41 protein-coding genes and 1 pseudogene are annotated in these 46,835 nt (G+C 42.6%); 25 read left to right on the top strand and 17 right to left on the bottom strand.

What is annotated here, in order from left to right:
• Positions 1–258 precede the first annotated feature (258 nt).
• Positions 259–975: pseudogene (locus tag FHS10_RS29340) on the top strand (ABC transporter permease); the annotation flags it as partial.
• A gap of 162 nt (positions 976–1,137) precedes the next feature.
• Complete coding sequence (locus FHS10_RS29335; RefSeq protein WP_374759841.1) at positions 1,138–2,661, top strand: FtsX-like permease family protein; 1,524 nt, start codon at positions 1,138–1,140, stop codon at positions 2,659–2,661.
• Between the two features lie 146 nt (positions 2,662–2,807).
• Here the strand turns inward: FHS10_RS29335 and FHS10_RS26975 are convergent, their stop codons facing one another.
• Positions 2,808–3,188 (bottom strand): hypothetical protein, encoded by a 381-nt coding sequence (locus FHS10_RS26975; RefSeq protein ID WP_259097117.1) that lies wholly within the window; start codon positions 3,186–3,188, stop codon positions 2,808–2,810.
• 313 nt (positions 3,189–3,501) lie between these two features.
• On the opposite strand from FHS10_RS26975, the gene FHS10_RS26970 reads away from it, so the two are divergent.
• From FHS10_RS26970 to FHS10_RS26960, 3 genes are read left to right on the top strand one after another with little or no spacing between them, the layout of a single operon-like run.
• Entirely contained in the window at positions 3,502–5,172 is a 1,671-nt protein-coding gene (locus tag FHS10_RS26970) for a sensor histidine kinase (protein ID WP_259097116.1), read from the top strand.
• Complete coding sequence (locus FHS10_RS26965) at positions 5,169–5,927, top strand: LytR/AlgR family response regulator transcription factor (protein WP_259097115.1); 759 nt, start codon at positions 5,169–5,171, stop codon at positions 5,925–5,927. The genes FHS10_RS26970 and FHS10_RS26965 overlap by 4 nt, the downstream gene beginning before the upstream one ends.
• A gap of 11 nt (positions 5,928–5,938) precedes the next feature.
• A complete protein-coding gene (locus tag FHS10_RS26960) occupies positions 5,939–7,465 on the top strand; it encodes a TlpA family protein disulfide reductase (RefSeq protein WP_259097114.1) in 1,527 nt (508 codons plus the stop codon).
• Between the two features lie 320 nt (positions 7,466–7,785).
• Here the strand turns inward: FHS10_RS26960 and FHS10_RS26955 are convergent, their stop codons facing one another.
• Entirely contained in the window at positions 7,786–8,472 is a 687-nt protein-coding gene (locus FHS10_RS26955) for a DUF4397 domain-containing protein (protein WP_259097113.1), read from the bottom strand.
• 54 nt (positions 8,473–8,526) lie between these two features.
• Positions 8,527–8,970, bottom strand: a complete 444-nt coding sequence (locus FHS10_RS26950) for a DUF2141 domain-containing protein (RefSeq protein ID WP_259097112.1) — start codon at positions 8,968–8,970, stop codon at positions 8,527–8,529.
• Positions 8,971–9,126: 156 nt separating this feature from the next.
• Here FHS10_RS26950 and FHS10_RS26945 point away from each other — a divergent pair, with 156 nt between their 5' ends.
• From FHS10_RS26945 to FHS10_RS26920, 6 genes are all read left to right on the top strand, one after another.
• The gene (locus FHS10_RS26945) at positions 9,127–10,290 is read left to right on the top strand and encodes a sensor histidine kinase (RefSeq protein WP_259097110.1); all 1,164 of its coding nucleotides are present in this window, start codon (positions 9,127–9,129) and stop codon (positions 10,288–10,290) included.
• Positions 10,271–11,035 (top strand): LytR/AlgR family response regulator transcription factor, encoded by a 765-nt coding sequence (locus tag FHS10_RS26940; protein ID WP_259097109.1) that lies wholly within the window; start codon positions 10,271–10,273, stop codon positions 11,033–11,035. The genes FHS10_RS26945 and FHS10_RS26940 overlap by 20 nt, the downstream gene beginning before the upstream one ends.
• Positions 11,036–11,505: 470 nt before the next feature.
• Positions 11,506–12,120, top strand: coding sequence for a porin family protein (locus tag FHS10_RS26935; RefSeq protein WP_259097108.1), 615 nt, complete (start codon positions 11,506–11,508; stop codon positions 12,118–12,120).
• Between the two features lie 333 nt (positions 12,121–12,453).
• Positions 12,454–13,647 carry a DUF2911 domain-containing protein gene (locus FHS10_RS26930; RefSeq protein ID WP_259097107.1) on the top strand — a complete coding sequence of 398 codons (1,194 nt, stop codon included), beginning with the start codon at positions 12,454–12,456 and terminating at the stop codon, positions 13,645–13,647.
• Positions 13,648–13,839: 192 nt separating this feature from the next.
• A complete protein-coding gene (locus FHS10_RS26925; protein ID WP_259097106.1) occupies positions 13,840–14,706 on the top strand; it encodes a helix-turn-helix domain-containing protein in 867 nt (288 codons plus the stop codon).
• An 83-nt stretch (positions 14,707–14,789) separates the two neighbouring features.
• Positions 14,790–15,527, top strand: coding sequence for an SDR family oxidoreductase (locus FHS10_RS26920; protein WP_259097105.1), 738 nt, complete (start codon positions 14,790–14,792; stop codon positions 15,525–15,527).
• Positions 15,528–15,748: 221 nt separating this feature from the next.
• Here FHS10_RS26920 and FHS10_RS26915 read toward each other — a convergent pair whose 3' ends face one another.
• The 7 genes from FHS10_RS26915 to FHS10_RS26885 all read right to left on the bottom strand — a co-directional run bounded on the left by FHS10_RS26915 (position 15,749) and on the right by FHS10_RS26885 (position 22,680).
• Entirely contained in the window at positions 15,749–16,969 is a 1,221-nt protein-coding gene (locus FHS10_RS26915) for an MFS transporter (RefSeq protein WP_259097104.1), read from the bottom strand.
• Positions 16,970–17,012: 43 nt separating this feature from the next.
• On the bottom strand, positions 17,013–17,669 hold the full coding sequence (locus FHS10_RS26910) for a FadR/GntR family transcriptional regulator (protein WP_259097103.1): 657 nt from the start codon (positions 17,667–17,669) through the stop codon (positions 17,013–17,015).
• A gap of 394 nt (positions 17,670–18,063) precedes the next feature.
• Positions 18,064–18,570, bottom strand: coding sequence for a hypothetical protein (locus tag FHS10_RS26905; protein ID WP_259097102.1), 507 nt, complete (start codon positions 18,568–18,570; stop codon positions 18,064–18,066).
• Between the two features lie 463 nt (positions 18,571–19,033).
• Positions 19,034–21,190 (bottom strand): xanthine dehydrogenase family protein molybdopterin-binding subunit, encoded by a 2,157-nt coding sequence (locus FHS10_RS26900; RefSeq protein WP_259097101.1) that lies wholly within the window; start codon positions 21,188–21,190, stop codon positions 19,034–19,036.
• Between the two features lie 27 nt (positions 21,191–21,217).
• Positions 21,218–21,826, bottom strand: a complete 609-nt coding sequence (locus FHS10_RS26895) for a hypothetical protein (protein WP_259097100.1) — start codon at positions 21,824–21,826, stop codon at positions 21,218–21,220.
• On the bottom strand, positions 21,823–22,293 hold the full coding sequence (locus FHS10_RS26890; RefSeq protein ID WP_259097098.1) for a (2Fe-2S)-binding protein: 471 nt from the start codon (positions 22,291–22,293) through the stop codon (positions 21,823–21,825). Before FHS10_RS26890 ends, FHS10_RS26895 begins: the two co-directional genes overlap by 4 nt.
• 261 nt (positions 22,294–22,554) lie before the next feature.
• Positions 22,555–22,680, bottom strand: coding sequence for a hypothetical protein (locus FHS10_RS26885; protein ID WP_259097097.1), 126 nt, complete (start codon positions 22,678–22,680; stop codon positions 22,555–22,557).
• Between the two features lie 363 nt (positions 22,681–23,043).
• On the opposite strand from FHS10_RS26885, the gene FHS10_RS26880 reads away from it, so the two are divergent.
• Together FHS10_RS26880 and FHS10_RS26875 are read left to right on the top strand one after the other, a co-directional pair.
• The gene (locus FHS10_RS26880; RefSeq protein WP_259097096.1) at positions 23,044–24,504 is read left to right on the top strand and encodes a patatin-like phospholipase family protein; all 1,461 of its coding nucleotides are present in this window, start codon (positions 23,044–23,046) and stop codon (positions 24,502–24,504) included.
• Between the two features lie 24 nt (positions 24,505–24,528).
• Positions 24,529–25,176 carry a hypothetical protein gene (locus FHS10_RS26875; protein WP_259097095.1) on the top strand — a complete coding sequence of 216 codons (648 nt, stop codon included), beginning with the start codon at positions 24,529–24,531 and terminating at the stop codon, positions 25,174–25,176.
• Between the two features lie 124 nt (positions 25,177–25,300).
• On the opposite strand, the gene FHS10_RS26870 is transcribed toward FHS10_RS26875, so the two are convergent.
• Together FHS10_RS26870 and FHS10_RS26865 are read right to left on the bottom strand one after the other, a co-directional pair.
• A complete protein-coding gene (locus FHS10_RS26870; protein ID WP_259097094.1) occupies positions 25,301–26,224 on the bottom strand; it encodes a helix-turn-helix domain-containing protein in 924 nt (307 codons plus the stop codon).
• A gap of 77 nt (positions 26,225–26,301) precedes the next feature.
• Complete coding sequence (locus tag FHS10_RS26865; protein ID WP_259097093.1) at positions 26,302–27,150, bottom strand: SDR family NAD(P)-dependent oxidoreductase; 849 nt, start codon at positions 27,148–27,150, stop codon at positions 26,302–26,304.
• Positions 27,151–27,366: 216 nt separating this feature from the next.
• On the opposite strand from FHS10_RS26865, the gene FHS10_RS26860 reads away from it, so the two are divergent.
• The 3 genes from FHS10_RS26860 to FHS10_RS26850 are packed head-to-tail and all read left to right on the top strand — an operon-like array spanning position 27,367 to position 29,197.
• On the top strand, positions 27,367–27,780 hold the full coding sequence (locus tag FHS10_RS26860; RefSeq protein ID WP_259097092.1) for a nuclear transport factor 2 family protein: 414 nt from the start codon (positions 27,367–27,369) through the stop codon (positions 27,778–27,780).
• 43 nt (positions 27,781–27,823) lie between these two features.
• A complete protein-coding gene (gene cynS / locus FHS10_RS26855) occupies positions 27,824–28,267 on the top strand; it encodes a cyanase (RefSeq protein ID WP_259097091.1) in 444 nt (147 codons plus the stop codon).
• 60 nt (positions 28,268–28,327) lie between these two features.
• Positions 28,328–29,197 (top strand): AraC family transcriptional regulator, encoded by an 870-nt coding sequence (locus tag FHS10_RS26850; RefSeq protein ID WP_259097090.1) that lies wholly within the window; start codon positions 28,328–28,330, stop codon positions 29,195–29,197.
• A 133-nt stretch (positions 29,198–29,330) separates the two neighbouring features.
• On the opposite strand, the gene FHS10_RS26845 is transcribed toward FHS10_RS26850, so the two are convergent.
• The 3 genes from FHS10_RS26845 to FHS10_RS26835 form a co-directional block, all read right to left on the bottom strand.
• Positions 29,331–31,148, bottom strand: coding sequence for a glycoside hydrolase family 2 protein (locus FHS10_RS26845; protein ID WP_259097089.1), 1,818 nt, complete (start codon positions 31,146–31,148; stop codon positions 29,331–29,333).
• A 535-nt stretch (positions 31,149–31,683) separates the two neighbouring features.
• The gene (locus FHS10_RS26840) at positions 31,684–33,057 is read right to left on the bottom strand and encodes a dipeptidase (protein ID WP_259097087.1); all 1,374 of its coding nucleotides are present in this window, start codon (positions 33,055–33,057) and stop codon (positions 31,684–31,686) included.
• Between the two features lie 423 nt (positions 33,058–33,480).
• A complete protein-coding gene (locus FHS10_RS26835) occupies positions 33,481–35,970 on the bottom strand; it encodes a putative glycosyltransferase family protein (RefSeq protein WP_259097086.1) in 2,490 nt (829 codons plus the stop codon).
• A gap of 778 nt (positions 35,971–36,748) precedes the next feature.
• On the opposite strand from FHS10_RS26835, the gene FHS10_RS26830 reads away from it, so the two are divergent.
• The 3 genes from FHS10_RS26830 to FHS10_RS26820 all read left to right on the top strand — a co-directional run bounded on the left by FHS10_RS26830 (position 36,749) and on the right by FHS10_RS26820 (position 40,066).
• Positions 36,749–39,049: an ATP-dependent helicase gene (locus FHS10_RS26830; RefSeq protein ID WP_259097085.1), complete on the top strand. Its 2,301-nt coding sequence runs from the start codon at positions 36,749–36,751 to the stop codon at positions 39,047–39,049.
• 138 nt (positions 39,050–39,187) lie between these two features.
• Positions 39,188–39,556, top strand: a complete 369-nt coding sequence (locus FHS10_RS26825; protein ID WP_259097084.1) for a helix-turn-helix domain-containing protein — start codon at positions 39,188–39,190, stop codon at positions 39,554–39,556.
• Positions 39,557–39,775: 219 nt separating this feature from the next.
• On the top strand, positions 39,776–40,066 hold the full coding sequence (locus FHS10_RS26820; RefSeq protein ID WP_259097083.1) for a hypothetical protein: 291 nt from the start codon (positions 39,776–39,778) through the stop codon (positions 40,064–40,066).
• A gap of 92 nt (positions 40,067–40,158) precedes the next feature.
• Here FHS10_RS26820 and FHS10_RS26815 read toward each other — a convergent pair whose 3' ends face one another.
• Positions 40,159–41,601, bottom strand: coding sequence for a hypothetical protein (locus FHS10_RS26815; RefSeq protein WP_259097082.1), 1,443 nt, complete (start codon positions 41,599–41,601; stop codon positions 40,159–40,161).
• Positions 41,602–42,167: 566 nt separating this feature from the next.
• Between FHS10_RS26815 and FHS10_RS26810 the strand changes: the two genes are divergently transcribed.
• From FHS10_RS26810 to FHS10_RS26790, 5 genes are all read left to right on the top strand, one after another.
• On the top strand, positions 42,168–42,323 hold the full coding sequence (locus FHS10_RS26810; RefSeq protein ID WP_259097081.1) for a hypothetical protein: 156 nt from the start codon (positions 42,168–42,170) through the stop codon (positions 42,321–42,323).
• Between the two features lie 57 nt (positions 42,324–42,380).
• Positions 42,381–42,524 carry a hypothetical protein gene (locus tag FHS10_RS26805; protein WP_259097080.1) on the top strand — a complete coding sequence of 48 codons (144 nt, stop codon included), beginning with the start codon at positions 42,381–42,383 and terminating at the stop codon, positions 42,522–42,524.
• 44 nt (positions 42,525–42,568) lie between these two features.
• Positions 42,569–42,724 carry a hypothetical protein gene (locus FHS10_RS26800; RefSeq protein WP_259097078.1) on the top strand — a complete coding sequence of 52 codons (156 nt, stop codon included), beginning with the start codon at positions 42,569–42,571 and terminating at the stop codon, positions 42,722–42,724.
• Positions 42,725–42,793: 69 nt separating this feature from the next.
• Positions 42,794–43,855 carry a hypothetical protein gene (locus tag FHS10_RS26795; RefSeq protein WP_259097077.1) on the top strand — a complete coding sequence of 354 codons (1,062 nt, stop codon included), beginning with the start codon at positions 42,794–42,796 and terminating at the stop codon, positions 43,853–43,855.
• 50 nt (positions 43,856–43,905) lie between these two features.
• Positions 43,906–44,076, top strand: a complete 171-nt coding sequence (locus FHS10_RS26790; protein WP_259097076.1) for a hypothetical protein — start codon at positions 43,906–43,908, stop codon at positions 44,074–44,076.
• Positions 44,077–45,290: 1,214 nt separating this feature from the next.
• On the opposite strand, the gene FHS10_RS26785 is transcribed toward FHS10_RS26790, so the two are convergent.
• Positions 45,291–45,899 carry a DUF1684 domain-containing protein gene (locus tag FHS10_RS26785; protein ID WP_259097075.1) on the bottom strand — a complete coding sequence of 203 codons (609 nt, stop codon included), beginning with the start codon at positions 45,897–45,899 and terminating at the stop codon, positions 45,291–45,293.
• A 342-nt stretch (positions 45,900–46,241) separates the two neighbouring features.
• On the opposite strand from FHS10_RS26785, the gene FHS10_RS26780 reads away from it, so the two are divergent.
• The gene (locus FHS10_RS26780; RefSeq protein WP_259097074.1) at positions 46,242–46,715 is read left to right on the top strand and encodes a hypothetical protein; all 474 of its coding nucleotides are present in this window, start codon (positions 46,242–46,244) and stop codon (positions 46,713–46,715) included.
• Positions 46,716–46,835: the final 120 nt, after the last annotated feature.

Raw genomic sequence — 46,835 nt, 5'->3', positions numbered from 1 at the left:
GACCTGTATAGTTCATCTTAGGACTAACAGAATACCTTGTATAGTATTTACAGGATTTACTCACAAATCTGTATAGCTATTTCCGGACGGGTCAGCCAAAGGAAAATATGGTGCGTTACTGAACATAGCGTGTGCGGTTTTGATACAGTGATGATTTGTTGTTTTATTATTAAAATTCTGATAGTTAGTATATTAAGTAAATGGAATAGATTTTATACGAATTGATTCGTACAGATATTAATCTTGATCATTACAGCCATGATAAAAAACAATTTTAAAATCGCCTGGAGAAACCTCATTAAAAACAAATTTTCATCGGCCATTAATATTGGCGGGCTTGCTATTGGTATGGCTGTTACCATGCTAATTGGTTTGTGGATTTTTGACGAGCTTTCCTTTAATAAATCCTTTAAAAATTACGACAGCATTGGCCAGGTAATGATCAGGCATAAGGATATTGACGGACTGGACGTCAACAAATCCATGGCTATTCCTTTGGGGACTGATCTGCGCATCAACTTTAAGGATGATATCAAAACCACTGTGCTATCAACACGTACAGAGGACCATATTATTTCTTCGGGCGAAGAAAAATTTACTCAACCAGGCAGGTACATGCAACCCGAAGCTCCGGATATGTTTAGCTTAACGATGCTGCAAGGTAGCAGCCGCTCCGCGTTAACCGACCCACATTCCGTTATATTGTCGCGATCACTGGCTAAAACTTTGTTTGGGGACAGCAACCCCATGGATAAACTGTTAAAGATAAATGATAAACTGACTGTAAAAGTAGCCGGGGTTTACCAGGATTTTCCGGGGAATACCGAGTTCAGCGATGTTAAGTTTATTGCGCCCTGGGATTTGATGAAGTCTTCGGGCAGCTGGTACCCCAGCCGCGAGACGGACTGGAACGATAACGGAATTGTTATTTATACCCAAATAACCGCACATCAATCATTCGAACGCGTATCGGCCAAAATTAAAAACGAAAAATTTAACCATATCAATAAGGCGCGGCAAAAAACAGATAACCCGGCGGTATTTTTACAGCCCATGAGCAAATGGCACCTTTACAACAAATTTGATCATGGGGTAAGCGTTACCAGTCCGCAGCTACAATTTGTTTGGCTTTATGGCATTATTGGTATTTTTGTGCTGATGCTGGCCTGCATCAACTTTATGAATTTAAGCACCGCCCGGTCTGAAAAAAGGGCGAAGGAAGTTGGCATCCGCAAGGCGATAGGTTCTTTACGTTCGCAGCTGATCAGCCAGTTTTTTAGCGAATCGCTGTTGATTTCTCTGTCTGCCTTTGCAGTCGCGCTGGTATTGGTTGAACTCGCCCTGCCCTGGTTTAACCAGGTGGCCGATAAGCAAATCACTGTTTTGTGGACTAACCCGGTGTTTTGGCTGGCCTGCATAGGCTTTACTTTATTTACAGGATTGGTTGCTGGTAGTTACCCGGCCCTGTATTTGTCATCATTTAAACCGGTTAAAGTACTGGCAGGTACGTTTAAAGCCGGGCGTTTGGCGGCCATTCCGCGCAAGGTTTTGGTAGTTGTTCAGTTTACAGTGTCCATAACGCTTATTATCGGCACCATTATCGTGTACCGGCAGGTATTGTTTTCAAAAAGCCGCCCGGTTGGCTACAGCCGGGAAGGGCTGGTTTATATCAATATGCAAACCGACGATATCCACAAACACTTCGACGCATTTAAGGAAGACCTGCTGAAAACGGGCGCGGTTGCCAATGCAGCTGAATCCAATGGTACTATAAACGAGCTATGGTCAAACAACGGCGGTTTTAGCTGGAAGGGCAAAGATCCGACCGCCGGCGATAAAATATATTTCGGCACCATTGGCGTAACGCCGGAATTTGGCAACACCGCAGGCTGGCAATTTACCGATGGGCGGGATTTTTCGCGCGCTGCGGTGGCTGCCGATTCAAATGCTTACGTGATCAATGAGGCCGCGGTAAAATACATGGGTTTGAAAAATCCGACCGGTGAAACCATTCAGCGCGATGGCAAAAATTTCAGGATAGTGGGCGTAATAAAAGATGTGCTGATGGAATCGCCGTATAAACCGGTTACTCCAACCGTTTTCTTTTTGGGTACCTGGAATCATGCAACTGTTAATATCAGGATAAACCCGCGCAGCAATACCAGTGATGCCCTGGGCAAAATTGAAGCGGTGTTCAAACAATACGCTCCTACCATGCCGTTTGATTACAAATTTGCAGATATTGACTATGCTAAAAAATTTGCTGCCGAAGACCGTATCGGCAAACTTGCCGGCTGCTTTGCGGGGCTGGCCATTCTGATCAGCTGCATTGGTTTATTCGGGCTGGCCTCATTTGTGGCCGAACAACGTACCAAAGAAGTGGGCATCCGTAAAGTACTTGGCGCATCCGTGGCAAATTTATGGAGCATGCTGTCAAAAGATTTTGTGGCATTGGTGGTGCTGTCGAGCGTGGTAGCCATGCCGATAGCTTATTATTTCCTGCATCAATGGTTGCAGCAGTATGAATACCGCACCACTATTTCGTGGTGGATATTTGCAGCAGCAGCGGGCGGGGCAATAATAATTACCTTATTGACGGTAAGTTTTCAGGCAATAAAAGCGGCTATTGCTAACCCCGTAAGGAGCTTAAGAAGCGAATAATAAACAGGCGGCAAAATAAATTTTATTAAAGCAACAACTTAGGTGATCACTCCCTTCATTGGTGCACGCCTGTGGTGTGTATCCAACCTGGTAGGTAAACAGTTTGCAGGTATTATAAAGTAATTCGAAATCGGATATTTGCCACCTTATTGCCGGGTAAGCTGCACTGCCTTGGGGGTTGTTTTACCTATTCTTTTGTCCCTTCGCGTAATCAGTTCGCAGATGCTGATGGCGGCTTCCTCAAAATCGTCGTGGTCATCCTTGAGCTGTAACCAGGCCGACTCAAATGTTTCGCCCTCATCAAAAACAAAATCGGTAATAGCCGGGATCTCCGCTTTAAGCCTCGCATGATCTTCCCGCTTTGTGGCTATCCACAAGCCATTGTGCTGGCTGTTTTTGCTAACCTTCCGAAAGATCAATACAATTTTGCCCTCAAAGTAAACATAGTACATGCCAACAGCTGGTTGGATGATCACGTTTGCCGGCAAATAGTCAAGCAGGAAATCAAAAGGCATCGGTTTTTTCATAAAGCAATTTGCTTTGGCTAAAATACAGTGTTGATACAACAATTCGTAAAAATATCCTGGCGCTTTAGCAGGTTCATTTAAATAGCGGTAGTCACATACATTTAATAAAGTTACCCCTGATAAGTGCCGCAAAAAGAATCCATGCTGCCCGATTCAAAATAACACGTGCCAGATTCAAATCAGCGTATCCTAACAAGAGTTTAAAACCTTTACTTTGATGTATACAATTAAATAAAAGGAGCGAATGCGCGGTATTGTCATATTCTTGTGTTTCTGTTTTTTTCGGCTCTGTTGCCAGGCACAAAAGCCGGCAATGTACCTGGATAGCATCAATCCGATCATTCAGCACGATAGCCATGGCGATTCTATCCGCAAGTATTTTTCCAGTACATTTTTTAACTACGAGAACTCCCCCTCCAAAAATAAAAACGTATTAATTGCCGCTTTTTATTCTAATAAACTGGCCGTAAACTATCGGCAGGCTTTACAAAAAATACCCCGGTTAAAGGAATATGGCGCCCGTGGATCGCGATCTTATATGCAACTTTTTGACGGTTATAGCGGGCAATATGCAATTCCGGTTTTTGATTCGTCGGGAATAATTATAACCGTTAACGGCATCAATCCCGAAAATGTTGATGACTATCAATTTCGGGTTATCGAGGATAAGCAAAAAGTAGTTTTGCCGTGGACGAAGCCAAAGCTATTTTGCAAAGCCTATTTGATGACTAAAATTGCCGATCCTGATAAAATAGATGAGTTATCGGCTTATTTAGGTCAGTTTAAAGCCGCATACGGTAAAGCCCTTACCTTCCAGGTACGCAGGATCAGTATGCCCGATAGTATTATAACTTCGGTATCAGCTTGTTGGGTAAAATGGCAGCCCCGGGTAGTTGGTGTGTTCACTTTTTCGCAGCTCCCCGATTTTTTAAGCATTTTTAAAAAACAGTGGACAAGCCCGTTGGAAAACCCGGATCAAACCGATTGGAGTAAGGACAAAGCCTTGAAATTAAAAAAAGACTTTGGCTACAACGAAAACAACCTGATCTTTTATTTAGATGATATTATTAAATCAAAAAATATCATTGAATATAACCTGGTAAACGGAAAGGACAGTACGGGCTGGAAGGTTAATGATTTTGATTTTAATTTGGTTTGGTTCAAAAACCTCTTGCCCGGCCAGTACCGGCTAAAAATACGTTACAGCGTACAGCGTAATAATATTTGCACCTATGTATTTACCGTAAAGGCGGCCTGGTATCAAACGGTATGGGCTAAGGCTGCCTTAAGTTTGCTTGGTATATTGGCCGGCGGGTTTCTGTTATTACTATGGCGATCAAGAAAGCAGGCCGAAAAACTAAAAGAACAAAGTATTTTAAAGCAATTGGTGCAAACCGAGCTCAGATCTATCCGGTCGCAGTTTAACCCGCATTTTGTGTTTAATGCCCTCAGCTCCATACAAGGGCTTATCACCAAAAACGACTCGCAGAACGCGTCGAAATATTTAATTGAGTTTAGCAATTTAATGCGCGATTCCCTAAAAGCCAGTGATAAGGAGTTTGTAAGCATTTTTACCGAGATCAAGATACTGGAGAATTATTTAGCGCTTGAAAAGCTGCGGTTTGGGTTTGATTATCAAATTAAAGTAGACGGGCAGATAGATGCCAGCGCCCTTGAAATACCGGCTTTGTTTTTACAACCCCTGGTAGAGAACGCGGTAAAGCATGGCATATCGGCGCTGCAGGAAAATGGGCAACTGATTGTACTGTTTGAGAAATTGAATAACGACATGGTGGTGAGCGTAAACGATAATGGCAAAGGGTTTACCGAAAGTGATAACGTTAATGGATTTGGCCTTCAGTTAACCAAAGAGCGGATAAAATTATTGAACCAGACACTTAACGGGCAGCAAATAGAATTTTCGGTAAAAAGGACGGATAATAGAACACAGGTTGTTATCCATTTTAAAAATTGGCTAATATGATACGAGCGGTAATTATTGATGACGAAAAAAACAATATTGAAAATATTGTACGCCTGCTAAAAAAGCATGAACTGCCGGTAGTTGTAGTGGGGGCGGCCACTAATGCCGATGATGGCGTAGATTTAATTGCAGCAAGCAACCCCGACTTGTTGTTTTTAGATATTCAAATGCCGGATAAAAACGGCTTTGAAGTGCTTAAAGCCTTACCGCATCCCCAGTTTGAAGTGGTTTTTGTAACCGCGTTTGATCAATATGGGATACAAGCCGTTAAGTTTTCGGCTATAGATTATTTGTTGAAACCAATAGATCCCGAAGAGTTGAAAGCATCTGTTAGCAAGGTTGAAGCAAAGCTTAACCAAAGGAAGACAAACCTGCAGCTCGAAAATTTAATGGAGTTTATTAAAGATAAGGACGCAAAAAAGGAACACAAATTAGCCCTGGCCTCCACTAAAGAGATCAGGTTTGTACATACCGGGGATATCATCCGTTGCGAATCATCAAACGCTTACACCCAGTTCTTTTTATCCGATGGGAAAAACATCATGGTATCAAAACCCATTTTTGAATATGAGGAATTATTAAGCAGCTACGACTTTATCCGGTGCCATCAATCGCATTTAGTTAATATAAAGTTTATCAAAAGTTTACTCAAGGAAGATTCGGGCTACCTGTTACTGGACGATAATACCCGCATCCCTATCTCCAGGAACAAAAAGGAGAACGTAATAAAAGCCTTACACACCATAAAAAAATAAAAAATCTTATCATGAAAAATTTATTATTAGTGTTACTAATGTGCAGCAGCACCTATTTAAGCGCGCAAAATTTATCGCCCATTGCCATCGAGGATAAAAAAATGGACGGATATCTCATGAGCCGGAAACCTGCAATATTGACCGTCCAAATAAAAAACCTTCCGGATAGTGTTAAAAAAGTAAATATTCAATATACTCTCGTACAACTCGCCGGAGGTTTCCAGGCTACCAAATATGCAGAAACAGATGCTGCCGGCCTGGCAAAAATAGTACTTGATCAGAATTTACCTTACCAGCAAATATGGTTAAGCGCCGGCGATTATTTATATGCAGGCGTATATGTTAATACCGGGCTTACAGTTACCATAGATGCACACCAGGTGGCCAAAGACGGAGCCTACATGATAGGCACGGGAGTAACTTATTCCGGTTACGACGGAGAGCTAAACACCGTGATGAATAAAAAAATATTATTTAAAAAGGCGGAAAGAGAGGGTTTGATTAATAACCTGCGTAGCCTATGCAGCGCGAGAAAAAAATATGTCCCAGATGCCTTCACCTTCAAAACCGATTCTGTTTTACAGCTATTGAAAAATATGGATAGCGAATTTATAGCTGGTAACCGTGATTATGAATGGGCTGTTAACAATGAAACCTTATCAGAGTTTTACCAGCAAATTTGTGTTGCTTACTGGAATGACACCATGCCCGACCAGGTTTTTAAACAATTAAACGCTCATCGGCCTTTATTTACAAGCAACGACGGCGTAATGTATTACAAGTACCTGGAGATTTACAGTTTGGGTAAAGGACACTTTAAAACACAAGATGTGCTTGCCGGTTTCATAAAACTATTTGACAGTTTATATACACAGCAGCGGTCTGATCTGTTAAAACTATCCCTTTTAGAATCAGAGAAAGATACTTATGCCCGGAGTTACCCAATTATCATCAATAGTATCAAAACAAAGTGGTGCAAAAAAATCGCGACAGATGAATTGGCTAAAGTTGATGCTAACCAAAAAAGAATAGACGGCCTTTTTGCCTCATCAAAAAAATTAGAAAATACAGATATTGGCGCACCGTTAATGCGGTTACCTTTTGATGCCAGCTTATACCAATTAGATACCGTAGCAAACATTGATAACTTTATACTAAGCCTAAAATCAGCATTCCCAAACAAGGCGCTCATTATCGATTTTTGGGCTACCTGGTGCGCCCCCTGCTTAGGCGATTTGCCCTTCAGTAAAAGTTTGCACGAGAAAAATAAAGACCTGCCTATTGAATACATCTATCTGTGTACCACCAGCGGTTCAAACATCAATACATGGAAAAACAGGATTGGGGATCTGCAAATCCCGGGTACCCATATTTTTGTGAACGATAAAATTATATCCAGGCTAAAAACCGCGTTCAACGCAGAAGGCGGATTCCCAACTTATGTGGTTATAGATATCAATGGCAAAATAAATCAAACAAAAATCACTTTCATGGGAGCATTGGATAAGGGTAGTTTAAAAAAGACTGTGGGTCTTTAGCAGACCGAACTCGTTGAAACTTTCGCCTCCGCTGTACGAAGTCATGCGCTGCCGCAAGGTTAATGTTATTGAATTGTGGTTTAAATGACTGTAAATCAGTATTTTGCCTGCCAAATGAGGATCACTTGTGACTTTTGTAAACCAATTATATCGCAGGCACAGGTCAGCTTCCGCTCCTGTCCCGGCACAAGACCTGCGCTAAAATGGTAAAGCATCCTTTAGTCAGAGACATCGAAGGGCGCCGGCGGACAACCAGGCTACAAATAACAAAACCGCGCAGCCCATAAGCTACGCGGTTTTCAGCCAGGCTAAAATTAATATTAGTTATGAAGTACCTGGTTCATTACCACATTACCATTTGCATCATCGGTTAAGTACAGCGAGTAAATTTTACCAGCCTGCAGGTTGGCAAAGGTAAAAGTGCCAACGCTGTTTTTGGATGTAAGTCCGGCCACCTGAATGGTGAGATCACCCGGCGCTACATATTTGTAACCGGTTGCCAGGTTCCTGACCAGGGAACCCGAAAATTCGTCGCCATTTGAGTTTTTAATGGTAATGATGTTTGGGGCCTTGTCGCTCAGGTGGATAAACTTGATTTTCACCTGCCCGTTGTTAGGGGTGGCAAGGTCATCTTCAAAATTTTTCACCCTCGCGTTTGATCCTGATCCTGCCAGGTAAACCGTAAAATTTACACCATTTGCGGTATAAAGAGATCCGGAGGCATACACCGAATTGGTACCGGCGTTTTTGAATTCGGTAACCATATTCTTGCCCGAAGGCGCGTTAATATAGGCCGAGGCATCCGTATAATTTAATCCGCCGCTTACCAGTACATTACCAGCCAGTGTAAAACTCTGCGGACCGGCTGTAGCCGATGCATTGACCACTTTAATATTAAACTGCCCCGAAGGATCGATGGTGTTTTTCTTACATGAAGAAATAGCTAACACTGCTATAAATAAGGCCAGGCCTGTAAATAGCTTTTTATAACTCACTGTTGTTTTCATAAGGATTTTCATTTTGTTGATGGATATATTTAATTTTTAAGTTGAGCGCAGGGATTACATGTATTTTACTTTGATTTCAACCTTGGGCTGCGTTTTAAGATCGACCTTGAATTCATCAAATGCAGGTTTTTTCATTTTAGTCATGAAAAAGTTGGAGAAGCCAAAACCTTCTTTGGGTATGCCGATGAAATTCTTGTCGATTTTTCCGTTCGCGTTTTCATCATCAAGCAGGGTGATGCCATAGATGCCGGCTTCAAGGGTAAGCTCTACCGTCATGATGCCCTTATCGAGGTTACGTTTGTCAAATGAAAACTTTTTGAAGGGTTCTTCCTTATCGTAACTGGCCTGGTCTTTAAATACACTAACAACGATGGTCCCTTTTGCCGACCTGATCCCCGTAATTTTAACCGGGAGTTCCTGGGCCCTGATAGAAGAGCCAAAGAAAATAAGGAGTAAACCGATCAATAGGTTAATGCCGAATACAGTTGTCTTTTTCATAATTATAAATTCAATTTTTGAGATTAATTTGAAGCGAAGGTATTAGCCCTATGTGCAGGCTGCTTGTGAAAAGTAAGTGAAGCGGGCATATTCATAGCCGGAGGAGCATATGACGGGTTTAAAAAGTTGCGCCGTATTTCATAATTTTACTGTTGTATGAGCAGCAATAATAAAAGAGCCGGCGTTTGGGGGCGGCTAATTAAACGTTCGGTGCCTATTTTGCCCGCTTCGGTGTCTCGGTCCGGCTATAGTTCATTGCCAATCGGTAACTTTACAGCTATGCAGGAAAAATTGCCCTTAAAGCGTTTGGTGCGCCTTACCTGGTTACAGACCATCATCATTGGCTTTATTTTTTACCTGGTGATCTCTAATTCGCATGAGACACCTCCCCATATTATCGCTTTTACCACGTTGACAATGTCGGGGATCTTGCTTGTTGGCTATGCGGATATTTCCCTGATGATACTCTTAGCCAGAAAAAATTCTATCAGATCTAAAAGATTTTCCATAGCGCGTTCCTTGTTCGGCTACCCGGTAAGCATATTGATCTATCTGTTGCTACGGCCTGCATTTTCCTATTTCGGGGGGATGAAATGGAATTTTTTTGATATTGGTTCATTCCTGGCGTTTTTCGGCTCGGGCATAGTGGTCAATACGCTGATCACGCTGCTACATAATTCCGTGTTATTATATGAGCATAAAATGAATAGCGAACTTGAGCTCTCCAGGTTAAGGGCCGTTAATGCCGAAGCTATGAACCTGGCTTTAAAGCAGCAAATCCACCCGCATTTTTTATTCAACGCCTTAAATACGCTAAAGGCCCTATACCATAAGGATACCCAGGTTGCCGATGATTATATTGTGCATATGGCTAATTTTTTAAGGGCATCCATTTATCATCACAGCACCCATGTTTCCAAATTGAAAGCGGAGATTGATTTGCTTTACGATTACCTGGAAATGCAGCGGATAAGGTTTGGAGCCGCGTTAGATTGCAGCGTAGACCTGCCTGCCGAAACGTTAGAAAGCTGTTATCTGCCCTCATTTTCTTTGCAGCCTTTACTTGAAAACGCTATCAAACACAATAATTTTACTATGGAAGCCCCTTTGAAAGTAACAATCAGGCAGCAGGATGGGTGGCTCAAAATCAGCAATAACATCCAAAAGAAGAATATAAAAGTGGCGTCTACCAGCTATGGCCTGGCTAATTTGGCCGAACGCTATAAACTTTGGTCGGGCGATGACATCATCATTAAAGAGGATGCGGATATATTTTCAGTAAGTATCAAATTATTAAATAATGAATATCGTAATCATTGAAGATGAAGGTTTGGTTGCAGATGAGCTGGAAACCAATATCAGGAAACTATTTGAGGAAGCTGTACAGATTGATAAACTCAGATCTGTAAAAGAAGGAATCGCTCATTTTAAAAATAATGATGTCCCTGACCTGATTTTTAGTGATATTCAACTGGGCGACGGGCTTAGTTTCGAGATCTTCATCGCAGCCCCGGTTTTGGCGCCGGTAATTTTTATTACCGCCTATGATGAATATGCGCTGGATGCTTTTAAAGCAAACGGTATCGATTATATTTTAAAGCCTTTTACCTTTGGGATATTAGAAAAAGCTATTGAAAAATACAGGCAGTTAAAAAAAGTATTGTCGACCGAGCAAACCCCGCAATATGAGGCGTTGATGCAGCTGCTGGCCGCCAGGGACACACAGCGGTCTGCATCGGTATTGGTATATCACCAGGATAAGATCATCCCGGTAAAAATTGAGGAGATAGCGGTTTTTTATCTTGAAAATGAAGTGACACACCTGGTTACTTTTTCGGGGAAAAGATATTATCCGAATAAAAACCTGGATGAACTGGAAAGAATGTCAGGCACAAATTTTTTCAGGGCGAACCGGCAGGTTTTAGTTTGCCGGAACGCCATCATTGATGTATCCAGTTTTTTTTCGAGAAAGCTGTCCTTAAACCTCAAAATAGCCCTGGATGAGAAAGTGATTGTTAGTAAGGGTAAAGCCGCCCAATTCCTTGCCTGGCTGGCGAGTGCCTGATTTGCAGGTGCTTCGTAATAAAAAACGGCCGCTTTTTGAATAGGGCATGGCAGTTGCCTTTAATTCAGCCGTCATGCCGAACTTGTTTCGGCACCCCACTTGCCAAGTATACTTCATGGTGGAAACCTGTCCTGTGGGATCCTTAAACAAGTTCAGGAAGACTTCTTTTTATAACTTGCCATTGTTTCGTTTCTCCCATTACAAGTTGCAAATTCAGACTTAGTTTTCAAAACTTCGTAAGTCTTTCGTCGCCTCGTCATCTCCACCTTCACATTCTGCGGATTTTAAAAGTCCAATTCAACCTCTTACCTCCAATCCATTCAAACCGGCATTTGCCGCTTCCACCCTCACATTGCCCGCTTAGGCCAGTTTTACCTTTCGGGGGCCGTACCAGCGCCCCATCTTTGTCATAAATAATTCAAACGGCCTTTGGGCTGCAAACAAAAAAGCACAACAAAAAAAAGAAATTTATGAAAAAGTTAATTTTAGCGGTTCTTATATTGGCATCTGCAAAAACCTTTGCGCAAACAAGCACCGGCGATCAAAGCTTCGCAAAGAAAATCATGAGCCGACTGGAATTTGGTATCAAAGCGGGTGTCAATGTCAGCAATTTTCAAAACTTTAATTTACCTACAGATCCGCTGATTGGTTTCCATGCAGGTGCAAGCGTAGCTTATAAATTTACAGATCACTTTATGGTACAGGAAGATTTTCTTTACTCATTGCAGGGAGCAAAGCTTAAAGGCGGCATATTGGGCACTCAGGATATCAAGCTTTCTTATGTACAAGTGCCTATCCTTTTAAAATACCGCACCACCTCTGGCTTTTACGTAGAAGCCGGTGCCCAAACAGGCATTCTGCTTAAAGAAGAGATCGCCGGATTTAACACTACAAACGAGAAAGTATTTAAAAAGATAGACGCGTCGGCAGTTGGCGGCCTCGGTTTCCAGTCAAAAATGGGATTGGGCATCGGCGCAAGGTATGCCTATGGTTTTACTAAAGCGGGTAACTTCCCAACTTCTGCGGCTATCAATAACGACTTTAAAAACAGCACCATCCAGGCCAGCCTGTCTTATACATTTTAATCCTGCTACAAAAACATAGTCCTCTGAGTAAGTAATTGTCCCGGCCTTTTTTGGGCCGGGCTTTTTTATCAAATAACAAATTTTATAATGATCGAGGTTTTTAAAACAACTGTAGAAAGCTCAACTGATGCGGAAATATTGCTTATACTATTGCGCAGCCAGGATTCTTAACTTGAAGTTAACTTCGACCTGGAAGACTGCGATCATATACTAAGAGTTAAAGGGCGGCAGTTTTGTATACCGGGCATTATAGCGCTATTAACCAGGCATGGCTTTGAATGTATGGTATTAACGTAACAAGATTTTTGGGAACAGCTTCATCAAGTATTTTTAATGCTAAATTCGCTCAAACAATTTATGCGGATAAAAATATTTTTCCTGGGGCTATTGCTTCATTTTGGTAATTCGGCAAGTGCCCAAAAGCTACATGGGTTTAAAGGAAGCCTGATTTATACCCTGGGACCGGATACTTCGGCAATAGGCAACTATGAATTAAACGGAAACGAATTTATGCTTACGGTAGTTTCCATGAGCCCAAATGTTAACGTTAGTAAATTGAAAGGTATCTTTTTTCCCGATGGCCAACTGATGCATGTGGAGGGGATTAATTATAATCCGACCGGGGGCAAAGACTCATTGGTTTACACTTATAATTTAAATTACGCCAGGGATACTACATCTATTGAAACAAGAAGCGGAACCAGGAGCAGCCGGCGTAAGTACCCCGTAAAAATTATGGTGGCCAATAATCTTGGTGGCGATGCCATTGTTTTTATGCCAGCCCTGCTGGCCAACTTTGCACCGAAACGAGTAGGTGATAGCGTAATGAGCAGCCACATTGTGTTTAACAGTGCCAGGAAGTTTATGATCAAAAAAACAGGCAGCCAAAAACTATTGCTGGGCAGTTCTGTAATGGGGATGTTTACTATATTTTTAGATAAAGACGATAAAGTACAATCGGTAGATGGTATGGGTACATCGTTTAATATTAAAGGTAAGGCAGGGGCGTATTTAAATATTGATTCGGTAATAGCTGTAAACGTTAAGCAACTGCACCTGCATCCGCGGTTGGCTATTATTAATAAATTGGATTCTGTAAAAACAACCATCAACGCGGCCAATGTTAAAATCATATACTCCCGTCCGTCTGTAAGAGGTAGGGTAATATTTGGCGAAGTTGTGCCATGGAACCGCATTTGGCGGACCGGGGCCGACGCGGCCACAAAAATTTATTTAAGCAAGCCGCTTTACTTTAACGGTAGTGAACTACCGGCCGGCACGTACTCCATATTTACGATGCCAAGCCCTACTGGCTTTACGTTAATATTCAATAAGCAAGCCAATATATGGGGAACCGAGCACAACGCAGATTATGATCTCTTAAAGATCCCGATGCAAACCCAATCTTTAGATGAGCCTGTAGAGTTATTGACATTTGCGATAGCTCCCGCTGATAATAACGGCGGCGTTATAAGCTTTAGCTGGGACAAGGTAAAAGCATCTGTTGGTTTTACTACCGCACCCTGATGTTTTTTGATAAAAGTTTAACCAGGTATTTATCGATAGCCGTAGAAACTGGCACGATGGGACGATCCCTTTTTTAAAAGATATTTTTTGTAATTATGACTGCATAGTCACCTGTTTGTCAAATCGATACCAACGGCTGGATAACCATTTGTGACTGCTCTTATATTCGCATATTTAGTTGAACAACCACAAATGCAGGAAACTAAAGGATTATTAGACAAGATCAAACACCACGATAGGTTAGATATTACGGTGAATGAAAACTGTAAGATTAAGATACCAGATGATATTTTAGAAAAACTGCTTAGACCGCACAAACTGGCTCATTACTGTTTTATTTTTTTAGATGAGGGTACAGAAACTTATAAGGTAGACTTACAGGATATCACCATAACCGATAGTCAGTTGATTTTTGGTTTGCCGAACCAGGTGTTTTTAAATCCGCCCAAAAGCAGTCACAGCCTAAATTATAAAGCTGCCTTTGATGAGAATGTACTGGCCTTGCTGCCCAATTCATTCCCATTTTTATTAGATCCCTTAAATACCAATACCATCACGTTTGGGCCGGATGCTAAAGAGCGTGTTAAATCGGTTTTCTCCAATTTGTTCCAGTTACTTCATGCCGCGGGAAAGCAAAAAAACACGGAGATCATTTTGGCTCATTTGAATACACTTTTAACTGAATTTAACAGCGCTTATTTTGGGCAAAGCAACCAGGATAACCTGCCAAATCCAAAATTAGCTAAATACATTGCGTTTAAACTTGCGGTAGAAACGCAGCTGACCGAGCAAAATGACGTGCATAGTATTGCCGGGCAACTGGCCATGACCACAAGTAGCCTTTATGGTATTGTAAAGGAGTTTTCGGGTGTTTCGCCCAAGGAGTGGATGACCAACCGGCTCATGCTTGAAGCAAAGCGCAAGCTGCAATTTTCTACACTTTCGGTAAAAGAACTGGCGTATGAGCTTGGTTTTAACGACCCCGATTACTTTTCACGGCTATTTAAAAAGAGTACCGGTAAAAGCGTAAGTGCATTTTTAGCAGATCATCACGATTAGTCCAGTACTTCAAATGATTTGTACACCCCGTTTGGTTTGCTGCGGGATACTTTTGTCCTGTTAGTTTCAAAACCATTATTTAAATGAAAATAGCATTAGTAACAGGGGCCAACAAAGGTATTGGCTTTGAAGTAGCAAGGCAGCTTGCCCAAAACGGGTTCTTTGTTTATTTAGGCAGCCGCAGCATCGAAAGCGGATGGGCAGCAGTAGAAAAGTTGAAAGCCGAAGGGCTCCAAAACGTGGAAGCTGTACAACTGGAAGTAACCAACCAGCAATCTATCGATGCCACCCGGGCTGTAATAGGCAAAAAAACAGAAGTATTGGATGTGCTGGTTAACAATGCGGGTATTTCCGGCGGATTTCCCCAGTCGGCACTTAGCGCAACAATCGATCAATTCAGAGCGGTATATGAAACCAATGTGTTTGGTGTGGTTGCTGTTACGCAGGCATTTATCGACTTGTTAAAAAAATCAGTTGAGCCACGTATTGTAAACGTAAGCTCGGCTATGGCCTCGCTTAGCCTGGCGGCAGATCCTTCCATGCCTGGCTATGATAATAAAATGGCGGTATACCAATCCAGTAAATCGGCTCTTAACATGTACACTGTTAACCTGGCCTACGCGCTGCGCGATCTGCCTTTTAAAGTAAACGCAGTTTGCCCCGGATATACTAAAACCGATTTTACCGGTCACCAGGGTACAAGTACCGTACAAGAGGCAGGGCAACGGATAGCAAAATATGCCCTGATTGATCAGTACGGCCCTACAGGAGGATTTTTTAGCGCGGAGTATTTTCCTGAACCGGCAAGTTGCCCATGGTAAACGGGATGCCCAAAGGGTTGAATTGGAAAATAGTTTAGATTCGGTATTTAAATTTGCATGCGGGATACGCATGTGATGCGTCTTTACAAAAAAATAATAAGGGTCTGCCGGATTTATCTGGCAGGCCCTTCCTATAACAAGCCCGACGCCTTTTATATGTGAAATACCAATATCTCAAACAACACCCGATTTATTTCGGGTAGTGGGTGTAAAATGGTCTGCTATATTTTTTTAGTGTTGAGGTTTGGGAGCAGGCCGGTAAAAATGCCTATTAAAGGAAGAAATGCGCATACTTTAAAAACATATTCAATACTGGTCATGTCGGCCAGACGCCCTAATACGGCAGAGCCAAGGCCGCCTATGCCAAAGGCTAAACCAAAGAACAGCCCGGCGATAAGGCCAACCTTACCGGGTACTAAATCTGTAGCGTATACCAGTATGGCCGAAAAAGCCGACGAAATAATTAAGCCAATAATTACAGATAAAACTCCCGTCCAAAACAGTGAGGCGTAAGGGAGCATCAGGGTAAAGGGTGCCACCCCGAGTATAGAGATCCAAATAATGTACTTGCGCCCAAAACGATCTCCTAACGGACCGCCCAGCAACGTACCGGCGGCTACCGCACCCAAAAACGCGAAAAGATAAATTTGCGATTGCTGCAGCGAAAGATGGAATTTACCGATCAGGTAAAAGGTATAATAACTGGTCATACTTGTCAGGTAGAAGTATTTAGAAAAAATAAGCACCATCAATATGCCCAGGGAAAATAGGACCCTTTTTTTTGAAAGGGAGCTACGTACATCTGCAATCGCTTTATTTTTATTTAATGCTTTCAGGTCCAGCTGTTGCTGATACCAGCGGGCTATTGTAGATAGGATGATCATGCCAGCGAAAGCTGCCAAACAAAACCAGATGAGGTTAAACTGCCCGTAAGGTGCTACAATTATAGCTGCCAGCAGGGGGCCTATAGCACTACCTGCATTGCCACCTAATTGAAAGATAGATTGAGCAAGGCCTTTTCGGCCACCCGATGCCAGGTGGGCCACCTTTGATGAATCGGGATGGAATATGGATGAGCCAATGCCAATAAGGCTAACTGCCAGTAAAACTGTAATGAAGCTCGCGGCAAATGATACAGCAAGCAAGCCAAATAACGTAAAGCCCATTCCAATAACCAACGAATAAGGCCGTGGTTTTTTATCGGTATAAAACCCAACAAAAGGCTGCAAAATTGATGCTGTTAACTGGTAGGTGAGTGTTATTAATCCTATTTGTGAAAATGTAAGATGAAACCTGCTTTTAATAAGGGGGTAAACAGAAGGCACCACAGATTGCAGCATGTCATTCAACAGGTGCGCAAAGCTGATGGTAAATAAAATGGAGAAAACGGTACGCTGGGCAATCTGCTTAGCGTCGATGGTGTTGTTGTTAGAGTTTATCATGGTTATTAATCAGATCATCTGATGTATTTAGTGAAAAACGATATTAATGGTAGCCGATAATCTTTGCAGCTGTTGCCCAGGCCATTTTAGCATTACCGGCAGTAATGTTTTTCAATAGTTGCTCATGCAGGTCATAAGTTTCAATAAACAGGGCTGTATCCGGGTATATATTTATAAACCATTCTTTGAGGTGAACGCTCGCGCCCTTGTATAGGTCGGCAAGTATCTCGTTTTTTGAGGCTTCGGCTATAGCAATATGAAATTGTATGTCGGCTTCTATACATTCCTCTATCAAGTTGTTGTCTGCCGCTATCCGCCTGTTGTTTAAATGTTTTTTTATGGCCTCAATATCCTTGTCAGTTCTGTTTAACGCCGCTTTTTCGGCAATTTTTATTTCCAGCAATTGCCTTACCTCGTCCAGGTCCTTAACATTGGCGCGTTTCAACCGTAAATCCATTGGTTCGCGACTACCGGTTTGATCAACAAAAGTGCCCACACCTTGCTGCACCCTTAGTAAACCGGCGTTAGTGAGTAATTTAATGGCCTCGCGGATGGATGACCGTCCAACACCAAAAGTTTTCATCAACTCAGGTTCTATAGGTAATTTTTCGTTCACCTTGTAGTGGCCTAATGATATTTGCTCCTGTAATTTAGCAGCAACTTCTTCGGCAAGCGTTTTCCTGTTAATATAAACCTTCATCTTTTATTCATCCTATCATCTGATGAATACAAAAGTAAAATAAATATATTATTTCCCAAATTGATTCGCCGTTGTTTTGGTGTTTACCGCAGAGAAATCGCTTTTAAAGATTTGCATAGCAATAGGTAGCTCCTATGGAGCAAAAAAGCATAAATTATTTGTTCTACAAATAGGTAGCCGCTATGCGGCATACTTTCGTCTTATTAAATATTCGATGCCGCATAGCGGCTACCTGTTTGCAGAAACAAAAGAACCAGATAAAATGCCGCATAGCGGTTACCTATTGTGCTATTGAAAGATGTTACCTTATGCGGAAATGTTAAACGCGATTTTCCAGGTGTTTACCCGGAAAAGAATCAATAAATTAGGGCCAGGAATTAAGATGATTGCTGGTTTAATATCGATATGGCTGTCTCCACGATGTATAAACTTTTCCGCTGGCTGTAGTAAGCTGAACCCTGAATGAAAGGAGGTGGAGGTTTTTGTTCCCAAATTCCATATCCCATTGTATGGTGCTTTTAGCCTTCAGCGTTTTGCCTTCGTATTCCCATTTGAATTGGTCATAAAGGTCATCGCCATTAAGGCCTTGAATAACATCAACATTTTTTATAATGATATCCTTATTGCCGGTATTGGTTATCGTGATATGAAAAGCGTCGATAGGGGCTGCATGTGGTTTGGTTACCAATTTATGCGCAAACCCGAAGCTTACGTTTGTTTGCTGGCTCCAGTAGTACCCCACAAGCAATGCTATCGGGATAAGCACAAGGCCGATAATAGCCAATCTTTTGCCAGCCGCTCGTTTACGTTGGGGCTGTTTCACAGAAGTAGCAGAAAGGTGTTGTTTCCCCGGGTTTAATGCCGGCCGCGATGCAGTTTTCTGTTTAAAGGGGTAAGGCATAGTACTATTTAAATGTTGCTATAAGGTTCAAAACATTTGCCCAAAGCCGGTAACGCATGACTTTATTGTTTACCACGGTTATTGCCGGTTATAAAAGCTGGACTTAGTTATAGTACTTATATAAAGTACAATGATACATAAATGAATCATTGTTATGAATTAGCCAGGTAAGGTTTTTGTTGAGATGCATAATTGGAAGCCGGGTATCGGGAAGGAGTATTTAGGTGGACTGTTTTAGGCGGGAACGCAAATTTAGGATTTGCATGGGGGAGAGGCAAAAAAGTCGCGTCGCTACAAAAAATATTTCTTTGCGTTAAGGATTGTCGTGGAAAGCCCACAGCACGCGCGGCCGGTGCGGGTAATGGCCTGTGAGGACTTGAAACAGAAAGCCTGACCGCCGCTTCTACCGGCGGGGGTAACGCCCCCGGGTAGCATTAAATAACCTATGCTTTATTTAACGCGGTTAAATAGCATTCATGTTAAAAGGCAGTTTTCTGATGCGGTTTCCGGTTAAATCATAAATAGCATCTGTTAATGCAGGCGCAAACGGGGGCAGACCGGGTTCGCCTACGCCGCCTGCATCGGCCGGGTTTTCCATTATGTGTACTTCCACCAGCGGCATATCACTCATACGGGGCATTAAATAATCGTAAAAATTATGTTGTTCTACCAATCCGTCTTTAAAGGTGATTTCATGTATAGTTGCGGCACCAAGTGCCATTACAACAGATCCCTCTATTTGTGCCGTGATAATATCCGGGTTAACATACCAGCCGCAATCCATCACTGCCCAAACTTTGTCAATCTTTACTTTTCCGGCGGCATTACGGGATACTTTAACTACCTGGCCAACGGTGGTTTCAAAGCATTCGGTAATGGCCACGCCAAAGCCTTCATTTTTTTTGCGTGATTTCCAGCCGGATACTTCTTCCATTTTACTGATCAAGGCCTGGCAACGCTCATCTTTCAAATACTGCCTGCGAAAATCAAGCTGATCTTTTCCTGCCAATACAGCCATCTCGTTCATGAAGCTTTCGTAGGCAAAGCCATTGGTTGAGGCATATACCGAGCGCCACCACATGTTAGGTAAAGGCATTTCATACGGAACATCCGCAAAACTTAAATTTTTGATGCTGTCATAATAAGGTTTCAAAAAACCTTCGGCAGTGCTGTTATTTGCTTTATCACGCGAAGGACCGTTCCAATGATCGATATTTTGGCCTGCCATTTTGAATTTTAAGGCACTGATCTCGCCATTTTCAACCGAGCCTTGCCCCCTATAGGAAATACCAGCGCGATAGGGGCCCTGTTTAATATCGTCTTCGCGTGTCCAAACCACCTGCACCGGCGCACCAATTTCTTTTGAAATGGCTACGGCCTCGTGCGTATAATCTAAAAAGGCTTTCCTGCCGAAACCACCACCCAAAAAAGTCATGTTAACGATGACCTTTCCTTTAGGCATTTTAAATTTACTGGTAATATCGCCCTGTACCCAGTCCGGGGCTTGTATTGGTCCCCATATTTCTATTTTATCGGGCTGGTAATGTGCTATGCAGTTTAATGGCTCCATAGCAGCATGCGCCTGGTAAGGTGTTTGATAAATTACGTCTATCTTTTTGTCGGCCTTATTTAAAATACCATCCGGATCGCCCTGTTTTTTAAAGGAAAGACCTTCTTTGGTTTTAAGTAGATCTTCATGAGCTTTATAAATATCAGCAGTATTTACGTGCTCAAAACCGCTTTCATCCCATTCAACATGTAAGGCTTTGCGACCTTGCATGGCTGCCCAGGTGCTGTTGGCAATAACCACAACACCATCGCGGGTAGTGTTAAAAACCATCATCTGTATTTTAAATACCTGTTTTACGCCAGGCACTTTCAGCGCTGCCGAACCATCAAAACTTTTTACTTTTCCGCGCAGCCTGGGGCTACGTTCAACCACGGCGTATACCATTCCGGGCAGCTTTTTATCCAAACCAAAAATAGCTTCACCATTGGTTTTCATTGGCGTATCCATCCGTTGCAGCGGCTTGCGGATAAGCTTGTACGCTGAGGCATCTTTAAGCTTAACCTCTTTTGGGGGCGTAAGCTTTGATGCATCTGCAACCAACTCACCGTAATGGAGCTTTTTGCCCGATGGCTTATGAATAACGTAGCCCGAACCGGCATAACATTCACTTGCCGGAACGTTCCATTTGTTTGCTGCCGCGGTGATCAACATTTCGCGGGCGGTTGCACTTAGTTTTAACAGTTTTTTATAAGATCCCCTGATGGTTGAGCTGCCGCCGGTAATCTGGCTGCCGTATTTAACCGGATCGCCCTGGGCAAAAACTACATTGATATCTTTAAGATCTACTTCCAGCTCTTCGGCAATAATTTGTGGTACCGATTGAAAAGAACCCTGGCCCATTTCGGCGCGGTGATCTGTTAGCGTTACCTTGCCATTGGCATCGATACGGATCCAGGCGTTAAATTCAAATCCCGACAGGTCGGCCGTATTCACAGTGATTAACTCTCCTTTTTTTGCATTGGCAGGGAAATAAAAGCCTAAACAAAGGGCGCTGCCGGCAATGCCGGATACCCTCAGAAAATTTCTTCTTGAAAGTGCGTTGGTTTCCATAATGGCTACTCTAAACTTTTAAATCCTTTATTTGATTTTAGCAGATGGTGCATAAGCGCCTTTGGCTATCCATAAACGTACCTGTGCGGCAAAAGCCGGCCGGCTCATTGGCGGCAGGGTACGTCCCTCGCCCGGATGCCAGGCCCAGCCAACCAGGGCGTCATTAGCCATATGATCTATTAATTGTGCTTTTGTACGGCCACCATTTTGTTTAGGGTCAAGCAACTGTAGCGCCAGCTCACGTGGCGTGCGGCCCTGAAACACCATGCGCATGTTTGCCGGTGGTAGGCCCCATTTGGGATTTCCGGGCGGCATATGTAAACCGGCTGTGTTTTCGGCCTGGTGGCAGTTGCTGCAACGCATGGAGTATACGCCATGCCCATCAAGCCCCCGCGTTACATTCATGGTATGTAAATGGCTGTCGTCGCCTTGTAATGGCGTATTGCCGGATGGATGGCAATTCATGCAGCGCGCGCTCATCAAAACTTTATACACAGACATAAATGCCTTTGTTGAGCCAACGCTATCCTTAGGTAAAGTTGGGTAGTTTTTATTGATTACCTTTTCAGATCTGAAGGATAATGAAACAAACCCAACTATAGATAGAAAGCAGCTGATAATTATCAGTTTTTTCATGACTTAACCCCTTCCGTTTGCATTGCTGCGGCTTTATGTATAGCGGCCCTAACACGTTGATAAGTACCACACCGGCAAATATTGCCCGACATGGCATCGTCAATATCCTGGTCTGTTGGGTTGGGGTTTTCGCGCAACAAAACTGCTGCCGACATGAGTTGCCCTGATTGACAATAGCCGCATTGCGGAACACTCATTTCGTTCCATGCTAATTGCAACGGATGATTGTTATTGGCCGAAAGACCTTCAATGGTAACTATGTTTTGCCCGGCCGCCCGGTTTATTTTTGTAACGCATGAGCGCACGGCTTCGCCGTTTAAATGAACGGTGCAGGCACCACATTGGGCCGCGCCACAGCCAAATTTAGTGCCGGTTAAACCCAAAATGTCGCGGATAACCCAAAGCAATGGCATATTGGGGTCGGCCTCAATATCGTGGCGTTGCCCGTTTACGGTAATGGTGATCATATGCAAATGGTTAGTTAGGTAAATTTAAATTAAAAATCTATAAAAAAACTACATATCTGCAATCGCTATCAAAAACGTTTTTTTTGAATTTAGATTGAAAAGGGGTATATGATTATTGGAAGGATATACCAACGCGCAGAAGGAGGCAGGCATCAACTGTTTGATTTGCCCGTGGGCGATGAATGCGGAGCGTTTTTTAAAATATAGATAAAAGGTATGCGCGGCTTTATCGCGCATACCTTCAGTAATCCGTTTATTATTCTATAACAGGGGTTTTCGCTTTGGTTTGTATATAACTTTTGAGTTGCTACCTTGCTGTTGTTTTTCTGCTTTTGGGGGATGGGTTTCCTTGGTCGCCTCTCCTTTGATCTTTTCCTTGGTTTCCATAAAGTGTAGTGTATTTATTATTAAATGATAAGTTGCTTAAGGAGTAATTTGTTTTAAGTAATATCTAAAAAACTGTCATTTAAATATCAGAAAAATGGGTGGGGGATTCTTGTTCATTTTGTTCATTTTACTCTTTATGAACGGACACGACTGGCAGATTTGTCTCCGTTTAAATGGGGCTATGGCAACAAAAAATATAATGCTTACGCTGAAAAGTATGTTGTAATATGAATGCAAATCAGGTGCCCCCGTTTGGAGGCTTTAAATGCCAATACTTGTGGGTTATTGAAAAAAAACGAGATAAGTGTTTGAATTTTAGTTTTTTAAATAACTATATTTATAATAGTTAAACCAAACCCTATCATGGCTAAAAAACTTAAACCAGAAGATTATTACAATCATCCGGATGTAACAGGCTCACTCAAAAAACTACAGGATAAATTTGGCGAAGACTACAAGGGGTTACTTGTATCTGATACATTGGATGCCGATGGTCATCAATACGTAAACCTGGTTCAAAAGGGAGGTGGCGTGCTCGGTATTGCCTTGGTAGGCTATACTTATATTCTTGAAATGGCCGGTATCCGCTTTCTCAGGCTTGCAGGCACCAGCGCGGGGGCTATCAATACCGCGCTGATGTGCGTTATTGGCGATAAAAAAACGATGAAATCAAACACCATATTGGAATACTTGTGCACTATGGATTTCTTCAGTTTTGTTGATGGTCATCCATTCGCGCGCTTGCTCATCAAAAGCTTTATAGCCAATAAATCATTCAAAAAACGCATTTCCATCTCCATTGTTGTAATCTTCGGCTTTTTGATATTGTTTAGCATCCTGGATATCCTGCTTCTTGGGTTGGCCAACAAATATCCCAGCTTAACAATTTGGGGTGTGTGGTCATTTGTGTTAACCGGGCTGGACATCTTGTTAATTTTAGTGGCGGTGTTATATGGTACCTATTTGTTTGGCCGTTTGAAGGCATGCGGTTACGGTATTAACCCGGGCATCGCTTTTTACGAATGGATCAAAGAAAAAATGGAGGCGAACGATGTGCATAATGTAACGGACTTGAATAGGAAGGCCGAAGCGCTACCTGCGTTGAGTTTACGACCTACAAACAGCGGAACGATAGCCTCGCTAAAGGGCGATGTAACCTTTATTACATCCGAATTAGTGACCGAAAATAAAATAGAATTACCCTTGATGTGCGATTTGTTCAGGGCCGATATCAATGAGATCCACCCGGCGGCGTTCGTTCGGTCGTCAATGTCAATACCTGTATTTTTTGAGTCGTACATAATTAACAAAATTCCTACGGATAACAAAGATGTGCAAGCCGCCTGGGATAAACACCTGAAAATAAAGCCGGAATCGATACCCGAAACCGTTCGTTTTGTTGATGGCGGAATGTTATCAAATTTTCCCATCAATATTTTTTATAATCCCAAAGTGATTGAACCAAGATTACCGGCTTTCGGCATTGATCTTGACGACACCGACCCTAAGAAGAATGACGGTAACGATGCGCCGCAATGGGATCTGGGAAGTTATATCTGGCGGTTGTTCAATACCGTGCGTTACTATTACGACAAAGATTTTCTGGATAAAAATGCCGTATTTCAAAAGGGGGTCGGAAGTATCCAACTTTTTGGTACCAACTGGCTTAACTTCTTTTTAAAAGATGAGGAAAAACTTGCGATGTTTAGAAAAGGTGCTTTAGCTGCTGCCTCTTTCTTATGTGATTTTGATTGGCTGCAGTATCAGAAAGAACGTATGGCCATGCAGACTGAATTGAACAGGAAAATGAAACCGGAAAATTAATAAATACCCTTTAAAAATATTTTTATGATACTCTTTATTGCCGATACCTGGTGCTTTTTTTTGATTTGTTTAGCTGTATTGCTAAGCGCAACTATTGTGATGACTATTCAAAGCCGCAATTTTGTAACCATGGGCCAGGTAAAAAAGGAATTTTCCATATTTGATCTGGAGTTTCCCATGTCTGGAAAAGCGCTGTTCCACCTGATTACCGGAATTGATAAATTACCGTCGGCAGAAGGGGCACGGTCTAAAAATGCCCTGAAGGGGCAGTTATATGTCGATTTTATTTACATGCCTGGCGTTTACCTGGCTATTTTTCTGCTTTGTATGAAAACGGCTACAAAAATTCACGGGGCAGGTGGGTACGTGTTTGCCGTACTGGCCTGGCTACAGCTTGTTGCCTGGCTGGGAGACATCATTGAAAATGTTTTTTTACTCTTAAAGATCAGTAACCCGCAGGAGCCTTCTGTTACGATATTTAAAGCTTACCAGGTTTTGGAATTCATCAAATGGGGATCGGCTACCAAAGGCTTTATTTGTAGTTGCTTTGCATTGTTGTTTTTCTTCATAACCGGAAAGTACACCATACATTCATTGAATTATTTTTACTGGATGCTTTTGGAATTATCTCTTTTCGGACTCATTACTTACCTAACCAGGAAGGTAAAATAGCCGTATTTAAGTTGTTATGAGGCTTGCATAAGAATGATAATCTGCGAAAGCCTGGAAGGTGCACAATAACTCGAAGACACCAAACAACGGCGGGTTGCAGGTAAACGGGCATTTGCCTATCCCATCAATTAAAAGACCGCCTGAACTCCAGCGGCGAAAGTTTGGTTTTTGTTTTGAACAGCTTACTGAATGATTGCGAATGCTCAAATCCCAGGGTGTAGGCCACTTCACTCACCGATAAACTGGTGGTAGATAGTTTTTCCTTGGCTTTTTCGATAAGTTTTTGGTGGATGTGCTGCTGCGCGTTTTGCCCGGTAAAAGACCGCAGCATATCGCTTAAATAACTGGGCGATAGGTTTAATGTTTCGGCAAGATATTGAACGGTAGGGATGCCTTCGCTTAAAGATCTTTCCTCTGCAAAATAGCTGTCCAATACCTTTTCCAGTTGTTGCAACAGATCGTTACTTACCGCTTTGCGGGTAATAAACTGGCGTTTGTAAAAACGATCGGCATAGGTTAGTAACAGTTCAATCTGGGAGATGATCACATCCTGGCTAAGGTCGTCAATCCGGCTGTTCAGCTCTTCTTCAATCATCTGGAAAACCGAAATGATGGTCGCTTTTTCCTGGTCAGACAGGTGCAGGCCTTCATTGGCGCTGTACGAAAAAAAGCCGTATTGTTTGATCTTTTTGGCCAAAGGATAATTCCACAAAAAATCGGGATGGATGAGCAGGGTATATAACGAACATTCCCTTAACTCGTCGTTGTTATTGCTGCCAATTACCTGGTTGGGCGCGGCAAACAGTAAACCGCCTTCATCAAAATCATAATGGCCCTGGCCGTACCTGATCCTGCCGCTTAGTTTTGGCCGGTACGATATTTTGTAAAACTTAAGCACATGAGAACGGGAAGGCCTGCTAAACTCTGCCTGGGTGGTGGCATTATTAATGAGGCTGATGAGTGGATGTTTGGGTTGCGGTAAACCCAAAGCACGGTGCGCATCTGACAATGAATCAAACTGATGAGGGAAATCTTCTTCTTTTTTCATGCTGAAAAACTAATACAATGATAACCGATATTGTTTTAAAATGCCGGTTATCATTAAATTATTGACCAATGGATTACTTAATTACCCTGGGCCGATGCCGATACGGGCTGCCATTGTTCCCATAAGGCCAGGCGCTCGGCATAAGTGGCACGTAACCATGCTAAATTGTTACTGCCCAGGTTAAACCTTAACGGCGGGTTTTCGGCATCTACCACCTGGAACAGGGCCTGTGGTGTGGCATCCGGGTTGCCGCGTTCCATGCCTCTTAAACCATCAAAAAACTGTGCTTTAAAATCGCCGTAAATATCCATACCGACTGCAAATTTTAAGGAATCCTGGCTGCCAAACTCGGTTGCGTAGGCACCCGGTTCTATAATAGTTACTTTGATGCCGAAGGGTTTAACTTCTGCCGCTAAACTTTCGTGAATAGCCTCAAAAGCCCACTTTGAGGAACAGTAATAGCCAATTACCGGCATGGTAACATGGCCAAGGCCGCTTGATGTGCCCATAATGTGCCCACTGCCCTGTTTGCGTAATAAGGGTAAGGCTGCCTGGATCACCGCCAACGTGCCAAAAATGTTGGTTTCATACAGTGCCCGCACTTCATCTGCATTGGCTTCTTCAATAGTGCCTACCAATGAATAGCCTGCATTGTTAAGCACAATATCAAGCCTGCCAAAGTGGGCATGGGCTTGCTCTACAGCGGCTTTGGCCTGGGCGGCTTTGGTTACATCAAGTTGTAATGTTAAAACGTTTTCGCCGTATTTTTCTTTCAGGTCGGCTATGCTGGCTAAGTTGCGCGCGGTGGCTGCAACCTTATCGCCTCGTTTAAGCGCGGCATCGGCCCACACACGCCCAAATCCGCGGGATGCGCCGGTGATGAACCATACTTTAACAGCACCTGGAATATCATTTTGTTGTGTCATGATTTTATGTTTTAAATAAATAACACCACAAAGGTGGGCAACAGCAATTACCGGCCTGTAGCTTAATTGAGGATGTTTGTAGCCTAAATGAGAAAAAGGAAAATACGTGCGTTGCGCTTTAAATTATACCGCATTCGCCCCGAAAACCTCCACGCCGGCACAAATGGCAAAAGCTACCTTTGGTTATATAAATGAAACATAATATAATCAGTAGTTATGGAACAAAGACACCCCTTGCCGCCATTCAATATCGAAACGGCTAAACAAAAAGTTCAACTGGCAGAAGATGCCTGGAACACCAAAGATCCTGTTAAAGTATCCCTGGCTTATACTATAGACAGCGAGTGGCGCAATCGGTCGTCATTTGTTAACGGTCGCGAAGAAATTGTAAAGCTGCTGACCGCCAAATGGGAAAAGGAACATCAATACAAGCTTAAAAAGGAATTATGGGCATTTACCGATAACCGGATAGCTGTGCGTTTTGAGTACGAATACTGTAACGACCAGGGCGAGTGGTTTAGGGCTTATGGCAACGAAAACTGGGAGTTTGATGAAAACGGCCTGATGCAGACACGTTATGCCAGCATTAATGATGTGCCTATCGCAGCAACAGAACGCCGGATTTTTTAGTTAGAGACAACTGACAATTATTAAAATTATAAACAATAAAAAAATGGACAGGAAAATAGCTACACCGCAAATTATAGAAACCCTTAAAGACAAAAAGATGAGTTACCAGGCTGTTGCTGATGCCATAGGTAAAAGCCTGGTATGGACAACCCTTGCTTTACATGGACAGGCAGTGATGGATGAGGCGGATGCTGAAACGGCAGGTGTTTTAATCGGACTTAATAAGGAACAAATCCAATCGCTACAGGAAATACCTTTAAGGGGTTCATTGGAACAAACACCGCCAACAGATCCTACGCAATACCGTTTTTACGAATTACTGCAGGTTTATAGTTCTACACTGAAGGCAGTTATCAATGAAAAATTTGGCGACGGTATCATGAGCGCCATAGATTTCACCATGGATATTGACCGGGTTGAAAACCCCAACGGCGACCGCGTTAAAATAACGATGGAAGGTAAATTCCTCCCCTTTAAAAAATGGTAAACGGGGAATTATTACAAATGGCCTTTATGTATCTTTACCGGAAAAGCGATATTAGATAGAATGAAGAAAGAGTTCCCTGTTTATGATATTTGCAAATTTTCATATGCACAGGAACAGGATGTGATCATAAAGTCATTGGCCCCGTATCTGAAAGCGATGCGGAAACTTCATTTTCCGCATCGTCATGATTTTTACCATATTATTCTTTTCACCAGTGGTGCAGGTACCCACGCCATTGATTTTGAAACTTTTACCATTGCTCCCTTTCACGTTTATTTTATGGCCCCCGGCCAGGTACACGGATGGGATTTTGAGGGGGAAGTTGATGGCTATGTGATCAATTTTTCTGCTGATTTTTTCAAATCTTTTCTTTACGATAGCCAGTACCTGGAACAGTTTCCGTTTTTTAGCGGCAATGTTCATTACTCGGAAACAGAAATCTCCCAGGCAGATCACTCGACAGCGATTGAAATAATGGAAAAAGCTGTACTGGAGGCCGAGGGCCAGGGCAGGTTCAAGGTGGATCTGTTACGTGTGCTGCTGTTGCAATTTTTTATTTTAATAGCCAAATCAGATCGTTATAGCCTTGCGTTGGATAATAAAGGAAACCGTAACAACACAGTGCTGCGCAATTTCGAAAAATTGATTGAGCAGAATTACAAGCATCAGCGCCTGCCAAAATTTTACGCCGAATTGCTTTGCATTACCCCAAGCCATCTTAACGCCATTTGCAAAGAGTTTTTGGGTGCTTCTGCCGGTGATATCATCAGAAACCGCATTGTGCTTGAAGCCAAGCGCATGCTTATCAACCTTGATTTTACAGTTACCGAGATTGCCTATAATCTCAATTTTGAAGACAATTCTTATTTCTGCAAGTTTTTTAAGAACCAGGCCGGGGTATCACCAGAGACTTTCAGGAGGAGGATTTAAAGACTGTTTTAAGATATAGTGGTTTGAAGGAGAATCGAACAGCCGTAACATAAAACAGCCGGCGACATCATTCGCCGGCTGTTTTGTCCTTTATCCTAAAGTCTCAAAGTACAATAGTCCCCAAGTCCAATAATCACTTATTCAACTTATAGCTTTCCCTAATAACGGCTTCATTAATTGCTTTTACCCGGTCTGTTTCCATTTTTTCAATGGCGCGGTCATAAGTTAGTGCACCATTAACTTCGTGCTCTACATCGGTGGTTTGGGTATAGATGGCTACGCTGAGGCCTTTATATTTCATGAGTTGTTCTACCTCGTCAAGCAAAAATAAATAACGGTCGGTTAGGCGTGCTTTTGTTGGTTCGTAATCATAGGCATTATTGGCTACAGGCCACATATGATCGCGTACAAACAGGCCTACGCCTCCAAACTCGCCTAAGGATGCGGCGCGATGTTCGTCGGGCACCGATGCGCCATACGGACCTACATAGATATGGGTATCCACATAATCGCCATTGCCGGGATCGCCGTATGCTTTTTGATAATCGGGATTATTGTTAAAACCAGAGTTGCCGTTAACTAACCTCGAAGGATCATATTGCTTAACCCAATTGGTGATGTTTTTAACATCAAACGCGCCCCAGTTTTCATTAAAAGGTACCCAGGTGATGATGGATGGTGAATTATAATGATCGTCCATCACGGCTTTCAATTCCCTCCTGAATTCTTTGCGGGTTTTTAGGGTATCCTCGTTTTGGTACCATATGGCCGGCATATCCTGCCAAACCAGTAAGCCCATTTTATCGGCCCAGTAATAAAACCGCTGCGGTTCGGTTTTCATATGCTTGCGGATGAGGTTATAACCGGCGTTTTTTGTGAATTGGATATCAAATTTAAGCGCCTCTTCGGTAGGGGCGGTTAAAACGCCATCGGGCCAGTAACCCTGGTCCAACAAGCCAAGCTGTAGCATGAATTTTCCATTAATTAAAGGCCGGGTAACGCCGTTAATTTTGCCCAGTTTAATATCGCGCATGCCAAAATAGCTTTTCACTTCATCTGCGATACTGCCATCCGCATTTTTCAGGGTCATCTTCAAATCGTACAGAAACGGATCTTCCGGCGACCACAGTTTAGGCGATTTAATGGGCAGATAAAAGTAGGTGTCGTTTGCAGATTCGGCCTGTGAAACTACGCTGTTGCCGTCAAGGGCTACCGCTGTTATCTTTGCTGTGCCTTGGGTATTCACCAATACCTTTAAACGGTTATTGGCCAAATCGGGTAGTAAACGGATGTTTTCGATGTAGGTTTTGTTCACTGGCTCCAGCCATACAGTTTGCCAAATACCCGAGCAAAAAGTATAATCGCCCCGTGGGCCACTTTTGCCCGATGGCACCCGGCCATCGTTTAAATCATAGGCCGCAACAACTAATGTATTTTTACCCGTGGTTAAAAACGGAGTAATGTTAAAACTGAAAGCATCATAGCTGCCGGCATGCGCGCCGACTTTATGCCCGTTTACAAACAGAGTGGTATGGTGGGCTACAGCATCAAAATGAATAATCACCTGCTTGTTTTTCCAGCCCGAAGGCACCTCAAAACTCCGGCGGTACCACATATTGATCTCCTGCTTGCGCTGCACGCCTGATAAAACCGATTCGGGGCAATAGGGTACCCGGATTTTACCCGCTTCGCCTGTAAATACTATAGGTTTTGCAGGATCGAGCGCGTTCTCTATATCTTTGCCACCCCGGTAATCCCATTCACCATTCAGACATAGCCAGTCGGGACGTTGTAATTGCGGGCGTGGATATTCGGGGAAGGGGACGGGGGCATCCATGGCCGCCTTGGTCCACGCGGTGGGTAAAACGGCTACTTGCGCTAATAAAGCAGAGTAACAATTAATGGTGAAAAATAAAGATAGCAGCAGCTGTTTAGTTTGGTTTTTATTCATGGTTTATTAGTTTAACCTGAGCTAACTCAAACTTATGGCAAATAATATAAATAGCTGTCCTTATCTGTTCTGTTTTTTGTTGTTCGAAGCTACATTAGCACATATCGAATTCCGGGTAATGAAATTGCTTTGTAGAAGCTACTACATCGGCCCGCTCCTGGTCGCGGGAGGCCAGATACTTTTGTCTTGATACAAAAGTATCCAAAAAATCAAGTCACCAGAAATGCTTCTTTACGCTCAAGGCCTCTGCCCTGCAAAACGGGCAAAACCTGGGCTGGGATTATTTTGCGCCTACCCGCTATCCCGCACACGAGCAAAAACTCCCTATGCCCTGCGGCCACACCGCCCCTCATTGTTTTGCCCGTTTTCGCCCGAAGCTGTTCTGCTGACAATTACGGGAAGCCCGAGAGTTCGGGGGGATCGTAAACAAAAACAGCCGGCGAAACCATCCGCCGGCTGTTAAGTCCTTTATCTTTTATCCGAAAGTCTTTCCTTCCAAAAAAGTCCTTTATCTTTTGTCCAAAAATCCTTGCTCCTAAGCCAAACTTAGCTCTGCAAAATATTTGTGAAACAAGGGGATAGTTTCAATCCCCTTGTAGTAGTTAAAAATATCGTATTTTTCGTTTGGCGAGTGCAGGGCATCGCTATCCAAACCAAAACCCATCAATACGGTTTTAAGGCCTAATTCGGCTTCAAAGAGGGCTACTATAGGGATGCTGCCGCCGCCACGGGTTGGGATTGGGTCTTTACCAAATGATTCGGCAATGGCTTTCTGGGCAGCTTTGTAGGCAATGCTATCGGTTGGGGTTACAGCAGGTTCGCCGCCATGGTGCGGGGTTACTTTTACCTTCACGTTGGCCGGGGCAATGCTCAGGAAATGTTTGGTGAACAGTTCTGTAATTTCTTCAAACGTTTGGTTGGGTACCAGGCGCATGGAAATTTTGGCGTGTGCTTTTGATGGCAATACGGTTTTGGCACCTTCGCCAATATAACCGCCCCAAATACCGTTTAGCTCCAAAGTAGGGCGGGTGCCGGTGCGCTCAAAGGTGGTATAACCTTTTTCGCCCCAAAGTTCATCAACTTCCAGGTCTTTCTTGTATTCGGCCTCATCATAAGGTGCGTTGTTAAGGGCTGTACGTTCTTCGGGCGTTAAATCAACTACCGCACCGTAAAAACCGGGGATGGTGATATGGTTATCCTCATCATGCATAGAGGCTATCATTTTAGCGAGGATGGTGATAGGGTTGGCCACCGCGCCGCCGTAAACACCGGAGTGTAAATCGCGGTTAGGGCCGGTAACTTCAACCTCTACATATGATAAACCACGCAGACCGGTTTCTAAAGATGGATGCTCCATGCTGATCATCGATGTATCGGAGATCAAAACCACATCGGCCTTCAACTTTTCTTTATTGTCTTTAACAAATATCGATAGGTTTGATGAGCCTACTTCCTCCTCGCCTTCAATCATAAATTTAATGTTGCAGGGCAGGGTTTCAGTTTGCATCATCAACTCAAAGGCTTTTACATGCATATAAAACTGACCTTTATCATCACAAGCGCCGCGGGCGTAAATTTTGCCATCGCGCACGGTAGGCTCAAAAGGCGGGGTTTTCCAAAGCTCCAGCGGATCTGCCGGCTGCACATCATAGTGGCCGTAAACCAACACGGTTGGCTTGGTGCTGTCAATTATCTTTTCGCCATAAACAATAGGGTAGCCGGCGGTTTGGCAAATCTCTACATTATCGGCACCGGCATCGCGCAGACTTTGCGCTACATAGTCGGCAGTGTTTAAAACGTCGGCTTTATATTTAGGATCGGCACTAACCGAAGGGAAACGCAAAAGGGCAAATAATTCGTCGAGTAAACGCTGCCTGTTATCGTCTACATATTGTTTGATGTGCTGCATAATATCAAGTTTGAGGCAAATATATTGATGTTTATTGAAGTATGGCGGGTTGAGGTGGGACTTTGATGTAACGTAATCAGCTTAAGTCATGTTGAACTTGTTTCAACACCCCACATGCAAGGTTTACAGCATGCTTGCTACTTATCTTGTGGGGTGCCGTGTACCCATATTTTGTTAAACTAAGCTCCAAATAAAAACGTTTGTCATTTCGAACGAACCAGGGGCGGGATTGTGCGCCGGAGGAGAGGAGAAATCTTGTAAAAGCGGACATTCGACCATGCAAAGCGTATAGGATTTCTCCTCGCACCCCTGCTTTTCCCCGCGTCTGCTCGTTCGAAATGACATTTTCCTTTAATGAAAAAAATATGGCTACACGGTATCTATCCTGTGAGGTGCCGAAATAAATTCGGCATGAATCAATTACTAAGCTTCCTTCTTTTTCCCCACATACTTCTTCAAGCTATCCCCAAACGCCACACCGCCCAATAGCAGTACCAATAACACCGAACCCGCCATGGAAATATCCTCGCCTACATAATAAGATGCGGGATGAAATATAAACTCTACTTTGTGATTACCCGCGGGTATGGCGGCTGCCCGTAACAGGTAATCGGCACGGAAGTAGGGTTTCTCGGCACCGTCAATGAACATTTTCCAACCCTTATCATAGTAGATCTCGGAAAAAACAGCTACCCGCGGAGTTGCGGTTGCCGATTGGTATACCATATGATCGGGGTTGTAATTAACCAGTTTGATGCTCGCGGTGCTATCGTTACCGGCCTGCGTGGTACCGGCTGCAGCCTGGTATTGCTTATCAACGAGGGCTACATCTTTTGGCGAAAAGCCTGTAAGTGCCTGCATTTCGGCATCTGCATTATCAACATATTTAATGCTTTTTACAAACCAGGCGTTACCGCATACTGCCGGGTTTGGGTGCAGTACCTGCGCTTGCTGGCTCGAATCGGGCGTGATGATGTATTTGGCGTTCAGCATGTTTAAAACTGCCGGGTTTACTTGCTGGCCAAATTGGTTGTCAATCAATTCGTCGTACCGTTTCATGCGGGCCGCAGAGTAGCCGCCTAAGGTTTTATGAAAGAAAGGGTTTTGTACATCTACCTTAATGCCTACCGTGGCATCGTAAACCCTGAAATCGGGATCCGGGTCTTTAGCTATTTGCTGGTCTACCTCGCGTGGCGGCATACTGGCTTCCTGTTTATCAGTAAAGTTGGCATCTTTTAAATAGCGCTTATCTACCTGCCAAAGATCGACCAACACCAGGGCCAAAATCATCAGGGATACGGCCGTTGCGCCTACTTTTTGCTTGATGAATGCCCAAATAATTAAAAAGGTAAGGCCCACAAAAACCAGCGAACGGATAGCATCGGCACGTTCAAAGGCTTCACGGTCTTTAACAATGGCATTGGCTACCTGGTTGGCCATAGCGGCGTCGCCTTTAAGGGCCTGGGTTAAATAACCTATACCGGTAAGCTGGTTGCTTGGTTTAAAACTGAGGAAAATGCCGGGTAAAACAATCAATATTAATGTTAAGCCACCGGTAATGTATAGCGCCAATAAAAGTTTTTTAATGAGGATCTTTTTGTCGACCGTGTTGATCACTTCCTGTATAGCCAAAAATGCCAGGATAGGCACACACAGGCAAGTAACGGCCAGGATAGATTCGACCACGCGGAACTTATTGTAAAGCGGGAAGTATTTTAAAAACAAGTCTGATACATATGGCCAGTTGCCGCCAAATGACAACAGCATAGTGAGTACCACTGTACCTAAAAGCCACCATTTTATGCGGTCTTTTACGATGATCAACCCTAAAACAAAGAGAAAGCAAATGCCCGCGCCAAAATAAAATGGTCCGCTGGTGCCGCGCAGTTTTTCGCCCCAGTAGGGTGATAGGCCGGGCATGGACGCTATTTGCTGTACATTGCCAATGGCTTGCTCTTCGGGCACGCCTTTATCAGTAAATGTTTTTACGGTTTCGGAATTTTGATCAAGCAATTCGGGACCCGATGCACCGCCCGACGCGTTGGGTACCAAAAAGGTTAAACTTTCGGCAATGCCCTGGCTGTATTCGTAAATGTAATCTCTTGATAGGCCGTTTTGCGGCTCTTTGGCGTTTTGGGTTAGATTTGATTTACCACGATAGCTATCCTTGCCATATTCATACGTGCTCCACAATACCGAAGCATTTACCGCGAAAGCAAGTACCGAAGCCGCCAATAAATAACCCAATGATTTCAGGAACGGTGCTACAGCTTTGTTTTTGATGGCGTGGAAAAGCTCGACACCTAATAAAATGAGGATGGCCATCATTAAATAATAGGTCATTTGCAGATGATTGGCCTTAATCTCTAAGGTAAGTGCCAGCGCCAGCAAAGCCGATCCAGTTAAATACTTTCCCCTAAAAATTAAAATAATGCCAGCCAAAATAGGGGCGAAGAAAGCGATGGCGAAAACCTGGTTGGTGTGCCCCGCCGCCAGCAATATCATATTGTACGAGGTGAAGGTAAACGCGATAGCCCCCGCAGCCGCCAGCCATGGATTAAGCTTTAAAACGATGAACAGCATATAGGTGCCAAGTAGCAAAACCAGCACCATACCTACAGGACTTGGCAGGGTATAATTGATATAATAAACCAGGTGCGATGCGATATTTGCCGAATAAGGTGCCCAGATCTGGTAGGCAGGCATACCGCCAAAGATTTGGTTGGTCCACAAAATGGTGGTATCCTTAGCCCGATAATCCATAATTTCTTTTTGGGTTGATTGCGCGCCCAGCACATCGCCCTGCCCCAATGTTTTACCCTGAAATGCCGGCGAAAAGTATAAAAAACAGATCACCAAAAAAACACCTGCAACAGTAAAATGGGTGCCGTTGCGCTTAAACCAATTGATCATAGACGGAGTAATTATATATTTTTTAAAAATACAATTATGAGTTAGATAATTTTAATTGTTTTTTGAGGAGCGATGAAATGCAGTTGCGTATTAATTTGTAGGACTGAATAGAGGTATAGGTTTTGCACCTAAGGAGCAAAAAAGGTGGAATGATGCTGCTACAAAGCTTTAAGCCCTACGGGGTATGCTTGAATGATGGTTTAAGAAATAATTAAAGAAGATTAAAAACAAAACAAGGTTTTCATGCCCCATCGGGGCCAAAGCTTTGTAGCACAAACCATGACGAAAATTTGCTCCGTAGGTGCAAAACCCAGTTGGTAAGGTGTGCGTTTTAATCAATGCAAAGGTTAAACTCCTTGGTCTGAACCGGGATTAAGCAGATTTTTGCAATTACAGGATTTTAAAATCAAATCTCATTACCCCTTTGAACCCTGAAAACCGTGTTAAATTAAGGTTCAGACAAACGCATTAGGGATTGGCGCGGATACCGGCCAATGTGGTTAAGGCCTGAACAGTATGAGCAAAAAGCCCGGCCCGCTTTATCGGCGGGAATGCCATCTTTTTGGACAAAGGATTTTTGGACGAAGGAGCAGGGACTTTTAGAAGCTGATCGATATATATTAAATGTTAGAAGTAACTTAATAATCAAAATTCGAAATTGAACATCCGAAATCCAAAATTCAAATTGTTAACACGGTTGAAAACTTGTGATGGTTAAAAAAACCGAAATTCAACAAATTCCTTTAATTTCGCCATTTCAAGAAAAGAGGAAAAGATTTTGGATTATTTACAGGGTTTAAACCCCGAACAAAGGGCAGCGGTTGAACAAACAGACGGGCCGGTAATGATCATTGCTGGTGCCGGATCTGGCAAAACAAGAGTGATCACTTATAGGGTGGCGCACCTTATCCGCAAGGGCGTTGATTCATTTAATATACTTGTTTTAACCTTTACCAATAAAGCTGCCCGCGAAATGCGCGAGCGTATTACCCACGTGGTTGGTACCGAAGCCAAAAATATTTGGATGGGCACCTTTCACTCGGTATTTGCCAAAATTTTACGTGTGGAAGCCGAAAAAATTGGCTACCCAAGCAACTTTACCATTTACGATACCGACGATAGCAAAAGCGTTTTAAGGGCCATTATAAAAGAAATGAACCTTGATGATAAGTTGTACAATGTAAACTTTGTACTTAACCGTATTTCGGCCTCAAAAAATAACCTGATATCGTTCCAGGAATATAACAAGAACGAGCAGATCCAGGCCGACGATATGTCGAGCGGCCGCGGGCAGCTGGGCAAAATCTACCAACAGTATGCCACCCGCTGTTACCGTGCCGGTGCTATGGATTTTGACGATTTGCTGTACAAAACCAACGAGTTGCTTAAACTTCATCCAGATGTGCTCAATAAATATCAGCACAAGTTTAAATACTTGATGGTGGATGAGTATCAGGATACCAACTTTTCGCAGTACCTGATTGTGAAGAAACTGGCCGCGGTAAATGAAAACTTATGTGTGGTGGGTGATGATGCGCAAAGTATTTACGCTTTCCGTGGTGCCAACATTCAAAATATCCTCAACTTCGAAAAGGATTATCCCGATTTGAAAGTGTTTAAGCTGGAGCAAAATTACCGCTCAACCCAAAATATTGTGAATGTAGCCAACAGCATCATCAGCAATAATAAAGAGCAGTTAAAGAAAAACGTTTTCAGCGAAAAGGAAGCGGGCGATAAAATAAAGATCATGCGTGCCTTTAGCGATAACGAAGAAGGTAAAATGGTAGCCGAAGCCATTATGGAAGACCGCAGTCGCATGGGTAAAAAATGGGCACAGTTTGCTATTTTGTACCGTACTAACGCCCAGTCGCGCTCTATGGAAGAAGCCCTGCGAAAGTTAGGTATTCCGTATAAAATATATGGCGGACTTTCATTCTATCAGCGTAAGGAAATTAAAGACCTGATAGCCTATTTTCGCCTAACGTTTAACCCTAACGACGAGGAAGCGCTTAAGCGCGTTATTAACTACCCTAAGCGTGGTATTGGCGACACCAGCGTTGATAAGATCATTGTAAGTGCCGATGCACACCAGGTTACCCCGTGGGAGGTAATTACAGACCCGGCTAAATATTTTGATGGTAAGGCACCGGCTACGCTGGTTGCTTTTGCTACCATGATCCAAAGTTTCCAGGTGCTGGCTAAAAGCAAGTCGGCGTATGAGTCGGCTTTGTATATCGCGCAGCACTCGGGCTTGCTGAAAGATTTGTATGAAGATAAATCGGTAGAGGGTTTAAACCGGTACGAAAACATCCAGGAGTTATTGAACGGTATTAAGGAATTTAGCGAGCGCGAGGATATTGAAGAAAAAGGCCTGGATATTTTTATGCAGGATATAGCCTTGCTTACTAACGATGACAAGGATAAAAACAAGGATGCCGATACGGTATCATTGATGACGATACACTCCTCAAAAGGACTTGAGTTTTCACAGGTGCATGTGGTGGGATTGGAAGAAAACCTGTTTCCATCGCAAATGTCGCTCAACTCACGCAGCGACCTGGAGGAGGAGCGCCGCTTGTTTTACGTGGCTGTTACCCGTGCCGAAAGTAAACTGGTGATTAGCTATGCTACATCGCGCTTTAAGTTTGGTACGCTCATTAGCTGCGAACCAAGCCGGTTTTTGGATGAGATTGATGCCAGATACCTGGAGCTTGATTACAGCGCCAAACCGACCAGCGGTAGTAATAATCCATTTTTTGATGACGAGCGGAAGGCCTGGACAGGTGGCGGCAAGCAAGCCGATGCTTTTTCAAAACCTAAGCCGGCAACATCAGCACCGGTTAAAACTACCTCAATACTGGCCAAGGCACACGTGCCATCGGCTGGCTTTAAACCTTCAGATACTTCAAACCTACAGGTAGGTATGGAGGTAGAGCACGAGCGGTTTGGCTTTGGTAAGGTATTGAGTTTAGAAGGAGCGAAGCCGGATGTTAAGGCTACTATATTTTTTAAAGAGATAGGGCAAAAACAACTATTGCTGAAATTTGCTAAACTGAGTATTATCAACAATATAAACTAACAGTTAATTCCGTTTTTGTGGAATTTATTCCCCGTTTTGTGTGCGATTGTGCTTGAACGACACAGGTTTAAAGGTAATTTAATGATGGCATAACGTTTGGATATGTTTTATTAATTAACTTACTATTGATACCCTAAAATGAGCGATCACACTAAAAAGAAGACAAATAAATTTGTCGGCAAAAACATTCGTACACTACGTCATCAGCATGGATGGAGTCAGGAAGATGTAGCAAACCGTTTAGGTATTTCTATACCTGCGTTTTCGAAAATTGAAACCGGCGTCACGGATATCAACCTGTCGCGGTTGGAACAGATAGCCAATATTTTTGAGCTCAATGTAGTGAACCTGCTTGCACTTGATGCCGAACAAATTGATATGACACCTTCAAACCTCAGTGTAGCTCAAAAGAAATTGGTTGACCGCGAAGCCGAGATTGCCAACCTGCAGCGCAAAGTGATTTTGTTATACGAAGAATTGCGTAATAAAACTGTTATTGCTGTATAGTTTTTTAAAATATGTGTTGTAAACCTTACAATACATGTTTTATAATACACTAATTGCTACACTTTTATAAGTTTGCTATTTTACCTTGTTAAATATTGATTAATAATATTTAATCATGGGAAATTTTTGATGGCTATATAGGCAAATTTGTTTTTATAGCCATTTTTATATGGTTTTGGAGTAAAAATTGCGACGTATGTGATACCATAATGAAAACATATGTCTAATTACCTGATATCAATTTCAAAAAACGAAGCTGTAAAAGATGGAACTATTCATGATCCGCATAGTAAACTAAAGGTTAAGGCATTTGATATGCTGCGGTCGAGGTTTAAGCCCCGTAAAGGCGAAGTGAGGTTTTTTGTTACCGCCGGCGATGAAACCATAGCGTTTGAAACCCAGGGCTACAAAAAGCACCGTCAGCTGCTTATTCTGCAAATGATATCATGGTATTGCATCTACCTGGGCCTCATAGAAGCTCAGATTCATAGTACGGTGCCATTTAATTAGAATTCAGAGTCAAGAAACAAGAATCAAGAGTTAAGACTTTACCTGTCGCAGCAGATTTTTTGACTTTTTAATTTTGACTTTTGACTTTCCCACTACGTAGTAGTCGTAGTCCTCGATGGGTTATGCAGCATATCGCTCATATCTATGATCTTCTCGTCAATTTCGGATACGCATTTATCCATCATGGCAATGCATTCTTTTTCGTCAACAAGGCCTTCTCTTTCCAGGTTTATCAATCCGCGCAGGGTAGCTATCGGCCCGCGAATCTGGTGCGATAGATAGGAGGAGTGTTCGGATAACTTTCGGTTCTTGATCTGGAGGTCTTTGGTACGCTCATCAATGATCTCTTCAAGGTGATGGTTAATACGGTCAAGGTTATCCTTCTGCCGGGATACCTCGCCGTTAAGTAAGGTAAGCTGGGCATTTGTTTTTGCTTTTCGTTTTACATTACCAAAAAGCAAACCTATTACAACCAGCAAAAGGCCGGCAACAATAGTAACGGCCCAAAACTTAGTACGGTCATATGCCTGCCGCTCGGCGGCACGTTCGCTCTCTTTACGCTGCTCTTCTTGTTTACGGGTAGCCTCAATCAGCTTCATTTGTACCGATGTATTGGTGGTATATGTGGTACTGTCAATCTTATAAATTTCCCTTAAATAAAAAAGAGCTTTAGCGTAATCCCTGCGGTTAAACTCAAGCTCATAGGTAGTGTGTTTATAGTCATAATCCATTTTTGGGTCTTTTACCAGTGCCGAATACATAACGCCTTCTTTTACAATTGCCTCGGCCTCATCAAACTTTTTCTGGTTAATATATAGTGATGCAAGGGTAAGATTAACGCCGGCTATAGTTTCACTAAGGTCATACCGTTTAGCGGCTGCGTTGGCTTCCAGCAGAAGGGATAAAGCAGCACCATAATTGGCAAGCTTATATTGTATAACCCCTAAGTTTTGTAAGCATTGAATAATGTTTATGGAATCTTTCAATATTACAAAGCTCGCCTTGCTTTCCTCAGTGAATTTAAGTGCCTGGTGCAAGCTGTTTTTACGGTTATAAACGTTGCCCAGGTTGAGTTTAATCTTCGCAATTAAATTGATATCCTTAAGCTTATTAGCTATAGCCAGCGATTTAAAAAAGTAATCCTGGGCCCGGCTTGCATCATGATCCCTGAAAAGGTTGCCCATATTGTTATAAACATTGGCTTCGCCGCCAAGGTTGCCGGCTTTTACAAAATAGGTTACGGCGCTAAGGTAATTTTCAAATGATTTTTCGGCATTATCACGGTAATAATTAGCGATGCCAGCAACGCGGTAAGCTTCGGCAATACCGTTGTTGTAACCAATTTTACGGGCCATATCCAAAGCCTTGGCCGCGTCAATTGACGATTGTTCCGGATCGGTAAGGCGGTTGGCCAAGGCCTGTTTATTCATTCGGATAACTTCCGTTGTGTCGCTTGCAATAGCCCCATCCAAATCTTTCGCTAATAAAGAGAATCCTGTAAAAAAGAATAAAAGAAAGATGATGATTCTTTTCATTAAAGCACTGTTACGTGATATTGAAACGGAAAGTTATAAATTATACTTCATATAGCGAAAAACGCGGGGGAAAAAATTAAATAAATTATTTAATTTTTTTGGTCAGTTTTTTAAAAAACATATTATATATTTGTTCTTTTAATTACTTGTTACACAGTTGATTATTGTGTGTATTAAAGTGTGTAATAGTGAGAAATAGTGTGTATTTTATGTACAAAAAATGCTGTTCATTCTGTGGTTTAAACAGTGAAAAATACTTAAAATGCTCTATGTGTTGCAAATAAGCTACCAGGTGGTGAAAATATAATTAAAAAGTATGAAAATGCTTGTTCTTAGCAACTGGGTTTATATATTAAAACTAACAAATTATTTTATTAAAATCAAAAAATGGATGAATAAAACTGTAAAATATTAAAAATATTCCATCGGTTTTATCCAAAAAAAATGGATAGATAATAGTTACGGGTCGTTTTATATATCGCTAAAAATAGCGAACAGGTTTATTGTAAATACATAGTTAACTATTAACTAATAATATAGAATACTAATATAAAATATTGATAAATATGAAAAAAATCATCCTTCTGGCTTTGCTTGTATCAGGCACCGAAGTTTTATCATCAGCGGTTTTAAAATCGACAAAAAAGGTTGATCAGCCATTGCATGCCACCTTCATAAAAGTGGATAACGGCTTTAAAAGAGATTTGGCAGTTGCCGATTGATTTTAAAAGAGACCTTAAATAACGTAGTACCATTTTCAAAATATTATAAAAACGATCATGAAAAAATTAATCACCATTTCCCTGGCAGTTTTATTCTCTGGCATCTTCACATCATGCAAAAAAGAACAGGTAGTTATTGAAACTGCCGCGCTGCACAATTTTGCTACAAGCGACCGAAGGGATCTGGGAACGGCCGATTAATTTAATAACACGATTAGTTTAAAACACAAAAATTTAACACAGACATGAAAAAGATCATCATCATAACCATTGTAACATTAACTACCGCTACAGGTATTTTATCATCACAAACTCCGGATAAGCAAAACGCAAAACCCGAAGCAAGTGTAATTGCACCGTCAACCACAGCCTTCAGAAAAGATTTAGGCCAGGCCGACTAATTATCAAATTACAACAACAGAAAAACTCACAAACAAAAATATCATCCCCTACACTCCAATAAAACAATCATGAAAAAGTCATCAATCATAGCAGCTTTAGCATTAAGCACTTTCCTAACTTCAGTATCAAACATTGCCAGCGCCGTAACCAGTACTAAAACAGAAACTTCAGCACCAGCCCTAAAAGGCGGTCCTAAAAAAGACTTGGGCCAGGCAGACTTCGCAGCAATGGGCGGTCCGAAAAAAGATTTGGGTCAGGCAGATTTCGCTGCAATGGGTGGACCGAAAAAAGACTTGGGCCAGGCAGATTTCGCAGCAATGGGTGGACCGAAAAAAGATTTAGGCCAGGCAGATTTCGCAGCAATGGGCGGTCCGAAAAAAGATTTGGGTCAGGCAGACTTCGCAGCAATGGGTGGACCGAAAAAAGATTTGGGTCAGGCAGATTTCGCTGCAATGGGTGGTCCTAAAAAAGACTTAGGCCAGGCAGATTTCGCAGCAATGGGTGGCCCGAAAAAAGATTTAGGCCAGGCAGATTTCGCAGCAATGGGTGGTCCTAAAAAAGACTTGGGTCAGGCAGATTTCGCAGCAATGGGTGGTCCTAAAAAAGACTTGGGTCAGGCAGATTTCGCAGCCATGGGCGGTCCGAAAAAAGATTTGGGTCAGGCAGATTTCGCAGCAATGGGCGGACCGAAAAAAGATTTAGGTCAGGCAGATTTCGCAGCAATGGGTGGTCCGAAAAAAGATTTGGGTCAGGCAGATTTCGCTGCAATGGGTGGTCCTAAAAAAGACTTAGGCCAGGCAGATTTCGCAGCAATGGGTGGTCCTAAAAAAGACTTGGGCCAGGCAGACTTCGCAGCCATGGGCGGTCCTAAAAAAGATTTAGGTCAGGCAGATTTCGCAGCCATGGGCGGTCCTAAAAAAGACTTAGGTCAGGCAGATTTCGCAGCCATGGGCGGTCCAAAGAAGGATTTAGGTCAAGCAGATTTCGCAGCCATGGGCGGTCCAAAGAAGGATTTAGGTCAAGCAGATTTCGCAGCAATGGGCGGTCCTAAAAAAGACTTAGGTCAGGCAGACTTCGCAGCAATGGGCGGTCCGAAAAAAGACTTAGGCCAGGCAGATTTCGCAGCATAGTTTTATTGCAAGCGAACAAGTTTTAATCATTTTAACGTATCGACAACAACATGAAAAAGATCATCATTGCCACAGCCATAGTGTTAGCATCTGGCATAACAGCATATTCACTGAGTACTAAAAATAATACTGATACCAATGGGAAAGCAAAAACAGAAGTAGCCTCTTTCTCAACCCCGGCCGGTCATGGTTCAAAATCTGACCTTGCTACCGCCGATTAACTACAGTTCTCTTATCGATGCCGCAGGTTGATAAAATGTATCAACCTTTCTGTTGGCAAGGTTTAATAAAATATAACGCCTCCCTGGATGATCAGGGATCTCTCCATTGAAGCCTCCCGGTTTTAGCGCGTTTTATACCTTATATAATACAAATAATTTTAATGGTGAATTTAAGAATTGCAAAGCTTAAAAGGTTTGTTATTGGCAGTTGTAAAATCTGGGGACTCTGAAGGGGGAATAACAATATAAAGCTATGTCATTGCGAGGTACGAAGCAATCGCGAACTGTGCGGATCTGCCCTGTTTAGCGTGCGATTGCTTCGTACCTTCCCATGACGAGTTGTAAAACGGAAGTCATCCTGATTGTTTCAGGACCCCACAGGACAGGTAACCCGCATGATGTATACTTAGCGAGTGAGGTGCTGAAACAAGTTCAGCATGACAAGTTGTAGATCCAGACTTACGAAGTTTTAAAAACTTCGTAAGTCTCTCATCGCTTTGTTATTTCCCCCTTCAGAGCTCCCAGATTTTATAACTACCCATGACAAGTCCACCATGTCATTGCGAGGCACGGCGCAATCTCATGCTCTACAGGGCGGATCTGCACAGTTCGCGATTGCTTCGTACCTACCCATGACGTTTTTTAAAAAACGTTTGTCATCCTGAACGTTTGAAGGATCTTCTTCGTTAGAAAAGTCTGCAATTAGCAGGGCGAAGAAGATCCTTCGTTCCTGCCAATGACAAGTCTGTAACCTGCTGATTATTAGAGTCTATTTTTACTTGTCATTTTCAATGCGATTATTTGTGCGCAAATAAAACTTACTCAGGATGACAAACTCTTACGTCATTTCCACCTTCAGAGTCCTCCAGATTTTAAAACTCGAAATGACATAGTATTATATATTGTCATTCTACCTTCAGAATTCCGCGAAATTTTATAACTCAGCATGACGGCGGGGGGTAAAGGTCATTGTCATCTCAACCTTCAAAGTTCGCGGATTTTATTACTCGCACTGACGGATCTTTAAGTTGTCATCGGTAGGCATGAAGAATCTTCGCTCTGCCAATTGCAGACTTCTCTATTGTCAGGATAACAAACATTTTTGAATGTGTTTATCGGCAGGATTGAACAGATCATTAATCATGCAAAGCCCGTTAAGATATGTAGCTGAAGTGGCCCATCGTTATATTGGCAAACAATTCGTATATCTCTTCTCAATGAACTTTCGCTCCCACAAATAATTTCTCGCCGGCTTCAACAGCAATCGCTAATTTGTTTTCGTCTGGTGGTTTAGGGCAGGAGTAACCGCTGCCGAAAGCGCAATAGGGATTATAGGACTTATTAAAGTCGATAGTCAACTTGTCATCTTTAATATCACCTGTACGCATATCTATATACCTGCCGCCGCCGTAAGTGGTTTGGCTGTTAGTATCGTCGGTAAAAGGTAAAAACAGGTAGTCGCTGTAAAGCGGATTTTGTGCCAGGGCCAGGCTTTTATATAAAGTAAGCTGCATGGGTTTGCCTTTAAGCGTAAAACTCAGTAAAGCGTAACGTTCATAATTGCCACCAGTACCACTAAAGGCGGGTATTACAAATGGCGATTCTTTAGCCAATAATTTTACGGTAGCAGTAACGCTGTAAGTACTATCCGCATCATAAAACCGCAAAAATTGCAGGTCATCCTTTTTTAATGGCGAATGGGCATCCGATAAAAAATCGGCCGCGTATTGGTTGCGATATGCGGCAATCATAGTTTTATGATCCTGAGCCAGGCTTTTTAGGCTGATGAGTAACAGGAAGGCCAGGCAGTATTTTATTTTCATGAGATGTTCTATTGTGTAACCTAAGGTTATGATTATAAGGGTGAAGATGCAAAATTAAATTTACTATTGATATATCCGGCACCTGTATTGGGTAACAACAGGCACAAATATTTGGATGTGCCTTAATCGCGCGATACATCAGTTTAGTGTTAACTATGTAAAAATATAAATAGTTGATTGTTAAATATTTATAAAATATTTATCTGAAATGTGTTAAGTTATGTTAACCCAATTAGATGTGTTTGCCTTGATTGGAAATGCATTAAATAGACAGCAATTATCCGGAAATGAGTTATTTCAATAATTTTTGTAACTTTCGCTAAAGCATTAAACCTACACAATATGGTAACCGAAATAGGGCCCAAGAAAGTTAACCTTGTTTTAGAGACAGGTTTTCAAATAGTACTCATTATTGGCCTTTTATATTATGGCTACCGGCTTGGTTATTACAACAGGCATCATCCTGTAACCGGGGATCATATCAACGATGGTGCGGTTTTTTTTGTACTTATAGCTGCTAATCTTTTTTGGATAAGGCGGCTTCTTTATATACCGTATTGGGTAATTATGGATGATGAAGCCAAAACCTTTGAGGTTAAATATTTAATGTTACCGGCAAAAAAATTTGAATTAACTGATATCACGGCTTATAGCAACAATACCATCAGTTCCCGCTCTGAAAGTACGTTTGGCATATATGTTCACCTTAAAAACGGCTCGCGGATACTTTTAAGCGATATTCATCTTGATAATTATTCGCCGGTTGAATGGTATTTAAGTGATATGGATATTAAAAACCTGGGCGAGGAGGCTTAGCTTAGTAACAGTAATTGGTTAATACTTAAAAACGGCTCGCGGATACTTTTAAGCGATATTCATCTTGATAATTATTCGCCGGTTGAATGGTATTTAAGTGATATGGATATTAAAAACCTG

This window comes from Mucilaginibacter dorajii (genome assembly GCF_024808255.1).
GTDB lineage: Bacteria > Bacteroidota > Bacteroidia > Sphingobacteriales > Sphingobacteriaceae > Mucilaginibacter > Mucilaginibacter dorajii.
Note: the sequence above shows the minus strand (reverse complement) of the source record. Positions and strands in the feature narration are given on the sequence as shown.

Bases quoted from the DNA above. Each gene is read 5' to 3' on its own strand.
- FHS10_RS26975 (WP_259097117.1), bottom strand. From the start codon at position 3,188: ATGAAAAAACCGATGCCTTTTGATTTCCTGCTTGACTATTTGCCGGCA.
- FHS10_RS26970 (WP_259097116.1), top strand. From the start codon at position 3,502: ATGTACCTGGATAGCATCAATCCGATCATTCAGCACGATAGCCATGGC.
- FHS10_RS26965 (WP_259097115.1), top strand. From the start codon at position 5,169: ATGATACGAGCGGTAATTATTGATGACGAAAAAAACAATATTGAAAAT.
- FHS10_RS26960 (WP_259097114.1), top strand. From the start codon at position 5,939: ATGAAAAATTTATTATTAGTGTTACTAATGTGCAGCAGCACCTATTTA.
- FHS10_RS26955 (WP_259097113.1), bottom strand. From the start codon at position 8,472: ATGAAAACAACAGTGAGTTATAAAAAGCTATTTACAGGCCTGGCCTTA.
- FHS10_RS26950 (WP_259097112.1), bottom strand. From the start codon at position 8,970: ATGAAAAAGACAACTGTATTCGGCATTAACCTATTGATCGGTTTACTC.
- FHS10_RS26945 (WP_259097110.1), top strand. From the start codon at position 9,127: ATGAGCAGCAATAATAAAAGAGCCGGCGTTTGGGGGCGGCTAATTAAA.
- FHS10_RS26940 (WP_259097109.1), top strand. From the start codon at position 10,271: ATGAATATCGTAATCATTGAAGATGAAGGTTTGGTTGCAGATGAGCTG.
- FHS10_RS26935 (WP_259097108.1), top strand. From the start codon at position 11,506: ATGAAAAAGTTAATTTTAGCGGTTCTTATATTGGCATCTGCAAAAACC.
- FHS10_RS26930 (WP_259097107.1), top strand. From the start codon at position 12,454: ATGCTAAATTCGCTCAAACAATTTATGCGGATAAAAATATTTTTCCTG.
- FHS10_RS26925 (WP_259097106.1), top strand. From the start codon at position 13,840: ATGCAGGAAACTAAAGGATTATTAGACAAGATCAAACACCACGATAGG.
- FHS10_RS26920 (WP_259097105.1), top strand. From the start codon at position 14,790: ATGAAAATAGCATTAGTAACAGGGGCCAACAAAGGTATTGGCTTTGAA.
- FHS10_RS26915 (WP_259097104.1), bottom strand. From the start codon at position 16,969: ATGATAAACTCTAACAACAACACCATCGACGCTAAGCAGATTGCCCAG.
- FHS10_RS26910 (WP_259097103.1), bottom strand. From the start codon at position 17,669: ATGAAGGTTTATATTAACAGGAAAACGCTTGCCGAAGAAGTTGCTGCT.
- FHS10_RS26905 (WP_259097102.1), bottom strand. From the start codon at position 18,570: ATGCCTTACCCCTTTAAACAGAAAACTGCATCGCGGCCGGCATTAAAC.
- FHS10_RS26900 (WP_259097101.1), bottom strand. From the start codon at position 21,190: ATGGAAACCAACGCACTTTCAAGAAGAAATTTTCTGAGGGTATCCGGC.
- FHS10_RS26895 (WP_259097100.1), bottom strand. From the start codon at position 21,826: ATGAAAAAACTGATAATTATCAGCTGCTTTCTATCTATAGTTGGGTTT.
- FHS10_RS26890 (WP_259097098.1), bottom strand. From the start codon at position 22,293: ATGATCACCATTACCGTAAACGGGCAACGCCACGATATTGAGGCCGAC.
- FHS10_RS26885 (WP_259097097.1), bottom strand. From the start codon at position 22,680: ATGGAAACCAAGGAAAAGATCAAAGGAGAGGCGACCAAGGAAACCCAT.
- FHS10_RS26880 (WP_259097096.1), top strand. From the start codon at position 23,044: ATGGCTAAAAAACTTAAACCAGAAGATTATTACAATCATCCGGATGTA.
- FHS10_RS26875 (WP_259097095.1), top strand. From the start codon at position 24,529: ATGATACTCTTTATTGCCGATACCTGGTGCTTTTTTTTGATTTGTTTA.
- FHS10_RS26870 (WP_259097094.1), bottom strand. From the start codon at position 26,224: ATGAAAAAAGAAGAAGATTTCCCTCATCAGTTTGATTCATTGTCAGAT.
- FHS10_RS26865 (WP_259097093.1), bottom strand. From the start codon at position 27,150: ATGACACAACAAAATGATATTCCAGGTGCTGTTAAAGTATGGTTCATC.
- FHS10_RS26860 (WP_259097092.1), top strand. From the start codon at position 27,367: ATGGAACAAAGACACCCCTTGCCGCCATTCAATATCGAAACGGCTAAA.
- cynS (WP_259097091.1), top strand. From the start codon at position 27,824: ATGGACAGGAAAATAGCTACACCGCAAATTATAGAAACCCTTAAAGAC.
- FHS10_RS26850 (WP_259097090.1), top strand. From the start codon at position 28,328: ATGAAGAAAGAGTTCCCTGTTTATGATATTTGCAAATTTTCATATGCA.
- FHS10_RS26845 (WP_259097089.1), bottom strand. From the start codon at position 31,148: ATGAATAAAAACCAAACTAAACAGCTGCTGCTATCTTTATTTTTCACC.
- FHS10_RS26840 (WP_259097087.1), bottom strand. From the start codon at position 33,057: ATGCAGCACATCAAACAATATGTAGACGATAACAGGCAGCGTTTACTC.
- FHS10_RS26835 (WP_259097086.1), bottom strand. From the start codon at position 35,970: ATGATCAATTGGTTTAAGCGCAACGGCACCCATTTTACTGTTGCAGGT.
- FHS10_RS26825 (WP_259097084.1), top strand. From the start codon at position 39,188: ATGAGCGATCACACTAAAAAGAAGACAAATAAATTTGTCGGCAAAAAC.
- FHS10_RS26820 (WP_259097083.1), top strand. From the start codon at position 39,776: ATGTCTAATTACCTGATATCAATTTCAAAAAACGAAGCTGTAAAAGAT.
- FHS10_RS26815 (WP_259097082.1), bottom strand. From the start codon at position 41,601: ATGAAAAGAATCATCATCTTTCTTTTATTCTTTTTTACAGGATTCTCT.
- FHS10_RS26810 (WP_259097081.1), top strand. From the start codon at position 42,168: ATGAAAAAAATCATCCTTCTGGCTTTGCTTGTATCAGGCACCGAAGTT.
- FHS10_RS26805 (WP_259097080.1), top strand. From the start codon at position 42,381: ATGAAAAAATTAATCACCATTTCCCTGGCAGTTTTATTCTCTGGCATC.
- FHS10_RS26800 (WP_259097078.1), top strand. From the start codon at position 42,569: ATGAAAAAGATCATCATCATAACCATTGTAACATTAACTACCGCTACA.
- FHS10_RS26795 (WP_259097077.1), top strand. From the start codon at position 42,794: ATGAAAAAGTCATCAATCATAGCAGCTTTAGCATTAAGCACTTTCCTA.
- FHS10_RS26790 (WP_259097076.1), top strand. From the start codon at position 43,906: ATGAAAAAGATCATCATTGCCACAGCCATAGTGTTAGCATCTGGCATA.
- FHS10_RS26785 (WP_259097075.1), bottom strand. From the start codon at position 45,899: ATGAAAATAAAATACTGCCTGGCCTTCCTGTTACTCATCAGCCTAAAA.
- FHS10_RS26780 (WP_259097074.1), top strand. From the start codon at position 46,242: ATGGTAACCGAAATAGGGCCCAAGAAAGTTAACCTTGTTTTAGAGACA.